The sequence below is a fragment of the Arthrobacter sp. ISL-30 genome, assembly GCF_018613855.1.
Classification (GTDB): domain Bacteria; phylum Actinomycetota; class Actinomycetes; order Actinomycetales; family Micrococcaceae; genus Arthrobacter.
Map to the genome: position 1 here is coordinate 132,529 of NZ_JAGGPK010000030.1, position 56,816 is coordinate 189,344.

Sequence of the window (56,816 nt, forward strand, 5' to 3'; positions counted from 1 at the left end):
CTAAGCCGTTGCATGTTGGCAACCTTGATGAGGAGGCCAAGCTTGTTGCCCCTGTGTTGCTGCAGCACCAGGGTGTCATCCTGGAACACCACGTCCTGCCGCTGGGCCAGGACGCTGATGGTGGTCAGGCCCACGAGCGGGCCGCTCGCAATATGTTCGACGGCGGTAACCACCGTGCGACGGCCTTGGGCAATGGCCACTTCCTCCGTCTCCCGAAGGATGGCGCCGTCGAAGACCATTTCCTGCCCGTCGGGAGGAGCGGCGGCAGGGTCATCGGTGACGACCTCCCCCGCAGCGTTTTCCAGCGCAGCCACAGCCTCCAGCCATTCCTCGGGACACCGGTCGGTCCAGTGATGCAGGCGGTACCGTCCGGCGTTCGCCTCTTCGGCCTCGGCCTGAAGTGAAGCCACCAATTCGGAATCCAGGGGTAGCGAGCAGGAGCTGAACTGTTCAATATGCTGCAGTGTGTAGCCGGTGCGGCGTGCGAACTCGACTTCACGGCTTGCCAGCGGAACGAAGCCGAGGCCGCTGTCCGGCACCAGTTGACCGGCTTCGGCAGCGACCAGTGAAGCCGCCGGATGATTGGTGTCGATCAGGATGACCGACCTGCGTTCGCTCCTGGCCACCTGCTCTGCCGCCTCGAGTAGCTGGCGTCCCACTCCCTGGCCCTGGTATTCCGGCAGGATATCCAGGGTAAATTCCGCGAGGTCCATATTGTCCGCGAGGGGCAGCGCGATGTCGACGGTGCCAACGATGTTGCCGTCAACGCGGGCCACAAGGATCACCTGGCGTTCATACGGGTCCGCGAGTTCGAGGAGTTTTTCCAGTGGCGTGTAGGCGAGGTCGTCGCTTCCCCAGATCTGCATGCGGACCTTGCGACTGACTTCTACGGCGTCCAGGAAATCCCTGGCGTCGGGGCGATCAAGGGAATCGGGAATCCAGAGCTGGCCGATCTCCACCGTACTCGTCATTTAACCCTCTTCTGCCATTCACCGTCGTAGCCTGCGATGTGGAAGCCAAGCTTCACGTTGATCGCCAGCATATGTTCGTTTTCCTCGGCGTTGAAAGTCATGACCCTTTCGACGGCGGGAAACCCTGCCCGGAGGCGTCGCAGATTGGCCAGCTTCACCATCATCCCAAGGCTGTGTCCGCGGTGGGCCCTGGCCACAAGCGTGTCGTCCTGGTCGCCGAGCCAGGGTTTGCCTTCGTCAACATAGATCACGGTGTACGCGGCAAGCTCGCCGGATCCACGATGACGGGCCACGGCGACAAGTCCGGTCTGCCCTTCCGCCATGGCCCGGTTCTCTGTGTCGCGGACGCGGCGGGCGTCCCACGCCTCGGCTTCCACATCCAGCCCGCCGGCGGGTGAATCGGTGCTCATCTTCCCCATGAGCACGGCCATCTGGTCGATGTATTCTTCCGGGCAGCGGTTGGTCCACGTGAGGATCTCGTAGTCGGCCCTGGACCTGGCATACGCCTCGGCCTCCAACGCGTCCCAGCCCTTGGCAGACGCAAGGTCCAGGGTGCTGAACCGGCTGGTCTGCTCCAGGCTGAAGCCATTCCTTAGCGCGAAAGCGACACCAGGATCAGACCTCGGCACGCCTCCCGCACCCGTAGCCGGTTCCACCAGGTCAAGTCCTCGCCCTTCAAACCCTGCCGGATGCTCCGTGCTGGATTGCAGGACATGCCGGTCTCGCGCCCCTGCGGAAGCCTGGGCCTTCTCGAGTAGCGCTCCCCCAATGCCGCGCTCCCGATAGGGTTCGGCCACTTCCAATCGGATCCAGGCCGTATCGAGATTGTCCTGCAGGGACAGCCTGCAGAGGCCGACGCCCGCGATTTTCCCGTCGACCCTGGCGTAGAAGGCATCAAGTTCGAAGTAGGGAGTGGGGCGCCAGTCGGTAAGCCGCGATCGGGGCGTTAACGCCCGGTCGCGGTTGCCCCATTTGGCAAGGGCCATTGTGTCCAGGGCGTCGGAAACTTCACGGAATTCTGTCGCCTCGTCGCCGTCCAGGGAGCCTGGCAGGAGGAGTTCCCGGATTGCAAAGTCCTGCTCCGCAGTCATCACCCCATCAGCCTAGCGATGCGGAGTAGGGCATGGTAGGCAGCGGCATGCAAAAGGACCGCCCGGCAGTGCCGGACGGTCCTTTTAGGGAGTTGCTCCCGCTGCTTACGCCTCGGTGAGAACCTTGGTGACGTTCGGGTCAACGGTGATACCCGGGCCGAACGTGGTGGTGACGGTGGCCTTCTGGATGTAACGGCCCTTCGAAGCGGAGGGCTTCAAGCGGAGGACCTCTTCCAGGGCGGCTGCGTAGTTCTCGGCCAGCTTGTTGGCGTCGAAGGAAACCTTGCCGATGATGAAGTGCAGGTTGGAGTGCTTGTCGACGCGGAAGTCGATCTTTCCACCCTTGATGTCGTTCACAGCCTTGGTGACGTCAGGCGTCACCGTACCGGTCTTCGGGTTCGGCATCAGGTTACGCGGACCCAGGACCTTACCCAGTCGGCCAACCTTGCCCATGAGGTCAGGGGTGGCAACGGCTGCGTCGAAGTCGGTCCAGCCGCCTGCGATCTTTTCGATCAGGTCGTCGGAACCAACAAAGTCGGCACCCGCAGCGATTGCTGCTTCGGCCTTGTCGCCGGTTGCGAAGACGAGGACCCGGGCGGTCTTACCAGTGCCGTGAGGCAGGTTGACGGTGCCACGAACCATCTGGTCGGCCTTACGCGGGTCAACGCCCAGGCGGAAAGCGACCTCAACGGTTGCGTCGAACTTGGAAGGGTTGGTTTCCTTCGCCAGGCTGATGGCCTCGAACGGGGCATAGACCTTGTCTGCCTCGATCTTGGCTACGGCTGCCTCATATGCTTTGCTGCGCTTTGCCATGCTGCTTATTTCTCCTTGTGCAGTTGTGGTCTGCGGACCGCGCTGGGCCCTGCCACAGACGACGGCGGAAATCGCCGACGTCGTTATTCTTCAGTTTGTGCCGGTTATCCGGCGGTGAGGGTGTTAGCCCTTAGCCTTCGGCAGTGTCTTCTGGTCGAAGGCTTACGGTGCTTACTGCGGGCGAGTGCCTCGTTCCTCGGCCCTCACCCTCCGTGAGCCCTTAGCCTTCGACGGTGATGCCCATGGAGCGGGCAGTGCCGGCGATGATCTTGGCAGCTGCCTCGATGTCGTTGGCGTTGAGGTCTTCCATCTTGGTGGAAGCGATCTCGTTGACCTGTGCCTGGGTGAGCTTGGCGACCTTCACGGTGTGCGGGGTCGACGAGCCCTTGGCAACGCCTGCAGCCTTCTTGATGAGCTCTGCAGCCGGCGGGGTCTTGGTGATGAAGGTGAAGGAACGGTCTTCGTAAACCGTGATTTCCACCGGGATGACGTTTCCACGCTGGGCTTCCGTCGCAGCGTTGTACGCCTTGCAGAATTCCATGATGTTGACACCGTGCTGGCCAAGCGCAGGACCGATCGGCGGGGCCGGGTTGGCGGCACCTGCCTGGATCTGCAGCTTAATGAGGCCGGTGACCTTCTTCTTGGGAGCCAATGTAGGGTCCTTCTCTAAATAGCGTCCTGGGACACAGGAGCGTGCCTCAGGTTGTTGGCCGCCATGGCGAGGCGGCCGGCCGCTTCGGCACCGCTAAGCAGGCGGGCCGGAGCGAATTCTCTTGATCGATTAGATCTTGGTGACCTGGTTGAAGGCCAGGGTCACGGGGGTCTCGCGCTCGAAGATCGAAACCAGCACCACGAGGGTCTGGGACTCGGTCTTGATTTCGGAGATTGTCGCCGGGAGGGTCTCGAACGGGCCTTCCTTGACGATGACCGATTCGCCGACCTCGAAGTCCACGGCCACCGGCGCAGCCTGCTGCTTGACGGGCTTGCCCTTCTCGGCCTGCTCCTCCTCGAAAACGGGGGCGAGCATGGAGAAGACCTCATCGAGGCGAAGCGGCACGGGGTTGTGGGCGTTGCCCACGAAGCCGGTGACGCCGGGGGTGTGCCGGACGGCGCCCCAGGAGGCGTCGGTCAGATCCATGCGGACCAGGACGTAACCGGGGATGCGCACGCGGTTGATGACCTTGCGCTGCGCGTTCTTGATCTCGACGACTTCCTCCATCGGGACCTGGATTTCGAAGATGTAATCTTCCATGTCCAGGGTCTGGATGCGGGTCTCGAGGTTCGCCTTTACGCGGTTCTCGTAGCCGGCGTAGGAGTGGATGACGTACCAGTCACCCTCCTGGCGGCGCAGCTTGGCCTTGAACTCTTCCGCCGGGTCGGCAGGGGCAGCCGCTGCGGCAGCGGCGAGGACATCGCCCGGTCCTGCGTCCGAAGCAGCGTCGTCGGCAAAGTCCTCATCGGCTGAGTCTTCAGCGTCAGAGGCGTTGCCGTCCTCGTCGTCGTACGAGTCGGCGTCGTCCTCGAAGGCGCGATCGTCGTCGACGTCGTCGGCAGTTTCGGGTGCAGCAGACTCAACCTCGGACTCTTCCGCGGTGTCAGCCGCGGCGTCGGCCGTGTTTTCCGCGGCCCCAGCCAGCCCACTCTCAGTTACCTCGAGCTCCTGCTCAGACACTTGGTCTCCTGCTTCCTCATTGCCTAACATGCCTATTTAAATGGCTCAATTCCACAAGCCCCGCGATCTCTCCGGTTTCCGGGAAATCTACGCGGCTTGCGGACAGATCCGCTTTAGCGGTCCGTGGCGCCTGTACCGCCGAAGACCCAGCTGACTCCGGTACCGAAGGCCAGATCCAGCAAGGTGACGATGAGCATCATGATTGCCACGAACACCAGCACCACGAGCGTGTAGTTGATCAGTTCCTTGCGGGTCGGAGCGACAACCTTCTTGAGCTCGCCGATGACCTGGCGGACAAAAAGTGCGATACGAGCAAAGAAGCCGGTTTTGGACTTCCCGGCAGGACGGCCCTTCGAGCTGCTGGCAGCTGTTTCGGTCACCTGATCCTCACTCATCTACGCAATGTCTGTTGACCCGACTCTGATCAGAGCCATGGTTGCTGCGCTTGTCCCGGCGTTTCCGCCGGAACCGCTGCGCAGGGCAGACAGGACTCGAACCTGCAACCTGCGGTTTTGGAGACCGCTGCGCTACCAATTGCGCCACTACCCTTTGGACTGTTTGCACAGTCCCGACCGCACCCGGCCAGCCCGAAAATCATCTCATTAGAAGCGATTTGGACCAACTCGACAGGCGCAAGCCATCGTGGTGTTTTCAACACCGGTGAACCAGTCTACGCAACAACATCGTGTTAGTCGAACCGGGCCACCGGACCCTTCCGGCCGGCCATCACTGTGATGTTTCCGGCGCGGATCCCGACCAGGTCCGCTGAACAGCATAGAGTAGAACACGTCGATTGCCACCATCCAGCCCACGAGCTGCCCGCGAAGAACGGTTCCTTAATGTCTGCCGGAATATCTGACGCCCGCATTTCACAGCGAATCTCGGCCATCGCCGAGTCAGCAACCCTTGCCGTTGACGCCAAAGCGAAGGCGCTGAAGGCTGCAGGTCGTCCCGTGATTGGTTTCGGAGCCGGCGAACCGGACTTTCCCACCCCCGGCTACATTGTGGATGCCGCCATCGAAGCCGCAAGCCAGCCGAAGTACCACCGCTACTCTCCGGCCGGAGGACTCCCTGAGCTGAAGAAAGCCATCGCGGAGAAGACCTTCCGGGACTCGGGCTATAGGGCCGATCCCTCCCAGGTCCTGGTGACCAACGGGGGCAAGCAGGCTGTGTACAACACGTTCGCCACGCTGCTGGATCCGGGCGACGAGGTCATCGTGCCCACGCCGTTCTGGACCACCTACCCGGAAGCAATCCGGCTGGCTGGCGGCGTTCCCGTCGAGGTGTTCGCCGGTCCGGAGCAGGGTTACCTGGTCACCGTGGACCAGCTTGAGGCCGCCGTCACCGACCGCACCAAAATCCTCCTCTTCGTTTCGCCTTCCAACCCAACGGGCGCTGTGTACAGCCCGGAGCAGGTGGCCGAAATTGGCCAGTGGGCGGCAGCAAAGGGCCTCTGGGTGGTCACGGATGAGATCTACGAGCACCTGACCTACGACGGCGTGCCGTTCACCTCGATCGCGACCGCGGTGCCGGAACTCGGCGACAAGGTAGTCATCCTCAATGGCGTCGCCAAGACCTATGCCATGACGGGATGGCGCGTTGGCTGGATGATCGGTCCTGCCGACGTCATCAAGGCGGCCACCAACCTGCAGTCGCACGCGACGTCGAATGTTTCCAACATCCCGCAGATCGCTGCCCTTGCCGCAGTGTCCGGTCCACTGACCGCCGTCGATGAGATGAAGGTCGCGTTCGATCGCCGGCGGAAGGCGATTGTGGCAGGCCTCAACGCCATTGACGGCGTTGAATGCCCGACGCCGACTGGCGCCTTCTACGTGTACGCGGACGTCCGCGGACTGCTGGGCAAGGAATTCGAGACGGCGAACGGCCCGGTCCGCCCCGAGACCTCGGCCGAGCTGGCCTCGTTGATCCTTGACGAGGTCGAGGTGGCGATCGTGCCCGGCGAAGCCTTTGGCCCGTCCGGCTATGTGCGCCTCTCCTACGCGCTCGGCGACGACGACCTCGCCGAGGGCGTCAGGCGGCTCCAGGACTTCCTGGGCAAGGCCAAGTAGCCCCTGACCCACGTTCATCCTGACGAGCACAGTCAAACGCTCCCGCACCTTGTTGAAGGTGCGGGAGCGTTTATCGTTCGGGGCCAGGAAGTGAGGGAGGGTCAGAGGAGGCGGCGCTCCGCCGCCCATTTGGTGAGTTCATGCCGGCTTGAGAGCTGGAGTTTCCGTAGCACGGCCGAGACATGCGTTTCCACTGTCTTAATGGAGATGAAGAGCTCCTTGGCGACTTCCTTGTAGCTATACCCGCGGGCGATCAGGCGCATGACCTCGAGCTCGCGGGCCGAGAGCTTGTCGAGCTCGTCGTCGGCGATGTCTGCCGGTGCCGTGCCGAAGGCGTCCAGCACGAACCCTGCCAGGCGAGGCGAAAATACTGCGTCGCCCTCGGCCACCCGCACCACGGCAGCCGAGATTTCCTGTCCCGAGATTGTCTTGGTGACGTAGCCGCGCGCTCCAGCCCGGATCACGGCAACGACGTCCTCGGCCGCGTCCGAGACACTTAGTGCGAGGAAGCGGGTGTGGCCCAAGAGCGCTGCGCACCCGGTAATCACTTCCCGCCCGCCTCCGCCCATTCCGCCAGGCAAGTGTACGTCCAGCAGCACGACGTCGGGTCGGACCTCGGAGATGACGGCGATCGCCTGGTCGACGGTGGCTGCTTCCCCGACCACGTCGATCCGTTCGTCGAGGTCTGCCTTGAGCCCGGAGCGGAAGATGGCGTGGTCGTCCACGATCACGACCCTCACGCGACGTTCGTGGTTCGCTGGAAGCTCCGCGGTATCAGCGTTTGGGCGGTTCATGGTTTTCCTTCTGCATATTTGCTGCCGGATTTTCGTCTTCCTCGACAGGCAACCTGAGCCGGACCTCTGTGCCATCGGAACCACTGATGATGGTCGCCGAACCGCCGTGGCGCTTCATGCGGCCAATGATTGATTCACGAACGCCAAGCCGATCATCGGGCACGGATTCGGGATCGAAACCATGGCCCCGGTCCTTGACGAAGATTTCGCTGCCGGCCGGAGAGCTTTCCAGATAGACCGACACAGTCCCTCCCCCGTGCCGGGCTGCATTGAGCATCGCCTCGCGTGCCGCCTGCACCAACGCCTCGTGGCGCTCAGTCATGGCAGCTTCCCCGACGGTGACGACGTCCACTGCATGCCCGTGATTGTCCTCGACTTCCGCCGCGGCAGCCTTGATCCGGTCGGCAAGGGTTCCGGCATCCTTTCCAGGGTCGCGGTAAAGCCAGCTACGCAGTTCCCGTTCCTGCGCCCGGGCGAGCCGTATAACGTCCTGCTCGGAGCCGGCCCTGCGCTGGATGAGCGCCAGGGTTTGCAGGACCGAATCATGCAGATGCGCGGCAATTTCCGCGCGCTCGGTCTCCCTGACCCTGCCCGCCCGCTCGGTTTCGAGGTCATTCCAGAACTTGAGTCCCCAAGGCAACAGGACCAGCACCACTCCACCAAGGACCGCTACAGACGCCAACAAGGCAAGCCAGGTCTGCTCCCATGATCCTGACCCGGACACCATGACCAGCACGCCTGCCACTACCAGCGCAAGGCCAGCGGCGAGCCGGGCCCAGCCTCCGGCCTGGTCCGCCTTCGTCTTGTCCACGAGCCCCGCCCGGCGGGTTTCATCCAGCTGCATCCAGGCTATTGCGGCGCCGCTAAGGATCGCTGCTGCGGGAATCAGCGTCCCCAAGGGAACGTCGACGCCGAACTGCCGTGCAATGAGGATTCCGGCCACCAGCAGGAGCCCGAGCCCGAGCAGGATCTCCTTGCCGTACTGGATTCTTCGCCTCCGGAACCAGGCAGCTGCGGCTGGTGCAGTCGACGTCGGGAACTGCTCGCTTGTCGTCGAACCTCCGGGTGCCGGGAATCCTGGTGCCCCGAATGCTGGCGTCGTCAGTGGGGCGGCCAGGACTTGCTGATCAGCGGCCGGGACCTGCTGACCGCCGTCGAGGGTCGGCGCTGTTCCGCGAACGGGACCTGGAGGCCAGGCGGCAGGCGGGCTTGCGAGCGGAAGGCTAACTGCGGGCGCTATGGGCGAAGCAGGGCGGCGGGCATTCCGCCGCGCGTGCTCAACCGCCGTCGGCACCGTGATCCAGAGCCACGCGTAAAAGACGGCGCCCGCACCTCCGGCGAGAGTCGCCAGCACCATGCCCCAGCGTAGATACCGCACCGGCCAGCCCAAGTGATCCGCAAGTCCGGCACAAACACCGGCAATCATGCGTTCGCCGCTGCGGACCAGCGGAGGGCGGACAGGGATGGTTGTCATGCTCCAATCCAAACACGGATCAGGGTTTCCCGGACGGGATTGGGCGCACCTTCAGGGGCTATTCAGGGACCGCTCAGGGTATCCCCCAATAGAGCCGAAAGTGGAAGGCAGGCAGGATCGAAGTATGAACGCGAGCAGCATGAATCCGAATGACCCCGCAGGGACCGAAAGCGGTCCACAGGCAGAGCCTCCACGGCAGTCCAGTCCCTACAACCCGCCGCCTGTGCCGCGACAGAACTTCTTCGACTGGATCCGCAGCCACGGCACGTATCGCGGACAGGACCGCTGGATTGGCGGGGTGGCAAGCGGCATCGCCCACAGGATGGGCATCGATCCCCTCATTGTCCGTGGAATCTTCATTGTCCTCGCCCTGTTCGCCGGGATCGGGATCTTGGTCTACGGGCTGGCCTGGGCCTTCCTTCCCGAGCCGGACGGCCGCATCCACGTCCAAGAGGCCGCCACCGGCCGCTGGACCGCCGGCATGACGGGCGCCCTGATCACCACAATCATCGGGCTGCCCGGCCTTGGCCGTGGATTCTGGGGCTGGGGCCCGGACGGGGGCGGCTTCGCAGGCTTCGTATGGGCATTGTTCTGGATTGGCGCCATCGTCGCCGTCATTTATTTCCTCACGCAGCGCAACAGGAATCGGAATGGAGCGGCACGGATGAACGCACAGCAATTCGCCGGGACGCCGATGGCAGGTCCCTACCAATACGGCGGAAACCCGTACGGCCAGAACCTCTACGCGCCAACCCCTACTGATGCAGCGACCCCCTACGATGCCGACAAGACCGACGATGCAAACAAGCCGAAGGATCCAAGGCAGTCGGGTGATCCAATGCAATTCAGTGCACAACCGACGGCGCCCCTGCCCACCGGCAGCTATCCCCAGGGGCCGGGCTATCCGCAGGGGCCGGGCTATCCCTCGGGACCTATTCCGCCGCAGGGAGGTGGCTACGGAGGCGGCTTCCCTGGCGCTCCGGCACGGCCTCCCAAGCCGCGGCGCCTCGGCCCCGGAGCCGGAACTGTAGCAGTCTTCGCGGGCGCGGCACTCCTGGTCGGCGGGATCATCAAGGCCCTCGACGCCGGCAACGTCATTGAACTCGGTGCAGCCACCAACGCCGTCGTTTTCGCTAGCGGTGCAGCGGTGCTGGGGCTCGGAATCCTCTTTGCCGGCCTGCGTGGCAGGACATCCGGTTTCCTGGGCTTCCTGGCGGCCCTAGCGCTGATTATTGGCGCCATCTTCAACGTGGTTCCGAATGGCGACCGGTTCAACTTCCACAACACCGACTGGACGCCGAGCAGCATTGAGCAGGCCCGGTCCGGGCTGGACATCTCCGGTGGCAGGGGAACCGTTGACCTTCGTTCGACGGGGGCCGTTGCCCCAATGACGTCGGAGGTAGTGGTCCCGTTGGACGTCACGGCAAGCAATGTCACTGTGATCATTCCGAGCAGCATCCCGGTTGAAGTCAAGGCGGAGATGGCCTTCGGCAACCTTCACCAGGGCGGCAACAGCATGGATGGCCGGCGGAACAACGTCAGCCGGAACTACAACACAGACGCGCCCGGTTCGAAGATGGTGGTCGAAATCAACGGCGCGTTCAGCAACATCACGATTCAGGAAGGAAACTGAGATGAGCACCCAGGATCCCACTCCGGGCAGCAAGCAGCCCGAGCACTCTTACGAAGCAGAGCAATCCGACACCGCATCCTTTGAACCCGCGTCCGTTGACACTGAGGTTTCAGAACCCGAACCTACTTTCCGTGTGGGAACGATCGTCTGGGGACTGGTCGTCCTGGCCCTGGCCGTGCTGATCATCATTTCCAAGCTCGGAATCGTCGCCCTCAACGGCACCTACGTGCTAATCGGGCTCATGCTCGGGGCAGGAGCGGCGCTTGTAGTCGGCGGCCTGTTGTCCATGAGGAACAAGGGAAATTCCGGCTCCGGCAGCGGCAACACAGCCATCGGGAAGTAGCCGACACCACGTGGATTCGATAAGTGACGAATCATGTGACAAATCACTGATAACAAGGAAGTCTGTAGGCATGGAAAAGTTCTTCAGCATCATACGGGGCCTCGGCCTGAAGCGCGGGCCGCAGCGTTGGCTCGGAGGCGTTTGCGGCGGAATTGCGGCCAAGCTCAATGTGGATGTGGCGTACGTACGCATAGCCTTCCTCCTGTTTTGCCTGCTCCCCGGGCCCGCGTTCGTGGTGTACATCGCAGCATGGTTGATTCTGCCGGACCAGGAGAGCTCGATCGCCCTGGAGTCGTTCCTCAACAGGAGGGCCGGCAACAGGCCCTGAGTCAATAGGCTGCAAACGGCCCACCCGCATATCGGACGAATGCAAATGCCAGAACAGGATGTCCCTGCCCCAGCGGCAGGGACATCCTTCGTTAAGGCCAGCCTCTTTGTTTCCGGGTAATTGCGTCCCCCTCACAGGCCCTCGAGGTAATCGTTTGTGTCGTACCCCACATCGCTGCTTACAATCGTGGGGAGCTCAGTGTGGCGCTCTGCCCGTGTACCTCCAAGCCAGGATTAGAGCGCAAACATGAAAATTGGAATTCTCACCAGCGGTGGCGACTGCCCCGGACTTAACGCCGTTATACGCGGTGCGGTCCTGAAGGGAATCGCCATTCACGGGCAGGAATTCGTCGGCTTCCGGGATGGATGGCGCGGCGTAGTCGAAGGCGACATCATCGACATCCCCCGCACCATGGTCAGGGGCATCGCCAAGCAAGGCGGCACCATCCTGGGCACTTCCCGAACCAATCCGTTCGAGAACGGCGGCGGACCGGACGTCATCAAGAGCCACATGGAGCGGCTCGGAATCGACGCCATAATCGCAATTGGCGGCGAGGGAACCCTCGCGGCCGCCAAACGCCTCACCGACGCGGGCCTCAAGATTGTCGGCGTTCCCAAGACCGTGGACAACGATCTCGACGCTACCGACTACACCTTCGGCTTCGATACAGCCGTGCAGATTGCCACCGAAGCAATCGACCGCCTTCGCACTACCGGCGAATCCCACCACCGCTGCATGATCGCGGAAGTCATGGGCCGCCACGTCGGCTGGATCGCACTGCATGCCGGCATGGCCGCCGGCGCCCATGCGATCCTGATTCCCGAGCAGCGCGTCAGCATCGACCAGATCACCGAGTGGGTTCAGGAAGCCCATGATCGTGGCCGCGCACCCCTCGTGGTGGTGGCCGAGGGATTCGTGCCGGCCCACATGGAGTCCCCCCACTCGGAGCGGGGCCTGGACACCTTCGGTCGCCCGCGTCTTGGCGGAATCGCCGACCAGCTCGCTCCCGAAATCGAAGCCAGGACCGGCATCGAAACACGTGCCACGATCCTCGGGCACATCCAGCGCGGCGGCGTGCCGTCAGCCTTCGACCGCGTCCTGGCCACCCGCCTGGGCATGGCAGCAATCGATTCGGTTGTCGAAGGCCGCTGGGGCACCATGGTTTCCCTCAATGGCACGGACATTGACCACGTCGGCTTCGAGGCGGCACTTGGAAAGCTCAAGACGGTCCCCCAGCATCGCTACGACGAAGCGGCAGTACTGTTCGGCTAGGCTGAAACCATGACCTTGGAGCCCACGTCCGCTGACATCATTCAGCTGGCGTGGGCTCGTCATTTGGGGCTCGACGATAGTTCCTTTCGCTCGGCTGCAGCCGAAATTGCCCGAACTGGTATCGGACCCTCCGACAGCAGCTTTCGGATCACCAAGGCGGACGATTCCCTGCGGTCGGTGACGTTTGTCCGCCTCTTTGGAACCTCCGCCCTGGTAGGTCCACAGTGGGCGCTCGATGCCGCCGTCGGAATCCCGGACGAAGAACTCGCCCAGCACGTGACCCTGCTGACGCTGACGCGAGGCCACGGCGGGCATGGCCTGGGTTCTGCGGCCCTTTTCTTCGCGGACGAGCTGCCGTTCGTGCAGCCATCTGAGGAGCTGACTGTCTCCCAAGGCAGCCTGGAGGCCGATGAGCTGGAAGCCCTTTGCCCTCCCGACGACGTCCACGAGGCCGGGCTGTCCGGGTTGGAGCATCGCTTTACCATCATGCATTCCCAGGACAACGGACCGGCTCTTCCCGTGGCCTGCAGCGGGTACGCCGAATGGGAAGGCATCCTGGCACACCTCGGTGTCCTGGTGGCTCCGGAATGGCGCCGCCTCGGCCTGGGCGGGCTGGCGGCTTCCATTGCGGCCCACGAAGCCCTGGCCTCGGGACTGACCCTGCAATGGCGCACGGACGTCAGCAACAAAGGGGCTCTTGCGACGGCTCGGAGCCTAGGGTTCGTGACCGGCGGCATCGAGGCGCGGGTACTGCTGCCCTAGGAGATCCTAAGGGAGCCTGGGCGGACGCCTGCCCTGGCGGGCGCCTCTCTATCTGTTGGGCTGCTTGAGCGTGTCGGCTGCCCTTGAAGGTGCGGTCGCCCAAGCCTCAACGGCCTTGGGTTTGGCGAACAGCAGCGCTGCCGCGATTCCCAGGAGTATCACTGCCGCCGGCAACAGAACCGACTGACCCATGGCGCTGGAAAAGCCCGCATGCAATTGCTCGGGCAATGCTCCCGCCAGCCCGGCGTCCCCGAAAGCGGCACCCGTCCCGGCCAGGGCCGGCAGTTCCGCGGCGAGGCGTGCCTGGATGAGGGCGGCAACAGCGGCGGATCCCAGCACGGCGCCGACCTGCCGAGTGGTGTTGAACACTCCCGACCCTGCCCCGGCCTGGCGTGGCGGCAGGTTCCGGACCGTCGCGTTGGAGACCGGACCCCAAATGAAGCCGTTGGCGATGCCCTGGAGGGCGCTCGGCAGCAGGAACATCCAGATGGGAGTGGCCGGAGTAAGCAGGGATGAGCTCCACAACAGGGCGACGGCGAGGATGGCCAGGCCCGACGCTGCGAACCAGCGAGGGTTGATGTGGTCGATCAGCTTCCCGACCAGCGGCGCCAAGGCTCCCGAGAGGACCGCCATGGGAATCATGAGCAGGGCTGACTGCGTCGGCGTCAATCCCCGGACCAGCTGGTAGTAGAAGATCATGGGCAGCGGGAAGGCAGTCACTGTGAAGCCAACTGTGGTGATCGCAGTATTCCCGAGCGAGAAGTTGCGGTCCTTGAACAAGCCAAGCGGGAGCAGGGGCTCTCCGCCTCGCCGCTCGAGCTGCCACTGCCAGGCAACGAACAAAGCCAGGATCACAAGCCCGGCGCCAATTAGCGTCCAGACCGTGACAGGTCCGGCCACCGTGCCCCAGGAGTAGCTTTGGCCCTCCTGGATGCCGAAAACGAGGAAGAACATCCCGACAGCGGAGAGCAGGACGCCAAGGATGTCGAAGGTATGGGTGTGTGTCTCCAGCCGGGGAACCCAACGCAACACCAGGACAAAGGCGAGGACGCCGATGGGGACGTTGACGAAGAAGATCCACTCCCAGCCGAGGCCATCTACGAGGAGGCCGCCGAGGATCGGGCCAATGAGGACGGCGGCGCCGGCGGTGGCGCCCCAGAGTCCCATGGCGGCGCCGCGCCGGTCCGGCGGAAAGATTCGGGTGATCACGGCCATGGTCTGGGGCGTCATCATGGCCGCCCCGAGGCCCTGGACAACGCGGGCAGCGATGAGCATGCCCACGGTCCCGGAGAGGCCGCACCACAACGAGGCCAGGGTGAAAACCACCAGCCCTATGAGGTACAGCTTCTTCGGACCGAACCGGTCACCAAGCCGCCCGGTTATCAGCAGGGGCACGGCGTAGGCGAGCAGATAGGCGCTGGTCACCCAGATGACGGCGTTGATGTCCGTCTCAAGGCCTTCCATGATTCGCGGGTTCGCCACGGAAACGATTGTCGTGTCGATCAGGATCATGAAGAACCCGATCACCAACGACCAGAGTGCGGGCCACGGTCTGGCTACCTGTTCCACGGAGCTCCTCCTACGGCCGGGCTTGCGGTGGGTTGGCCGGATTAACCCAGGAGCTCCTGAATCTCGGAGCGGGCGAACATGTTCGCCGCCTCACGGGCGGTGGGCCTGCCGGCGTCGGGATCTGCCCCGGCATCCAGCAGTACGCGCGCGACGTCCGTAAAGCCCTTGAAGACCGCCCCCGCGAGGGGCGTCTGTCCGCGGTCATTGGCCGCGTTGGCGTCGGCCCCGTGATGCAGCAGCAGCTGCACGGTCTCAGCATGGCCGTGGTAAGCGGCGAGCATCAGCAGTGAGTCTCCGGACGAGTTGGTCATGGTGGCGGGCGCCCCCGCATCGAGGTAGCTCCTCAGGAGGGCTGTGTCGCCGTCCCTGGCCGCGTCGAAGAGCGTGTGGGCCAGGGCCAGAATTTCCTCATCGACTCCCGTGGATTCCGGGCCTGCTGCGTCGCTCATCTGTGGGGTCCCTTCAGGAATCCGGACTGGCGTCCGACCACCTGTCCGGCGTCGGGCGCAACGATTACTTCCTGGGCGGCCGGATAGGGCTCCGCGCCGTCCATGACCGTCAGCACTTCCTCCGGGGCCACTGAGCGTTTGATGACAGCCAGCCCGACAGGCCCCATCTCGAAGTGCTGGGCCACAGAGGTCAGCGTACCCACCCTGCGCTCTCCGGCAAATACGTCACTCCCGGCGGCGGGCAGGGTGTGCTGCGAACCATCAAGCTGGAGGAACACGAGCCTCCGCGGAGGATGGCCGAGGTTGTGGACGCGGGCGATGGTCTCCTGGCCCTTGTAGCAGCCCTTTGAGAGGTGCACTGCGGTGCGGAGCAGGTCGAGCTCATGCGGAATGGTCTTGTCGTCTGTTTCTGCACCAAGGCGCGGACGCCACGCGGCGATGCGGAGTGCCTCGGCGGCCATGCTGCCCGCCAGGGCCCGTCCTTCGACTGCTGCTTCAAGTTCCTGGGCGGGGATGAGGTATTCAAACCAGGGCCTGTCCAGCCCCGGATGGGTCCCTTCCTCAATCGCACTGTAGGAGTAGCCGCCCGGGGCAATATGCGGCCAGGGATCTTCCCAGACGAGCTTTCCAGCCCACTCCGGAACAGCCTTCGTTGATCCCAGGACGGCCCAGTCGGCAGAGACGTCATTGATCTCCACCCGAAGCATGAACTTCATCTTGTTCAGCCACTCGGCCAACGGGGCGGCTTCGTCCGACTCTACGATCAGCCAGGTCGTGTCGCCGTCGTCCACCACCCGGGCATCGAATTCGATGCGGCCCTGGATGGTAAGCAGGAGCAGCTCGCTGGAGGCGCCCGGCTGCAGGTTCGCCACCTGCTGGGAGGAAAGCGTGTTGAGCCAGCTGAGCCGGTCCGGGCCGCTCACCGTCACCATTCCGCGGTGGGAGAGGTCGACGACGGCGGTCCCGGCCGCCAGGGCGCGCTGCTCGCGCAGTGGCTCGCCGTAGTGGGCCGCGACGCCGGCGTCCAGGCCGCTGGCTTCGACGGCGCCAGGGCGCGACAACAGTAGGCTCTTGATAGTCATATGTAGTAGAAGTCCTTGATGGCTGGCGATATTCCGGCTTTTCGAAAGCGTTTGCGGAATGCCGGCCGGAGCGAACGGCTCCTAGCTGAGCCTGTTGAGTATTGCCGAAGCATGGGCTTGCAGCGACTTGCCTCCGGCTGCGACGTCCCAGCGCCAGAGCAGGTTGCCTTCCACCAGGCCGTAGATCCGGGTGGCAGCCGTGTATTCCTTGGAATGGCTGCCGCGCATCACCATGTCCGTACTCAAGCTGATCTGCGGGCCCTTAATCTGGCCGTAGTAGAGCTCCGAGATACCGCCGGGGTGGGAAATGGACACGGAAATGTCGAACCCGCCGTCCTTGTTCCTGCGCGCCTCGACGTCGTCGGCGCTTTTCAGCACGGGGACGATATCCGCGGGAACCAGGCCTGGACCGCCGTCGGCCTCCAGCAGTTCCCGCTCAAGGGCCCAAAAACCAATCTCCACGGTGAGGGGGCGCAGCTTTGTGCCGTCCTCGTCGCTGAGCCAGCTTTCGGCCCGGTATTGCAGGTACGGCAGGCCGTTGTGGGTGAAGGAAACATGCTGGATGAAGTGTTCGGAATCCTCTTCGCCGCTGCCCAGCCGTCCACGGCCCTCCCACTCACCAATGAGCCAGGAAAGAGGGACGAGTTCGGGGGTCAGGTCGGTTGGAATCTCTATAGGCACGGCAACAACCTCGAACGAAGCGCTGTGTTCAGTGGGCTATTTCTGGCCTTTGAACAGCCGGTAGACAACGAATCCGGCAAACCATGCCATGGCCAGGCCGGCAATGCCGAGCAGAACAAGGAAGAAAATTTCAAATGCAAGTACGGACATGATGCCATCCTAACCGCTAGGAGATAAGTAGTTTGTCTATGAAGTAAGCGAGGGATCCGACAGCCCACACAGGCGCGATTCCCATCCCCAGCACGGCCGGCAGGTTCAGCCTGCCGCGCCGTAGGATGGCCATCCTGCGGAAGCTCACCAGCACTGATCCCAGGACCACGCCCACGACGGCGGCGGGCAGGACCTCGATGTCGGACCAGACCAGCCCTGCCAGGGGAGCAACGAGGCCGGCAAGCACAATCCCGAGCGGAGCGACGATCCGGTCCGGCAGGCGCAGGAGTCCTGCCATCAGTGCCACGGCCGCGCTAAGCCCGGCTACGAGCACCATTTCCTTGACTCCGGTGAACCGTGCACCCGCTATCCAGCCGGCGCCAAGGCAGTTGAGGAGGACTCCGGCACAGCAGCCGAGGGTGGATTCCAGCCGCTGGGCCTGGCCGGTTCCCCTGATGAGCTGGACCACGAAGACGGCAATGACCCCCATGGCAATGAAAGCCGGCGTCCAGTCAAGGTATCCGGGCGGAGGCAGGTAACTGGCGGAAACGGCCGAGCCAATTCCGGCCAGGCCGATGACGGCGGCAAGGGTTTTCTTTGCAGGGACGGCCAGGAAGTGCGGCCACCCCGCGCCAATTGCCGCGGCTGCGAGGACTCCGACGGCGAGCATGACCTCGCGGGTCCCGAAAGTGCTGGCCACAATGACAGCCAGTGCTGCCAGGCCAATCACCCCGATACTCCACGACTTCACTACGCCCCCCGACCTTATTGTGACCCCGACCTGTAATACCGGCCCCGCGGGGCCTCGATCACCGTCTCCGGTGGCTGAGCTTGTCCAAACCCCGGTTTCAATCCTGCCTTATGTGTCGTACGAATGCCGCAACGGACTCACAGCCGTCATCAATCCGCGTCTGCCCATAAGCCGTTAGGTATACTCAGAATTCAACTACGCTTCCCGCCGCGGTTGCCCGTTACAACGGGTCAGTCATGACGGAGAGCCGGTACCGGCCGGTGAAAGCCCGGTTCAGACGCCCAATGATGCGCGGACAGCCCTTTGGAGGAACTATGTCGCACATCCTGCTCCTGACGAACAGCACCGGCTCATCGGTGGACATCCTGCCTGCCTTGGAACTGCTGAACCACAGGGTCCACATTCTGCCGGCAGAGCCAACGGCGCTGCTCGAAACCGACCCCACCGACATCGTGTTCCTGGACGCGCGGAAAGACCTCGTCGGCGCCCGTTCCCTGACGCAGCTGCTCAAGGCAACCGGACTCAGCGCACCCCTCATGCTCATCCTCACGGAAGGCGGCATGGCGGCCGTATCCTCGGCTTGGTCCGTGGATGACATCGTCCTCGATTCCGCCGGCCCCGCCGAGGTCGAGGCCCGCATCCGGCTCGCGGTGGCACGCTCCGTCCCCGAGCAGGAGGACACCCAGAGCGAGATCCGGGCCGCCGGCGTCGTCATTGACGAGGCCAGCTACACGGCGCGGGTCAACGGCCAGCCGCTGAACCTGACGTTCAAGGAATTCGAACTCCTCAAATACCTGGCACAGCACCCCGGGCGAGTGTTCACCCGCCAGCAGCTGCTTACCGAGGTGTGGGGCTACGACTACTACGGCGGCACCCGCACCGTTGACGTGCATGTCCGTCGGCTTCGTGCCAAGCTCGGCGCGGACCACGAGAACCTGATCAGCACGGTCCGTAACGTCGGCTACCGGCTGACCCTGGTGCGGCTGCCCGAAGACGAACTGTCCGAGGCCTGAGGCTGGACGCACACGAACAGGCGGCAACACACAGACCACAAATACAGCAGGTCCGGACTCCCAGAGCCCGGACCTGCTGTGTTTTCAGTTTTCCTGGTGGAGGACATACGGGTCGAACGTATCGATGCCACCCCACTGGTGGATCCCCCTCGCATCCGTCTTCAACGAGCCGGACGAGATATAGACCTTACACGCCCGCAGGCGACCCCACAAATCCACATCCCACAAATCGGCGCACGAAAACCGGCCCGGGACAGTTAGCCTTACTGCATGAGTCCTGCACATCCGGAGAAGTGGCCCGTGCTCGTCGTCAAAGGCGCCGTCGATGAGGAACTACTGAGGGACTACACGTCGCTCGCCTCTGCCGCCGAAGAATCCGACGGGAATCCCCCGATATCGGAACAGACCTTCGTGATGCTTCGCGGGGTCGACGACGGTGACCACACGGTGTTGTCATGGGCAGCCTACGCTCCGGATGAGGAGTCTGATCCGGCGACGGCCCAGGACCTTGCGGGGTTCGCCGTCGTCGATGATGCACCCGACGGAACCGGCGTGCTGGAAATCGCGGTCCACCCGAGCTACCGCAACCAAGGCGTGGCCGGTCGCCTGCTCGGAGCCCTGCAGGAAACGCGCGGTTTCGATGGCCTGAAGGCTTGGTCTCACGGAAACCATGAGGCCGCCGCGGGCCTCGCTTCCCGTTACGGCTACGCCCCGGTAAGGAAGCTCTGGAAGATGCGGCTGATGACCTCCGTCTCCCAACTGCCAGAAGCCACTCTCCCCGAAGGGGTGACCCTGCGAACGTTCGTCCCGGGCCAGGACGAGTCGGCGTGGCTGGCCGCCAATAAGGCTGCTTTCGCCCATCACCCTGAACAGGGCTCGATGACCCGGGCCGACCTGGAGGCGCGCAAGACCGAAAGCTGGTTTGACCCCAAGGGCTTCCTGCTCGCAGAAAACGCCGATGGGGAACTACTCGGCTTCCACTGGACCAAGATTCACCCGCGACACGGGGATCATCCCGCCATCGGAGAGGTCTATGTGGTCGGAGTGACCCCGCAGGCGCAGGGAATGGGCCTCGGCAAGGCCCTGACGGTGGCAGGAATCAGGCATCTGGAGGACCAGGGCCTGCACGCCGTCATGCTGTACACCGACGCCGACAACACGGCCGCCGTGAGGCTCTATCACAGCCTCGGGTTTGTCCGCTGGGATGTCGATGTCATGTACGGTCCAGCTACCTGAGATCCGGGCCGCAAGCGCGGGGGTCTGTCCCCTGTGCTCGAGCGCGTGACATCTTTGATTCCACGTCTTCAATTGCTTGTAATGTTGAAGGGACCCGTCCTAGCCAAGGAGAAACCAATGAAAACGGACTCCGTCGGAACAGCAACTGCTGAGGCGAAGGGTGCAACCTTACCCGCGCGCTTCGGCTCTTCGGAAGTCCCGGCTGCCCGCGCAACCCAAGACCGGATCGATATCCCGGAGTTTGCGCCGAACCTGGAACCGGAAGGCGACTTCAGCCCGGACCGCTTCCTGGACAGGGAACTGAGCTGGCTGGCCTTCAATGCACGGGTCCTGGAGCTTGCCGAGGACCCCGATCTTTTCCTCCTTGAGCGGGTTGGCTTCCTTTCGATCTTTGCCTCGAACCTGGACGAGTTCTTTATGGTTCGGGTCGCCGGCCTCAAGCGCCGGATCGCTACGGGCCTGGCCGTGCCCTCCCCCGCCGGCCTGAGCCCGATCGAGGTCCTGGAGCAGATCGGTGAGGCCGCGCACAAGCTGCAGGAACGCCACGCCAGGGTCTTCGCGGAACAGATCCGTCCCGCCCTCGCCTACGAACACATCCACCTTGTGCACTGGGATGAGCTCGACGACGACGCCAAGCAGCGGCTGGGCATCATGTTCGACGAGAAGGTGTTCCCCATCCTTACGCCTTTGGCGGTGGATCCGGCCCACCCGTTCCCCTACATTTCGGGGCTGTCCCTGAACCTGGCCGTCGTCGTACGAAACCCCGTGAGCGACAAGGAACTGTTTGCCCGCGTCAAGGTCCCTGACCAGCTCCCCCGCCTGGTCTCCATCGATGGCCCCCGCGCCGGTGCTGTTCCCGGCCGCGTGGCCCGGTTCATCGCGCTTGAGGAAGTCATCGCCGTCCACCTGGACAAGCTCTTCCCCGGCATGGAAGTCCTGGAGCACCACAGCTTCCGCGTCACCCGTAACGAAGACGTCGAGGTTGAAGAGGACGACGCCGAAAACCTGCTGCAGGCCCTCGAGAAGGAACTGCTGCGGCGCCGTTTCGGCCCTCCCGTCCGGCTCGAAGTCACCACGGACATCAACCCGAACATCCGCTCGCTACTGATCCGGGAGCTCGGCGTCGAGGAATCCGAGGTGTACTCGGTGCCTGCGCCGCTGGACCTCCGCGGCCTGTCGGTGATCGCCGGAATCGACCGCGCGGACCTTCACTACCCAAAGCACGTGCCCCACACGTCCCGCTACCTGAACGAGTCGGAGACGTCGAAGGCCGCCAACGTGTTTGCGGCCATGCGGCGCCGGGACATTCTGCTGCACCACCCCTACGATTCCTTCTCGACGTCGGTCCAGGCCTTTCTTGAGCAGGCGGCCTCGGATCCTAAAGTCCAGGCAATCAAGCAGACCCTCTACCGGACCTCCGGCGACTCCCCAATCGTGGATGCGCTGATTGACGCCGCCGAGGCAGGCAAGCAGGTGCTGGCCCTCGTGGAAATCAAGGCCCGCTTCGACGAACAGGCCAACATTTCCTGGGCCCGCAAGCTTGAGCAGGCCGGTGTGCACGTGGTCTACGGCATCGTGGGGCTCAAAACCCACTGCAAGCTCTCACTGGTGGTCCGCCAGGAAGTGGACGGCCTGCGGCGCTACTGCCATATCGGCACGGGCAATTACCATCCGCGGACGGCCCGCTACTACGAGGATCTTGGGCTGCTCACGTCGAACGACCAGGTGGGCGAAGACCTGTCCAAGCTGTTCAACCAGCTGTCCGGCTACGCTCCGAAGTCCACGTTCAAGCGGCTCCTCGTAGCGCCCCGCTCGGTGCGTTCGGGGCTAATCGACCGCATCGAAACCGAAATCCGCAACTCTCGCGCGGGGATTCCCGCCCGAGTGCAAATCAAGGTCAACTCCATGGTTGACGAGGCCGTCATCGACGCCCTCTACCGGGCCTCCCAGGCCGGAGTGAAGGTGGATGTGATCGTCCGGGGCATTTGCTCGTTGCGGCCTGGAGTTCCCGGGCTCAGTGAAAACATCACTGTCCGCTCTATCCTGGGACGCTTCCTGGAGCACTCGCGGGTCTTCGCTTTCGCCAATGCGGGAGACCCTGTGGTCTATATCGGCTCGGCGGACATGATGCACCGCAACCTGGATCGGCGCGTTGAGGCGCTCGTCCAGCTGAACAGTCGCGAGGACGTCAACGTGGTCCTGGACCTGCTTCAGCTCTACCTTGACCCGGGTACATCCAGCTGGCACCTGGACAGCAGCGGCCAATGGACCCGTCATCACCTGGCCGAGGACGGTACCCACCTCCTGGATGTACAGTCCTGGCTGCTGGCTTCTAGGTCCCGCCAGCGCGCGGTGGCGCGCCGGTAGGCAATGGACTTGAAGAGCGATACCCCGCTTCCGGACCAGACGGACCGCCCCGGGGAGGAAATTGCCGTTACCGCCGCGGGAGCCATTCCGTGGCGGGCCAAGAACGGCGGCATCGAGGTGCTCCTGATCCATCGACCCAAGTACGACGATTGGTCGTGGCCGAAGGGGAAACTTGACGACGGCGAGACCATACCGGAATGCGCCGTGCGGGAAATCCGGGAGGAGATCGGCCTGGACGTTGGCTTGGGAATTCCCTTGCCGCCGATCCACTACCACGTGCCGGCCGGGCTGAAAGTTGTCCATTACTGGGCGGCCAAGGTGAACGGTGCCCCAGTGGTTCCTGACGGCAAGGAAGTGGACAGCGTCATGTGGTGCACGCCGGAACGTGCCGCGGACTTCCTGAGCAATCCCAGCGATGCGGACCCCCTGGAGTTCCTCACCAAGGCCCACGCGAACGGGGAACTCGACACGTATCCACTCGTGCTGCTGCGGCATGCGAAGGCCAAGCCGCGGTCCTCCTGGACCAAGGCGGAGGGTGACCGTCCGCTGGCGGCGACTGGTGTCCGACAGGCCCAGGCAGTCAAAGGCCTGCTGCAGGTCTGGAAGCCGCTTCGGCTGGTCACAAGTCCCTGGAAACGCTGCGTCAGCACCATAGCGCCCTACGCCAAGGTGTCCGGGGCCAAAGTCAAGCTGTCGGAGAGCCTCACGGAGCAGAGTCACAAGCGCAGCCCGAAGAAAACGGCCGCCACGGTAGAGGGGTTGTTCGACAAACAGCAGGCCATCGCACTGTGCACTCACAGACCCGCACTCCCCACTGTCCTCAAGCAGCTCGGCGAGCACATGAGCCCTTGGCTGCGGGACCTGCTTCCCACCTCCGATCCCTACCTCACCCCCGGGGAAGTCCTTGTGTGCCATGTTTCGCGCGGGAATGGCCGCAGAATTGTGGCATTGGAACAAATCAAACCGTTCGACGACTGAGCTGCCAGTAAGCTTGAGGCGTGAGCATTCCAACACCGTACGAAGACCTCCTTCGCGATGTCATGGCCAACGGCACGCACAAGTCCGACCGCACGGGGACCGGAACGCGCAGTGTTTTCGGCCGTCAGTTGCGATTCGACCTTGGCGCCGGATTCCCGCTCATTACCACCAAGCGGGTCCACTTCAAGTCCGTAGCGGTGGAGCTCCTGTGGTTCCTGCGCGGTGAATCCAATGTGAAGTGGATGCAGGAGCAGGGTGTTTCCATCTGGGATGAGTGGGCGGACGCCGACGGCGAGCTTGGCCCCGTGTACGGCGTTCAATGGCGCAGCTGGCCAACCCCGAACGGCGGGCACATCGACCAGATCTCCGAGCTCATGCAAGGGCTCCGCTCCAACCCGGATTCCCGCAGGCACATTGTCTCGGCGTGGAACGTCTCCGAAATCAAGGACATGGCGCTGCCGCCATGCCACGCCTTCTTCCAGTTCTACGTGGCTGACAGGAAGTTATCCTGCCAGCTCTACCAGCGGTCCGCGGACATGTTTCTGGGCGTGCCGTTCAACATTGCCTCGTATTCACTGCTGACCTGCATGGTGGCCCAGCAGCTTGGCCTTGAGCCTGGTGAGTTCGTGTGGACCGGTGGCGATGTGCACATCTATGACAACCACGTAGAGCAGGTCACCGAACAGCTCACACGGGAGCCTTATGACTACCCGCAGCTGAAAATTTCCCGTACGCCCGATTCGATTTTCGACTACACCCTGGATGATTTCGACGTGGTGGGCTACCGCCACCACCCGACGATTAAGGCGCCGATCGCAGTATGAGCACTCAAGAGAGCCCCGAGAGCAGCCAGTTGTCCTTCGCCGAGGAAGTAGCGGCCTCCATGACCGGCGTCGGCGTTGTTTGGGCGCAGACCAGCGGCGGCGTGATCGGCAACGCCGGCAAGATGCCCTGGCTCCTTCCGGAGGACCTTAAGCACTTCAGCAAGCTCACCACCGGCCACCCCGTGATTATGGGCCGGAAGAGCTGGCAGGCCTTGCCCGACGCCTACCGGCCGCTGCCTGGCCGCACCAACATTGTTGTCTCCCGCCAGAAGGGCTGGGGAGAGACCTCGGCAGCCGACGGCGCAATCGTAGTCTCGTCCCTGGACGAGGCGCTCCTTGAGTCCCAATTCGCGCCCGGCTCCGAGAAGGTATGGATCATTGGTGGGGGTGAGGTTTTCAGGCAATCCATGGACATCGCAGACATCGCCGTAATCACTGTGATCGATTCCGAAGCGGGCGGTGATACATATGCCCCGGATCTGGACGAACACTGGAAGCAGGACGTGTCCTATCCGCGGGAGGGCTGGTTGACCGCAGCCAACGGCACCAGGTACCGCTTCGCTCTGTGGCGCCGGTCGGAGGGCTAGGACATTGCTGAAAAAACCCGAGACGCTCTTTGTGCTGGGCTACATGCTGCTGCCCCTGTTCGCCCTGTTGTCGGCGATCGTGGGCCTCACCATGATTCTTGGCGGCAACAAGATCGCCGGCGTCATCGTGCTGGTTGTCGTGACACAGGTTTTTGCCTTCGGCGCATTCTTCGCCTTGCGGGCCCGCAAGTCCGCGCTGCTTGAGGAGACTGACCGCTAGTAAGCGCTGACGGCGGGCAGGCCAGCGTCAGGTGACGTAACCGACAGCGGTCCCTGCGTGCGAAAGCTTAGACTGGATGAATGACTACAGCAGCTAATCCGTCCGTTGGACTGGTCGGTTGGCGTGGAATGGTCGGCTCCGTCCTCATGCACCGCATGGAGGAAGAGGGCGACTTCGCCAACATCAACCCGGTATTCTTCTCCACCTCGAGCGCGGGAGGTGCCGCGCCGTCAATTGCCGGAACAGCAGAAGGCAGCGCAGGCAAGCTCGAAGACGCGTTCGACATCGAGACGCTGGCGAAGCTGCCCATTATTGTCACCGCACAGGGCGGGGACTACACCAAGCAGGTCCACGGCGAACTGCGCAGCCGTGGCTGGGACGGTCTCTGGATCGACGCAGCCTCCACGCTGCGCATGAACGACGACTCGATCATCGTTCTGGACCCGATCAACCGGGATGTCATCGACAAGGGCCTCGTCAACGGCACCAAGGACTTCGTCGGCGGCAACTGCACCGTGTCATGCATGCTCATGGGTCTCGGCGGCCTGTTCAAGAACAACCTGGTTGAGTGGGGCACCTCCATGACCTACCAGGCAGCTTCCGGTGGCGGCGCCCGTCACATGCGCGAACTTCTCAACCAGTTCGGCACGCTCAATGCCGAGGTCAGCACGGAACTGGACGACCCGGCGTCGGCCATCCTCGAAATCGACCGCAAGGTGCTGGCCCACCAGCGGACGGAGATCGACGCGACACAGTTCGGTGTCCCCCTGGCCGGATCCCTCATCCCCTGGATCGATGCGGACCTGGGCAACGGCCAGTCCAAGGAAGAGTGGAAGGCCGGCGTTGAGACCAACAAGATCCTCGGTACTTCAGCCGAGAACCACGTGATCATGGACGGGCTGTGCATCCGCATCGGCGCCATGCGTTCGCACTCGCAGGCCTTAACCCTGAAGCTGCGCGAGGACCTGTCCGTCACCGAGATCGAAAAGCTCCTGGAGGAGGACAACGAGTGGGCCAAGGTTGTGCCCAACACCAAGGAAGCCTCCATGAATGACCTCACTCCGGTGGCGGCCTCCGGCACCCTGGACATTCCGGTAGGCCGCATCCGCAAGCTCGAAATGGGCCCGGAGTACATCAGCGCCTTCACCGTTGGCGACCAGCTCCTTTGGGGCGCGGCCGAACCGCTGCGGCGCATGCTGAAGATCGCCACCGGGACCCTCTAGGCCCCGCAAGCTCCACCGCGGCCCGCCGTCGTTTCCCAGGATTGTCCAGGGAAGGACGGCGGGCCTGCTTCGTTAACTGCTGTTCAGTACGACGGCGGCCGGCGGCTTCAGTGCGTTGCGCGTCAACCAGCCATGAACTTGAGGTACTTTTCGGCCTGGAGTTCGAAGGATCGCTGGGCTGCAGCACTCAGGTCGACTCCGTCGAAGGGTTCTGGAACCACATCGCCGTTCTTCCCCGTACCGGACCGTGCCCAGGTGCCTACCACTTCCCCGCCGGAAACGATCGTTCGCTTGAACACGCCATTCCCGCCCGGTACGACCTTCTGCGCATGCTGCGGCGGGAGGACCAGGCTCCGATCCGTATACCCGAGCAGGAATTCATCGAAGCCGGGCAGGGCAAGGAGAGTGCGCTGCCCCGGCAGGACGCCATCCAACAGGGCGGCTGTTTCCGGTGAAAGCCAATAGGAGACGCCGTCGAATTCAACGTGGGCAAGCTGGCCCCTGATGGATTCCAGGGCTGCACGCACTTCAGTGATCGGCATCTGGCTCCACCAGGAAAAGTCCCGTTCAGTGGCAGGACCGTGGCTGCGAAGGTAGCGCAGCAGGAGTTCGGCGATTCCCTCCTCGCGGCCCACTGCCCGGGACTCGGGAATCCATGCGTCGAAGGGCATGAACAGTTGCTGGCCTGCTAGTTTGCCGCTGGTTCCTGCCATGGGGCCCTGGACCAGCCAGGCATGTTGGCAGAGGACCCACAGGAGGTGGATTCCGCGCTGGGCCTTGGTAACCTGCCCGCCGGCTTCGAAGGCTTCAAATAGCCGATCCCGCGTCGCTCCCTGCCCGTCGGCTGTGAGTTTTTCGGCAATTCTCCGGCACTCCTCGACGTCCTCTGCCGTGATGCCCAGCTCGCGGTGCCGGGTTGCTGCGGATTTGACCATACGCTCGGTGGTAATGCCGAGGATCCACTTCAGGTCCTCGGGGGCCAGCAGATGCAAGGTACCCCGCATAGGCCACGAGCGTACTATCGTGCCGCCGTCGAGCGCTGACCGGACGTCGGACGCCACGATACCCGGCACCCGCTGCCCCACCGCCCACAGGGCGGACTGCAAGTCCTGCGCCTGCATGGCCGTCATCCAGCGGACGGCCTCCGGAACGCTTCCGAACCCTGGTCCCAGGAGGCCCTGGCTGGCCAGCCGCAGCCGGCCCATGACTTTCCGGGTGAGCTGCTTCGAAGATTGGGCCATGCCTCATCCTAGGATCAGCACAGCGCCTCGGGGAACATCAACACCCTCCTCCCAGCGGCTGTCCAGCCGAACTCCCTAGGCTGGACGCATGTTGTTTGGTGAACTCGGTCCTCGGCTGCGCCCCCTGAGCCGAAGGCTGGCAACGGCCGGCTGGCTATGTGCAGCGGTGGGCGTCGGCGCCGGACTCGCGGTGGCAGTCGCGAGCGGCGTCCGGCTGTCCGCTGGAATGCAGCTGGTGCAGGCAACCTCGCTGGCAGCCACGATCGCCGCCGGCCTGTTGCTCAGCCTTGCGGCCGTTTGCCAGCCTCCAGCAAAACCCGTCGAGGAGCGGAAGGACGATGAAGGGTCGGCACCCTACTACTCCACCACGGGGACGCACGTCGGGAGTTTCCTCCTGGCCTCAGTGGCAATGCTTTTGGCCGTTGTCGGCTTCTCATTGGCAGGCCTGCTGCAGCCCGGCGGCCCGTCGGCGCAGAGCTCGGCGTTCAGCCAGATCTTCCTTCTGGGTGGCGCCAGCTGCGGGCTGACCTTCCTGCTGCTGCACAAGGCAGCGCCGCCGAAGCGGCGCAGCTCAGAGGAATAGGGCGGACCTGAGGCACAAGGGCGGTACTTGACGAACAACGGCAGGACCTAGAGCGCCAAACCGATCAGAAGCGGCTCTGCGTGCAGCTCAATTCCGAAGTGTTCGACGACGCCGCCGCGCACTTCGCGCGCGATAGCCACCATGTCCTGTGCAGAGGCGGCACCACGGTTAGTGATGGCCAGGGTGTGCTTTGTGGACAGGGATGCTCGTCCGCCGGAGACGCTTCCCGGCTCGAGTCCGTAGCCCTTGCCGAAGCCCGACTGGTCAATGAGCCAGGCCGCGGACAGCTTCACCAGACCGTCGCTGCCGGCAGGGTATCGAGGGGCGCCGTCAGGCAGTTCGGCTGCAACGGCTTCGGGCACTACGGGATTCGTGAAGAACGATCCCGTGGAGAATGTATCCCTGTCGGCGGCGTCAAGGACCATCCCCTTTGACGCACGGAGCTTCAGGACTTCGCGCCGGACGTCATTGGAGTAGGCCCGCGTGCCGGGCTCCACGCCCAGGACGCGGGCGAGCTCCGCGTACCGGATAGGCGCGCTCATACGGCCCAACGGCAGCTGGAACTCCACCGTGAGGACAACATAGCGGGGAGAACCGTGCACCGTGGTCTGCTTAAGGATGGAGTCCCGATAACCAAACTTGAGCTCAGAATTGGTGAACGTCTGCACTGCGTTGCGCTCGCGGTCCCAGGTACGTACGGCAGCAATAGTCTGCGAGACGTCGGCACCGTAGGCACCGACGTTCTGCACCGGCGTCGCACCGGTGGCACCCGGGATGCCTGACAGGGCTTCCAGCCCGGACCAGCCGTGCAGGACGGCGTACTCCACCAGGGCGTCCCAGTTGTGCCCGGCTTGCACCACTACCGACACGCCTCCGCACGTGTCCTCGGAGGACACGGTGAAGCCTTCGGAGGCGATCTTCAGCACGGTGCCCGGGTAGCCGTCGTCGGACACCAGGAGGTTGGAGCCGCCCCCAATGATGAGGAGGTTCTCCGATGCGGCGTCGGCGGACCTGACGGCGTCGATGATTTCAGCTTCGGTGCGCGCCTCGGCGTAGCGGCGGGCCGGGCCGCCTACCGCGGCGGTGGTGAGTTCGGAAAGCATCGTCTGGGTCACCTCATCAGCCTAGCGGGGTTTGGGGACGCACTGTTTCCGCCGACCGGCTTCGCAGGACGGGGGCGAGGGCGAAGCTCAGGGCCTGGAAGACGAGCACAGCCAGCAGTGAGTGCAGGATCCCGAAGTGCTCCGCCAGCAGGCCCAGCAGCGGAGGCCCGCCGAGGAATGCACAGTACGCGACGGTCGATACAACGGACACGCGGGCTGCCGCACGAACAGGATCGTCGGCCGCGGCTGACATGCCTACCGGAAAGCCCAGGGACGTTCCGAGGCCCCACAGCCCCAGGCCGGCGAAGGCCAGCCCCGGGGAGGGTGCAAGGACAAACACAGCCAGCCCGGCGAAGGCGATCGCGGCACAGCAGCGCATGACGACCACTCGGCCGAACCGGTCCAGCACGGTAGTCCCGACCAGCCGGCCCACTGTCATGAACGTGACGAAGATCCCGTAACCGGCCGCCCCTGCAGCCTCGGACTGGCCGTGGCCGTCCGCGAGGGCCAGGGCAGCCCAATCGCCAGCCACTCCTTCGGACAGTGCCAGGCCAAGCACCAACAGTCCCAGCAGCAAGGTCCGGGGTTCGCGCCAGGCGCGGGCCATGAGGCGCTTGCTGTCGACGGCGGTGGCGTCGGTGGTGCCCACAGCGGCGACGATCGGAATCGGCCCGGTCGAGGGGTCGTCGAAGGTGTCGATGCCCCGCGGAGCTACCATGCGACGAGTAGCGGGGCTGGTATCGGCTCGGAAGGACAGGCTGGCGAACAGCACGACGCTGGCGACAACAACTCCCACTGCCCCGAGATGCCAGGCAACGGGCAGTTGCAGGGCCGCCGCTCCTGCTCCCAGGCCAGCCCCTGCCACGGTTCCAAGGCTGAAGCCTCCGTGCAGTCGAGGCATGATCTGCCGCCCCAGGGCACGTTCCAGCGCGGCGCCTTCAACGTTCAGCGCCGTATTCCAGCTGCCGGCGCCCAGGCCAATGAGGGCCAGTCCGGCGGCGGCAACGGCGAAGCTGGAGAGAACCGTGGTCCCGACGCCCAGGCAGACCAGGCCGCTGCCGACGAGCATCCCGGCGATCCTGGCGGTTCGCGCCGACCCGAGCCGCAGGACCACCAGGCCCGACACGGACACCGCGCTGAAGGAGGCCGCCGTCAGGCAGACCAGGAGCAGCCCTACGGTACCGGGTGTAAGGTCCAGGCTGTTGCGGATAGCGGGCAGGCGGGAGACCCATGATGCCGCGGACAGGCCGCTGGCTGCGTAGGCTGCCAGCACAGAAAAGCGCCACCGGACTGTCTCAGCTTCGGTGGCGCCTGCGGTAATCGTGGAACGCAGTTTCAAGAGAGCTTCACGACCGCCTGGCACTTCATCAGTACCTTCTGGCCTGCGGCAACAACCGTGAGATCGATGCGGGCGGTGCCGGCGTCGGCGTCGAGCGCTCCCACCACGCCTGTGACATCGATGACGGCCCCGGCCCCAGCGGTTCCGGTGGTGTCCGCAACTACCACTGGCTTGGTGAAGCGGGTCTGGTAGTCGACGACGGCGGCGGGGTCGCCTGCCCAGTCCGTCACGAGCTGCACGGCGGAGCCCATGGTGAACATGCCGTGCGCGATGACGCCGGGAAGCTCGACGCTGGTGGCGAAGGCCTCATTCCAGTGGATCGGGTTGAAGTCGCCGGACGCTCCGGCGTACCTGACCAGGTCCTGCCGGGTCACGGCGATGCTGCGGCTGGCGATTTCCTGCCCGACTTCGAGCTCTGCAATGGTGGGGCTCATAGTTACTGTCCCTCTCCACGGACGAGGATGGATGACGTTGTGGTGGCGACTTTCTCGCGCTGGTTGTCGCCAAGCACGGCGGAGATTTCCGCGCGGGTGGTGATCATGGCGCCGCCGCCCATGGCCCGGACACCGTCGACGTGCAGTTCCGCGATGAGCTGGTCTCCCGCGACGATGGGCCGGTGGTGGGTGAAGCGCTGGTCGGCATGGACAACACGGCTGAAGTCGATGCCGGAATCCGGGTCTTCAATCAGCTGGGCGTCGGCACGCTGAGCGACAATGATGGCGAAGGTCGGCGGGCCGACGAGGTCGCTGTAGCCAAGGGCCTTGGCGGCTTCAACGTCGAAATGGGCGGGATGGCTCGCCTTGACCGCCTTGGCGAACTCACGGATTTTTTCACGTCCGACGTCGTACACCTCTACGGCAGGGTAACTGCGGCCCTGCAGGTCCGGATTAATACTCATGGACCAACCCTATCGGGGCTGGCCGGGGTACCCACGGTGGAAGGCCCGATATGACGAACGCTGCCTATTTCTTCAGGCCCTTCCGGATCTGCTGCCCGCGCACGACGATGCCCGTGACGTGCAGGGCCAACCCGAGCCCGATCACCGGAAGCGAGGCGAGGGCCAGCCCCTGGTTCTGCGAGGTGTTGCCCACGATGTTGAGGATGATCCCGACGGCGATGAGCCCCATGGCACTAAGGACCAGGGTTTTGTAGGTGGTTGATGCAGTTGCCCAAAATTCGTTCAGCACCAGCCAAGTCTACGTGGGCCGGGAACCATGGCGGCCGGCAGTATTGCTAGAACAGAGCATCCTGGAGGGCAGGAACGTCCGTCCGATAGTCCCCGAATTCCACCCGACGCCCCTTCAGCGAGCCAAGATCGGCGACGAAGGCACCCTCGCTGCCCGGCAAGGTGGCCAGGGCGGTGCTCCCGCAGAGGGCATGCAGTTCAAGACCGTGAGTCCCGCCGTCGAACCCCGCAGGGTACAGGTGGCGGAAAGCCGGCAACTCCTCCGGCCCGGAAGCGCACAGGTCCTCAGCCAGCGCCGGCCGCTCCCAAGGTTCTTCGACCACCTCAAAGCCGTCAAGCGCCACTCCCTCCAGCAGCGCGCGGACCTTTGCGGCATGGCTCTGGTTATGCGCGGCCAGTTCGACGCCGGTCCTGGGCTCCAGCAGGGCCGCTGCCTTCGACGCGCCGCGGACCTGCTGCACGAGCCCGAGTTCCCGGGTCACCAGGTCTTCCAGGACGCGCACCACCCGGCCGTCGTCGGCGTGTGCCACATAGCTCGCTTGCACGGCGCCCTGTTCGGCCAGCCTGTTCCACTTTCGGTGAGCGGAGGCGGTGCCGATCTTGGTGGCTCCGCCGGCGAAGGTAGCAACGTACAGCCAGTGCGGCTGCATCAGGTAGGCACGCAGGCCTTTCGGGACCGCTCCCCCGCGATGGAAGTCGTGCATGAGGCGGGAATCGTCCCGGGCGAAGCATGCGCCGCACTGCCTGCCTCGTTCTGCTGTCGCCCGCGCAGGGCAGGTTACATGCGTGCGCTGCCCAGGGCCCTGCACCTTGGTGTGCCCAAGGCACCACAGCCCGTCCTGCACTTTCAGGCCGAGGAAGGTCCCGGCTCCGACCTCCTGCTCAAGGAAGGTGCCGGGTTCCGGCTCCACCCGCAGGACGGGAGTCCCGCCGTCGGACGCCGCACCGTTCCAGGCGACTCCGTGGACCAGCACGCTACTGTGCCCAGTCCTTAGAGTGCCGGCTGGACCCCGAAGGCCACTGCGAGCTTCATGATCTTCTCGGCACGGCCAAGGCGGGGCAGGTCCGATCCGTCGCGAATAACGCGGCCATTGGCCTCGAAGTCGCTCATGAAGTCCGTGGCCCAGGCAACATCCGACGGCGTGGGGCTGATGACTTCGTTAATCACTGTTGTCTGGTCGATGGCCAGGCACAGCTTCCCGGTCATGCCCATCATGACGGTCACGCCGGTCTGCTCACGCAGGATCGGGTGGTTGGTGCCGACGGTGGGCCCGTCAATGGGACCGGGCAGGTTGCCGACGCGGCTGGCGACGACCAGCTTGGCGCGTGGGTAGGCCATGGCCTCCTGAGTGTTGGCCATGCCGGTATCGCGCCGGAAGTCTCCCGAGCCGAAAGCCAGGCGGAAGGCGCCCTGGGCGCGGGCGATGTGGTTGGCCTCTTCGATACCCAGCGCGGACTCCACCAGCGGAATGACGGGAGTCTTGCCATCCATGCGGTGAAAGCTCTCGGTGACCTGGTCCGCCGACTCGGTCTTGGCAAGCATGATGCCCAGCAGGCCGGGAGTTCCGCGCAGGCCAGCGAGGTCATCAGCCCAGAACGGGCTGATGGCGTCGTTGATGCGGACCCAGGCCTGGCCGCCGGCGGCCAGCCAGTTGACGACGTTCTCGCGGGCGGCATCCTTCTGGGAGGGGTCGACGGCGTCCTCGATGTCCAGGATGATGGCGTCCGCACGCGACACTGCCGACTGGTCGAAAAGTTCCGTCTTCATGGCGTTCACGAGGAGCCAGGAGCGGGCGATTTCTGCGGGGATCTTTCGGCTCGAGCGAATGGACTCGGCGGTGATGCTAGACGTCATGCTTCTACCGTATCCGCCCTGCCCGCACCAAAGCTAAGAAAATCGCTCCGTTGTGAGGATCAATACGAACAAAAGCTGTTGTGACTAGGACCGTTGCCCAGGTAGCTGGCAGTTGTTGTCGCCAAGCTCTTGGGTTCATGGCGACAAACAACTGCGAGCCAGGGGGTAATGGGGGCTAGTTATCGGTCAGGAGCCATGCCGTTGTGTCGGAGGGCAGCTTGCCGCCGTCGAGCGGTCCGCTGCTGACGACGACGGTGCCTTCCGGAAGCTCCACGGGCTCCGTACCGAAGTTGGTCACCGAGTGCCAGCCGCCCGGACGACTGAAGTGAAGCACCTCGGCGCTGGCGTTGGCGTGCCACAGCAGTTCCTCGGCAGCTTGCAGCCGACCACGGAGCTCCAGGGCCTTCCGGTAGAACTCGAGGGTGGAATCATCGGCACCCTCCTGCACCTCGACGGCGAAGTTTGCGAACCACTCCGGCTGCGGCAGGTGTGGCTCCCCATCGCCGAAGCCAAAGGACGAACCCTCCGGGGACCAGGGCAGAGGCACGCGGCAGCCATCACGGCCCACCTCGACGCCGGCATTGCGGAAGAAGGCAGGGTCCTGGCGATCGACATCTGGAATCTCGGCAACCTCCTGCAGTCCCAGTTCCTCACCCTGGTACAGATAGGCCGAGCCCGGCAGCGCGAACATCAGGAGCGACGCGGCGCGGGCACGACGCAGCCCTAGTTCGGCGTCGAGCTCATCCTTCGGTCCGCCGGCCAGCAGCCAGTCCTTGCCGTCCTGGCCCCTGTCCTTGCCGTCTCCGTCCTTGCCGTCTCCGTCCTTGCGACCGCCCTGGGGCAGGCCATAGCGGGTGGCATGGCGGACGACGTCGTGGTTGGAGAAGACCCAGGTGGAGGACGCGCCGGAAGCTTTCGCCTCGGCGAGGTTCTTGGTGATGACCGACCGGAACTGCGTGGCGTCGAAGTCGGCCTGCAGGAGGTCGAAGTTGAACGCCTGGCCGAGTCCTTCAGGGCTCGCATAGCGGGCGCGACGCTCGGCGTGCACCCACGCCTCCGCGACGGCGGTGCGCGGCGGGTTGTATTCGTTGAACAGCTGGCGCCATTCGGCGTAGATCTCGTGCACCTCGTCCCGGTCCCAGTACGGGTGCGCGCCCATGGCATTCTCGCCCTCCCGGGGAAGCTGGGCCTTGGACAGCAGCGGCTCAGCGAGGTCCTTGGTCAGGGCATGGGCGACATCGATCCTGAAACCGTCGACTCCCCGGTCCGACCAGAAGCGCAAGGTCTTCAGGAAGTCGTCGCGGACCTCACGGTTGGACCAGTTGAAGTCCGGCTGCTCCTTGGCGAAGATGTGCATGTACCACTGGCCTGGCGTGCCGTCCGGCTCGGTGATGCGCTCCCAGGCGGGGCCGCCGAACACGGAGTCCCAGTCGGCCGGGGGCAGCTCGCCGTTTTCGCCCAGCCCGTCCCGGAAAATGTAGCGGTCGCGGGCAGCCGAGCCCTTCGGCGAAGCCAATGCCTCCTTGAACCATTCGTGCCGGTTGGAGGAGTGGTTCGGAACGATGTCCGCGATCAGCTTGATTCCCGCCTCGTGCAGCGCGGCGGCCATCTCGTCGAAGTCGGCCAGGGTCCCCAGCTTGGGGTCCACGTTTCGGTAGTCGTCGACGTCGTAGCCGCCATCAGCGAGCGCTGACGGGTAGAACGGGCTAAGCCAGACGGCGTCGATCCCCAGGGCCTTCAGGTAGGGGACCTTCGCAGTGATGCCCTTAATGTCGCCCAGGCCGTCGCCGTTGGAGTCGTAGAAGCTGCGGGGGTAGATCTGGTAAACAGCTGCTTGACGCCACCAGTTGGGATCGGCCATGTGGTCGGAATCAGACAGGGTTGCCAGGGTGGCGGTGGTGGACAAGATATTTCCTTTTCCTGTTGTGGTTGGTTGTGTTCGGGAACAGAGGGTTACTTAACAGCCCCACGCATGACGCCGGAGAGCACCCAGCGCTGGGCGAGGACGTAGACCACGAGGGTCGGGGCCATGGCCATGAGGTAGGACGCGAACGCCAGGCTGTAGTCGGTGTTGAATTCGCCCTGGAAGAGCATCTGGACCACGGGCAGCGTCTGCAGGGACGGATCGGCGATCATCATCTGCGGCAGTAGGAAGTCGTTCCAGGAGCCGAGGAACGCGAAGATCCCCACGGTGGCGTTCATCGGTGCCAGGAGCGGCAGGACGATCTTGCGGAACACTTGCCACGTGGTGGCGCCGTCCATGCGCGCCGATTCCTCGAGTTCGGCGGGAATGGCCCGCACGAAGGCAATATAGAGCAGCGTATTGAAGGAAATGCCGCCCAAGACGTGCAGGAAGACGACGCCGGCCGGGTTGTCCAGTCCCAGGATCGCGGTTTGCTTGATCAGCGGCAGGATGATGACGGGGAACGGAATGAACATGGCGGACAGGAGATAAACGAAGGATCCGCGGAAGAACCTCCGGTTCCAGTTCCGCACTATGGCATACGCGGCGAGGGAACTGGTGGCGAGGGATCCCAGCACGCTGAAAACGGTAACCAGCGCCGTAGACAGGAACGATCTGGGGAAGTTGGTGGCTACGTAGGCTTCAGCGAAGTTTTCCCAGTGCAGCGGGTTGGGCCACTCAAGCCCTGTTCCGGTGCCAAGCTGTTCCGGTGACTTCAGGGCCATGGCAACCGTGAAGTACAGGGGAACGATGATGGTCAGGGAGGCCACGAGCATCAGCGCCGTGAGGCCCCAGCTGACTTTGAATCCCTCCCGTGGAGTGCGTCGGACCTTCGGCTTTTCCTGCCGGGAACGGCTGTTTTGGGTGAGGCGGGCTGTGATTGAGGCAGTCATTAGAGTGAAACCCCCCGGCGCTGGATGAGGCGCAACTGGATGACGGAGATGAGCAGAGTGATCACGAAGTAGATGACGGCGTTGGCCATCTGGTAGGCATAGTCGCCTCCGGTGAAGCCGGAGAAGATGCGCATGGCAACGGATTGGGTGACCATTCCGGGACCGCCGCCGGTAAGTCCAACGATGATCTCGTAAGTGCCCAGGAAGCCTTTGAAGCCGAGGATCACGTTGATCACGAGGTAGCCCATGATGAGCGGCAGCGTCAGGCTGCGGAACTGGCGCCAGGTCCCGGCGCCGTCCATGCCCGCCGCTTCGTAGACCTCGGAAGGGACGCTTTGAAGGCCTGCGAGGTAGATGATGGTGGCACCGGGCGCCGCCTGCCAGACAGTCACCAGGACAATGGCGAGCCAGGCCCAGTTCTCATTGGCGAGGATGCTGGACGTCAGGGGGGTGATGCCGAAGCGTTCGGCGAGGACCGGCAGGGTGTTGGAGAACAGGTAATTGAAGACGAACGACACGATGAGCCCGGACAGCACCATGGGAATGAAGAAGACGGTGCGGATACCTGTGCGCCACTTGATCCGGGCGTTCAGTCCAAGGGCGATGGCAAGGGCCACCACGTTAACTACCACGGTGGTGGTCAGCGCGAAGAGGAACGTAAAGACGTACGACTGCAGGACAGCCGGGTCCTTGAAGATGTTGACGTAGTTGGCAATGCCGACGAACTTCCAGTCTCCGTAGCCGGCGTAGTTGGTCAGGCTGAAGAAGAAGCCGACCAACGCGGGCAGGGTGATGAAGAAGGCGAAGAGTGCCAGGACGGGGACGATCATCCAGTAGTAGGTGGGATCGATTTTCCCGGCGGAACGGCGAGGGGCGCCGGGGGTTTGAGGGCTGGTGGAAATCTTTGCGGGAAGGTCTGCGTTCTGCAGCGCCACGCGTGATGTTGTAGTCATCTTTGCTCCAGTTTTCAACGGGTGGCGGTCAGATTGCGGTGCGTTCGGCTACGCGGCGCCATTCGGCGTCGAGGTCGGCGAGGAACTTGTTGCCGTCCTTGCCATAGACGAACGCCTGCAGGTAGTTGCCCACCGGCACCGCCGGCGGGAAATACGTTCCGGCGCCCTGGTAGTAGCGGCCTTCCTTGACGAACGGGGCGAGCCCGGTGATCTGCGGATTGCTCGTGACCGCGGCGTCCTTGAGCGTGGAGAATGCGGCATTCTTCTCGTTGAAGGCGTTGACGACGGCGGGCTGCAGCAGGTAGCTGACGAACCGCTGGGCGGCCTCCATGCGCGGCGTGTTGCGGGCGATCAGCAGCGCCATATCAACGTTGACGCGCACTTTGGCGTCCTCGGGGTTGTTGCTCACAGGCAGCGGGAACATGCCAAGCCGGATGTCCTTGTTGGCCTTGACCAGCTCAGACAGCGCCCACGGACCCTGCAGGTACATGGCTGCCTGGCCTTTGCCGAAAGCCGCATTTCCGTCGGCGTAGTTCTTGCTGGCGGCGCCGGGCTGGGCGAAGCCGGCTACTTCCAGGATCTTGGGCAGTACAGCCCCGAAGTTGCTGGTAAACGATTCCCGTGACGCCGAGCTAATGTCCGCGCCCTTGGCGTTGATGGCCGTAAAGAACCCCTGGACGTCCAGGGTGCCGCCGGCGACGTAGTCGAAGGCACCCTGCTGGATGGTCCAGTGATCCTTGTACGTTCCGTAGATGGGAGCGATGCCGGCCGCCTTGAACGTGTTGCAGGCTGCGACGAACTCGTTCCAGGTAGTTGGAACCTGGACACCGTGCGCGGCGAAGAGATCCCGGTTGTAGATCACTCCGGCAGCGGCCAGGGAAAACGGCAGGGCGCTGGTCTCGTTTCCGTTGTATTGGCCCCAGGAATTCACGAGTCCCTGGACCTTGGGATCGATGGTGGAAGCGGCAGGCAGCCCCGAGAGATCGGCGAAGATTCCCTTCCGTGTGAAGTCGGCGGTGGCCTGGGCATAGCCGCGGGTCATGACGTCAGGCGGATCGTTACGGACCAGCGAGGGGACGAAGTTGCCTTCGTTCGAGTCCTGCACCACGTGGATGTCCGGATTCAGCGCCTCGAAATCCTTGATGACCTGGTTGAAGTAGCCAATAACTTCCGGCTTGTTCTGCATGAAGCGGATGGTGGTTACGCCGGTTGCCGAGGCAGGCGACGAGCAAGCGGTAAGCGGGATCAGCGCAGCTGCGCCCACTGCGCCCGCGGCCTTGAAGAGCGAACGCCGATTAAGCGAACGCTGTCCCAATGCGTCCAGGGCCGGGGGCTGCAGCCGTCCGGGGCGCAAGTTTCTGGATGGGGTGGAGATCAACATTGCTCCTTTGCAAATTGTGGGCGGGTAGACCCAAGGCATCAAAGTCAATTGAGGCTAGATTTTAGGTTTATATTTAGAGTCTAAATTTAGTTCCTCAAGTATTATGTGGTGAACGCCACACGAGGTCAATAGCGATGTTGGAAGTTACGGCTGCTACACCGCAGCTATTGCGAGCACCCGCGCGATGGGCGACTACCAGAGCGCGTCGACGTGACCGGAATCGATGATCTGGTGGTCATCCTGTCCAGTGAACGGTTCGGTTCGGGCGTCCTTGGGGACGGCCGGCTGCTGCATGGCAAGGTGGTGGAGCCGGCGAAATGGCCCGGAGCTCGTGGTGATTGGCGGCGCCGTGGCAGATTCGGCGTCGGTCCTGCTGGATTCCATTACGGAACACGCGGCGGAGTACACAGCCACTGCCGCACGAGTGGCCGTCTCGCCGCTGGGCGATTGCCTAGCCTGCGGTCTCCAACGCTGCGGCTATGGGCATAGTTCCATCCCGAAACCTGATGGTGCGGCCGGCCGTTTCCGGCAGGTCCAGCACGGCTGCCGCAACAAGCGCCACGTTGGCGCGGGATGTCTCAGCCCCGGTGGAGGCATCGGCGGGGTCGACGTCGATGAGCCCAGTACCCGGGCCACTGGTCAGGTTCCCAGGGCCCAGGATGGTCCAGGCCAGGGTCGTGGAGCGAAGGTATTCATCGGCAGTAGCCTTCGCGTCCGCGTATGGATAGAAGCCGCTGTCCACGGGAATGCCATGGTCCGGGCGGGAGCCGATGTAGGAAACCATCACATAGCGTGTGACACCTGCCTCCGCTGCCGCATCCATGGAGCGAATGGCTGCGTCCCGGTCTACCGCGTACGTCCGCCGGGGATTGCCTCCGCCGGCACCAGCCGACCACACCACGGCGTCATGCCCCTGCATGACGGCGGCGAGGTCCGCCGTCGTCGTGTCTTCAACGTCCAGCACCGACGGCGTGGCGCCCGTTTCCACGACGTCGTCCGTGTGGTCCGGGTTGCGGAAGAACGAGGTGACCTCGTGCCCCTCTTCCACGAGGACTTTGGACAGTTGCAATGCCACTTTGCCATGGCCACCGATGATTGCGATGCGTGTCATTGGCCCATTCTGTCCCAAACCGTCGCGACTGACTCGCACTTTGTTGACCTTAAAACCGCTGTTCCCGACAACAATTTCGTACTAGTCGGGGTGGGGACAAAAAATCCCGCAGGCTGGGCGCCTGCGGGATTTGGAATGGTAGCGGTGGGGAGGCTCGATCTCCCGACCTCACGATTATGAGTCGTGCGCTCTAACCAACTGAGCTACACCGCCACGAATGGGAAAAAACCCGTGTCAAGCCGGTCAAAACCGCCTTGACACAGGCTCCCATTCAGAGCCCCCCACCGGAATCGATCCGGTGACCTCGTTCTTACCAAGAACGCGCTCTACCACTGAGCTAGGGGGGCAACGAGTAAATACTCTACCGGAAGATTTCACCATCAACAAATCGGTAATCGCGCCTGAAAGGGGACGCCGCAACAGTTGCACAGCAGCCTTTTTTGCCCCCTTAAAAGAGACCAAAAACGCTCGAAATCAAGGCTCCTCGGTGGCCTCCTCGCTGCCCGCCTCGGTGGCTGCTTCCTGGGCTTCTGCTGCCTGCTCGGCCGCTGCCCGTCGTGCAGCCTCTGCACCCGCCTCCTGCTGGACAGCGGCGGCCTGCCCGGCTTCCGCGCGCTGCGCTTCCGCGGAGGCTTCTGCGGTCTCTTGTTCTGCCTTTTCCTCCTCGGCCGAGGCACGAACACCGACCACCGGTGCGCCCCCTTCCTCGGCGATCTTGTCCTCCGCAGGGTCATGAGTTCGCCTGCCGCCCAAGCCAAGGTTCTTCTTCACGTCATCGAGGAATCCCATGAGCCAAGTCTTTCCGACCCTGTGACATTTGTCATGCACCTTAAATGGCTATGGACCGGCTCGAAAGCCGGCCCATAGCCAAAGGTCAGTCAAGACCGCGCTTACCACTTACCCTTGCGGTTGAAGTCGCGGTGGCCGCCTTCGCTGCCGTGGCGCGGCTTGCGGGCCCCGTTGCCGTGGCCGCCGAAACGCGAATCGCCGGCCTGGCCGCGGTCGCCGAAGCTGCCACGTTCAGGGCGCTCGCTGAAGCTGCGCTCGGAACGGTCGCTGTAGGAGCGTCCGCCGCGATCTGCCGAAGAGCGCTCGCCGTCGTTGCGACGGAACTCCTTCTTGAAGCCGCCGTTGCCCTTGAAGTTGCCGCGACCGCCTTCGCGGTCACCGTAGCCGCCGCGGCCGCCTTCGCGGTTGGGCTTGCGGCCGGAGTCCAGCTCGAGGTGGATCAGTTCGCCACCGATCCGCGTGCGGGACAGGGCACGCAGCTGGTCCTGGCTCAGGTCCGCCGGAAGCTCCACGAGGGTGTGGTCCGAACGGATGTCAATGCCGCCGATCTGGCTGGAGGACAGGCCACCCTCGTTGGCGATCGCTCCCACGATGGAGCCGGGCATAACGCGGTTGCGGCGTCCGACGGCGATCCGGTAGGTTGCGTTGCCTTCGGTCAGCGCGCGGGTTGGGCCGCGTGAGCCGAAGCCGTCCTTAGAGCGTTCGCGCTTCTGGAACTCGGGCGCGGCGGGCAGGTCCTTGACCAGCAGCGGCTGGCCGCCCTGTGCCATGACTGCCAGGGCAGCGGCGATTTCGGCAGCCGGAACCTTGTGCTCTTCCTCGTAGGAAGCGATCAGGTCGCGGAACAGCGAAACGTCCTCGGACTCGAGCGTCTCCGTGATGCGCTCGGCGAACTTGCCCAGGCGCAGCGAGTTGACCGTCTCCGCCGTCGGCAGGTGCATCTGCTCGACAGGCTGGCGGGTGGCCTTTTCGATGGCGCGCAGCAGGTACTTCTCGCGCGGGGTCATGAACAGGATGGCATCGCCGGCGCGGCCGGCACGGCCTGTGCGGCCGATCCGGTGCACATAGGACTCGGTGTCGTGGGGGATGTCGTAGTTGACCACGTGGCTGATGCGTTCGACGTCGAGGCCGCGGGCGGCGACGTCGGTGGCGACCAGGACGTCGATGCGGCCTTCCTTCAACGCCTCCACGGTGCGCTCACGCTGCTGCTGCGGGATGTCGCCGTTGATGGCGGCAGCCTGGAAGCCACGCGACTTCAGCTTGTCCGCGAGGTCCTCGGTAGCCATCTTGGTGCGCACAAAGGCGATGACGCCGTCGAACTCTTCAACTTCAAGGATGCGGGTCATCGCGTCCAGCTTGTGCGGGCCCATGACCTGCAGGTAGCGCTGGCGGATGTTGGTGCCCGTGGAGGTCTTGGACTTGACCGAAATCTCGGCGGGATCGTTCAGGTACTGCTTGGACATCCGGCGGATCTGGCTCGGCATGGTGGCGGAGAACAGCGCAACCTGGCGGTCCTCCGGCGTCTGCTGGAAAATCTGCTCAACGTCCTCGGCGAAGCCCATGCGAAGCATCTCGTCGGCTTCGTCAAGCACCAGGTACTGAAGCTCGGACAGGTCCAGGGAACCCTTGGCAATGTGGTCGATCACGCGGCCCGGGGTACCGACGACGACCTGGGCGCCGCGGCGAAGGCCAGCCAGCTGGGGACCATAGGCGGAGCCGCCGTAGACGGGGAGGACGGTGAAGTCCTCCATGTGCTTGGCGTACGAGGTGAAGGCCTCGGCGACCTGGAGCGCCAGCTCACGGGTGGGGGCGAGCACGAGGGCCTGGGTCTTGCGGGACGGGCCATTGAGGTCGTGGAGCTCAGCCAGGCGGGACAGCGCGGGGACCGCAAAAGCGGCGGTCTTGCCGGTACCGGTCTGGGCGAGGCCGACGACGTCGCGGCCTTCCAGCAGCAGCGGGATGGTGGCTGCCTGGATGGGAGACGGCTTCTCGTAGCCGACGTCCTGCAGGGCTGCGAGGACGCGTGCGTCGAGGCCGAGGTCGGTGAAGCGAACGCCGTCTTCGTCCTCGGAATCCGTGGCGGGAGCGTCTGCAACGGGAGCCGGTGCAGCGTCTGCTGCGTCTACAACGTCGGCAGCGGCAGCCTGCTCAGCAGCGGGCGTCTCGACGGTCTCGTCGGCCGGCATCTCGTTGGTTTCGTTCAGGTTTTCGGGCATTAGGGAAGATTCCTCATCCATGGGGGGCCAGGCGGAACAGCCGAGGCGGGCTGAACCGCAGTACAGGTTGCAGCTGACCCGGCATAATGCCTGGTTGCTTGCAAGAAGTCCGGCGCTGTCGCAATCCCACGGCAGGACTTCGCGCTGCATCTCTTGGCTGCTATCCCAGCAGTCTGTACAGCGTTTTCTTCAGCCGGCTCTCCCTATGAAAATGCCCGCGCACAGTTGCGGGCCCCAACACTTGCCAGTCCTGCCTCAAAAATTGGGCAGGAAAAAGGGATTTCCGGAGTGGGGGATATATCCATTGTAGGGCACGGATCAACGTGCCCTTGACCAGAGGGTCGACGACGGCGGTGACCTTGCGCACACAGGTCCCGTTTGGGGGGCCTGCACACGGCCGGGGCCCTTGGAGTGGCGCCCGAGCTAGATTGTTGCCCCGAAGCGCCGCATCACCTTCTCGAATTCTTCGCGGTACTCGGGCTGCAGGCGGATCTCACCGTCGGCCTCGGCGTCGAGCAGGGTCTGCACGTCTTCGGGAGTGGGATCGCTGAACCATTTGCCCACAGTGATTCCGTGCCGGGGAACGAAGAGGCGGTGAATGTGGTCGCCTGCCTCGATGGTCCCGGTCTTAACCACCCGCAGGTAGGTACCGACCCTCCCGGCCTCGGTGAACCTCCTGATCCACTGCGGCTCGCCCATGCGCCGCTGGAAGGTGTCGCAAGGAACCCTGGGCGAAGTAACTTCCACCTCCACGTCCAGGCCGATCTTCCAGCGTTCTCCGATGACGGCGCCTGTGGCGTCGATGCCACTGACGCGCAGGTTCTCACCGAAGATCCCGGGAGGGAGCTCCCGTTGCAGCTGCTCCTGCCAGTAGTCCGCATCCGCCTGTGAGTAGGCGTAGAGCGCCTGGTCTTCGCCGCCGTGATGGACCCGGTTTGCCTGCACGTCTCCGTGGAGCCCCAGTTTGTGTACCTTGACAGGACCTTCTACGGGGCGTTTGTCGATGGCAGTCACGCCCACACGGCCCTGGTCATCTTCCAGGAGCTGGTGGACGCGGCAGACTGCGATCACTTTTGCGGTATCCATGGCAACAGTCTACGGACGCCAGGGCCCGGGTCGAAGGCAAAATCCGCTATTTGCCGCTGCTCAGGGATCGAAGCGGTAGCCCATTCCGGCTTCTGTATGCAGGTGCCGTGGAACCGAAGGATCTTCCTCAAGCTTCCGCCGCAGCTGGGCGACGTAAACCCTCAGGTACTGCGTTTCCTTGGCATAGGCCTGCCCCCAGACCTGCGTAAGGAGCTGCTGCTGCGTCACGAGCCGGCCCGGATTTCGTACCAGGATCTCCAGGATGCTCCATTCTGTGGGGGTGAGCCTCACCTCCTTGCCGCCCTTGACCACCCTCTTGGCGGCGAGGTCCATCACGAAACCGGCGGTGGCAACCGTGGGAGATTCGTTCCTCGGCTCTGCCCTGCGGGAGGCCGCCCGCAGCCTGGCGAGCAGCTCGTCCAGGCCGAAGGGCTTGGTCACATAGTCGTCCGCACCGGCGTCGAGGGCTTCCACTTTGTCCTCGGAGGCATGGCGGGCCGACAGGACGATGATGGGCATGGTGCTCCAGCCACGGAGTCCGCGGATGACGTCCACGCCGTCCATGTCAGGCAGCCCGAGGTCAAGGACCACAATGTCCACAGGCTGCGTCGCGGCCGCCTTTAAGGCGTCGCGGCCCTTGCCCACTGTCACTGCCCGATAGCCGTGGGCCTGCAGGTTGATCTGCATGGCGCGTGCCAGCTGGGCTTCGTCCTCAACGATCAGCACTACGCTCATGCGGTACCCCCGGCCCCGATGCCGGATGCTGTTTCGGTATCGGCGCCGGAACCTGCTCCGTGACCTGTCCAAAGTGGCAGGGTAATCACTATTGTCAGGCCTCCCCCGGGCGTGGGCTCGGCAGTGAGCGTGCCGCCCATGGCTTCCGTAAAGCCCTTCGCCACGGCCAGGCCCAGGCCTATTCCACCGTCTCCTCTGCGGCCTGAGCTTCCCCCCGGCGCATCGTCCCGGCGCTGGAAGGGCCTGAACATATCCGCCTGAACGGCGGGGTCGAGACCTGGACCGTGATCGATGATCCGTAATTCGCCGGCCGGCCTGGATCCTACCGTGATCCCGGCGCCGGAACTCCCCGTGAGCACAATGTCGGAGTCGGGAGCATACCTCACCGCGTTCTCCACGATGTTGGCCACCACGCGCTCCAGCATCCCAGCGTCGGCTTCAACCTGCGGAAGGTTGGGCGGCAACTCGTTGCGCACCCGCTCGGCCGGCACCCCTCTCAGCGCCTCGTCAAGCACGTCCTGCCAGGCAATCCCGTCGAGAAGCGGGTTGACGGCGTCGGCGGTAATCCTGGACATATCCAGCAGGTTGTCAACCAGGTGATCCAGCCGGTCCGCATAGTTCTCGATCGTGGCGAGGAGTTCCCGCTCATCTTCCGGCGCAAAGGTGACGTCCTCCTGCCGAAGGCTGCTGACGGCGAGCTTGATGCCGGCCAAGGGCGTCCGCAGGTCGTGGGAGACGGCGCGCAGGATGGAGGTACGCATCTTGTTGCCCTCGCTGAGGCGCAGATTGTCCCGGCGGCTTTCCGCCAGTTGCTGGCGCTCACGAAGAGCCACCACATAGGCCCCGAACGCCCCAAGCATGCGGCGCTGCTGTCCGGATAACGGCCCGCCGTTCAGCAGAAGCGTGTACTGGGGGTCGACGACGGCAGTGTGGTCTGCGGCAGCGCGGGTGACGGGCGGATTGTTACCCGAGGTTGCCAGCACCCTCCAGTCCGCCTCTGCGGCGGGATAGTCGGGCGGCCTCGAAGCCAGTGGCTGCGGCGGCGGCGTCGACACCAGGGTGACCGCATCCATCCCAAGGCTCATCCGGACCTTGTCCAGGAACGACTCGAGCGTGCCGTCGGAACGCAGGATCTGCAGTGCCAGGCTGCTGAGCGCTGTGGCCTCCGCGCTGGACCATGCGGCCTCCTGTGCCCTTCGGCTGGCCAGTCCGACGGCGAGCGCCACCCCGCCGGCGACCCCCAGGAAGATGACTAGGGTAAAGAGCGTTGAGGGGTCTGCGATGGAGAGCGACCCCACCGGATCGGCCGAGAAGTAGTTCAGCAGGAGGCTGCCCAGAACGGCGGCAACGATTGCAGGCCACAGCCCTCCAATGGCCGCCACCGCAACAGCAACCGCAAGCTGAAGCAGCAGGATGATGGAGAAGTTCCGGTAGCCGACCAGCGTGACCAGGACCTCGATGCCGGGTGGCAGGAGGAGGGCAAGCACCATGCCCATGATCAGCCGGCCCCGGCCGATACCCCGCACTGAGGGGAGCTGGAGCCCGGTGGAGTTCTTTTCCCCTGCGGCCATGGCTCAATTCTGGCACGCTCGCATCCGCCGTTCCGACGAGCCGATATTGTCCGTGTCCGCGCAGCTAGGCAGGTACTAGGCTTGCATCAGTAATCCGACTACGGCAGTGTCCGGAGCCATTCTTCACTGTCAGTCCAGGGGGATGACATGGACCCGAACCACGATCAGGAGGGGACGCCAAAGTCCCGGCCCGACGACGGCTCGCGGCCCGACGACGGCTCGCGGCCCGACGATGGCTCGCGGCCCGACGATGGCTCGCGGCACGAAAAGGGGTCTGTCCCGGAAGACGCCCAGGACTTGCCGAAGCCCCCACCGTGGCAGGTTCCCAAACCAGAGCTACGCCCGGACCTGCTCAAGGAGCCCATACCCGCCGTCGACCCCTTTGCCCGCGAGCGCGCGAAGGAGGCTGAGCACCGGAAGAAGCGTTCCCAGCGCCGTACCGTCGTCGTCGGCCTCGGCGTCACTGCCCTGCTGGCGGGCACCATCACCGCGATCGTTGCAAGCAATGAAGAACCCGACTATGCGCAGGTGTGCTTCAACGACGAAACCGGTGAACGGGTGGAAGACGTCAACTGCGGCAGCTCCGAAGGCCGTGGGTCCGGTGCTTATGCCTGGTACTTCTTTGCGCGGGGCACTGCCGTCCCGCCGATACGCGGCACGATCCCGAACAACTCCACGTATACAAGGACACTTCCCTCGGACGCCAAGGCGTCCACCGGCTATAGCACCCAGGGCGGCACAGTGAGCCGTGGCGGCTTCGGCGGCAGCGCCAAGAGCGGCACCAGCGGCGGTGGCGGCGGAAAGATTTCGGGGGGCTAGGGGTGAAGAGACTGTCCTCGACACCCCGGCCGGACTGGAAGAAAAAGATAGAGGAACAAGGGCTGGTGTTTTCCACCACAACGATGCCCGACGGCCGCAAGATCGAATACTGGAACGAAACCGCCTACTACGAATTCAGCATGGGCGAGGTGGAAACCCTCGAGAAAACGGCCGAAGAGATGCACCTCATGTGCCTGGAAGCAGCCAGGTTCCTGGCCAGCGGGGCCATGGGCGGCATTGGAATTGGTGAACAGGCGCTGGAACTCGCGGCGGAGTCCCTGCAGGCCGGCGACATGGATATCTATGGCCGCTTCGATTTCATCTATGACGGGCAGGGCGGCCCGGCGAAGATGCTGGAGTACAACGCGGACACCCCCACGGGCCTGATTGAGGCAGCCATCGCCCAATGGTTCTGGCTCCAGGACGTCTTCCCCGGGAAAGACCAGTGGAACGGCATCCACGAAGCCCTGATCCGCCAATGGAGGAAGCTTCAGTACCGCACGGGCATGAGCACCCTTCACGTGGCCCACTCGGAAGCCGAGGAGTCCGGTGAAGACTGGATGACCGCCGCCTACATGAGGGACGTGGCCGACCAGGCCGGTTGGACCACTATCGGGATCAACATGTCCGATATCGGCTGGGACCCCAATCTGAAGCGGTTCGTGGACCTGGACAACTTCATGATCAGCACCATCTTCAAGCTGTACCCGTGGGAAGTGATGATGAAGGAGCCTTTCGGGCACCGGCTCCTGGAACGCGCCCACAATCCACGGTGGGTGGAGCCTGCCTGGAAGATGCTGCTGTCGAACAAGGCGCTCCTCGCCGCGCTATGGCATTTGTATCCCGGGCATCCGAACCTGCTGCCGGCATATCTAGGTGACCCGGGCCCCCTGAACGAGTGGGTGGCCAAGCCCCTGCATGGCAGGGAGGGCGACAACATCAGGATCCATGCCCCGGGGATCGAACTGGAGCAGCCAGGCGAATACGGGCGTGAAGGCTGGTGCTACCAGCAGTACCATGCCCTTCCGGACTTCGACGGCAACCACCCGGTCCTGGGCCTGTGGGTTGTAGACGGTGAGTCGGTGGGCTGCGGCATCCGCGAATCCGACGGTCCCGTCACTGACTACTTCTGCCGTTTCGTCCCGAACACCATTGATGCGCCGGCGCCACTAAGCGCGGCCAGGGCAACAACAGCTGCAGAACGGGGAATTGCACTATGAGCACGGAAACATCGACGCCGGCCCAAGGGCCCTCCGGTGCCGCGGCAGTGCCACGGAAGGGCCTGCGCGCAGGAATCCTGGACCTTGGCGACTCTGTCATGCTGGGCCTGGCATCAACCGCTCCCGTCTATTCGCTGGCGGCGACGCTGGGCCTGATCGTCGCAGTCAACGGCAACTACACCCCGCTGATCCTTGTGCTGGGTTTCATTCCGGTGCTATTCATCGCGTTCGCCTTTCGGGAACTCAATAGCGCCATGCCTGATTGCGGCACCACCTTCACGTGGTCGCGGCGTGCTTTTGGGCCTTGGGCGGGATGGCTTGGCGGCTGGGGCGTGGCGTTGGCGGGAACCATAGTACTGGCCAATCTGGCCCAGGTTGCGGGGCAGTATGTCTGGCTGCTGGTGGGCGACGGCTCCCTGGCAGAGAATGCAGTCCTCGTCACAGCCACGGGCGTGCTTTTCATAGCCCTCATGACTGTGGTGAACTACCGCGGCATCCGCCTCGGCGAACATGTCCAGCGGGTCCTGACGTACATCCAATATGTCTCTCTGGGCATCTTCGCCCTCGCGATCATCATCGGGATCGCCAGCGCCACCCCCGGCGGTCAAACCCTCGATGGGGAAACCATCATCCAACCCTTCGATTTCGAATGGTTCAATCCGGCCGGCGCGTTTGCCGACCCGGGTGCCGTAGTGCAGGGCGCGCTCCTGGCTCTCTTCATCTACTGGGGCTGGGACACGTGCCTTGCCCTCAATGAGGAGACAGAGAACCCCTCCCGCACGCCTGGCCGGGGTGCCGTCATCTCGGCCGTCCTGTTGGTGGCAATCTACGTCTCCATCGCACTCCTGGTCATGATGTACGCCTCGGCGGGCACGGAGGGAATCGGGCTGGGCAACAGCAGCAACTCCAACGACGTCTTCGTGGCCATGAAGGACGTGGTGCTCGGCCCCTGGGGCTGGGTGATCGTCGTCGCCGTCCTGGCCTCTGTGTTGTCCTCAACCCAGGCGACCATCCTCCCCACGGCGCGCGGGACGCTGTCCATGGGCGTCCATGGGGCCCTCCCGCCGAAGTTCGGCGAAGTACACAAGCGGAATCAGACCCCCGGCTTCTCCACCACCGTCATGGGCGTCGTCGCCGTTTCCTACTACGTCGCCATGAGCCTTCTGAGCGAGAACCTGCTGGCCGATTCCATCAGCTCAATCGGCCTCTTCATCGCCTTCTACTATGCGCTGACGGGCTTCGCCTGCGTCTGGTACTTCCGCTTCACGCTGCGCCAGTCCCCGCGGAACCTGTGGTTCCGGGGCATCTTCCCGCTGTTGGGCGCCCTCGCGCTCACGGCCGCCTTCTTCATTTCGGCTGTGCAGATGTGGGATCCGGCCTACGGTGATACACAGATATTTGGCATTGGAGGATCGTTCGTGAGTGGTGTACTGCTTCTGGCCGTTGGTGTGGTCCTCGCCATCGTCTGCCGTTTCGCCCCTTCCACCCGCAGTTACTTCACTCGGGCGCAGCCTGCTCCGGGTCAGCAGGTTCGGGCATGAGCGGCGCCCCCGGTTCGTCGGACGTGCTGCACCTGGACGCGCTGCTCTCCGAGGAGGAACTTGCCCTCCGGGAAAAGGTAAGGGACTTCACGGACCAGCGCATTCGGCCCAACATCGCCAGCTGGTATGAAGAGGCCGTCTTTCCCCGCGAGCTGGCCCCTGAACTCGGCGAGCTTGGCGTCCTGGGAATGCACTTGTCCGGCTACGGCTGCCCCGGACGCACCGCCGTCGAATACGGGCTAGCGGCATTGGAACTTGAGGCCGGCGACTCCGGCATCCGGACCTTTGTCTCGGTGCAGGGATCCTTGGCCATGACCGCCATTCACAAATGGGGCTCGGAGGAACAAAAAGAGGAATGGCTGCCGCGAATGGCGGCGGGCGAGCTGATCGGCTGTTTCGCATTGACGGAGCCGACGGCGGGTTCGGACCCATCGTCGATGACCACCACGGCGCGCCGCGACGGAACAGGTGACGACGCCGGCTGGGTCCTCGATGGCGCCAAACGCTGGATCGGCCTGGCCTCCCTGGCAGACGTCCTTGTGGTCTGGGCGATGACGGACGACGGCGTCCGGGGCTTCCTGGTGCCCGCAGGAACACCGGGACTGGTGGCAACGCCCATTGAACCCAAGCTGTCCATGCGTGCTTCGGTGCAATGCGATGTGACATTCGACGGCGTGAGGCTGGGTCCTGAGGCGCTGCTCCCGGCAGCGCTGGGGCTAAGGGCACCGTTTTCCTGCCTCAACGAAGCCCGCTATGGCATCGCCTGGGGTGCAATGGGGGCTGCCCGGGACTCGTACGAGGCGGCATTGGAGTATGCGACTGGGCGGCTCCAGTTCGACAAACCGCTGGCGGGCTACCAGCTGACCCAGGAAAAACTGGTCAATATGCTCGTCGAGATCCAGAAGGGTACCTTGCTGGCCCTGCATCTGGGACGGCTGAAGGACGCGGGCAAGCTCCGGCCCGAACAGATCTCGCTGGCCAAGCTGAACAACGTCCGGGAAGCCCTCGCCGTCGCCCGGGAAGCCCGAACGATCCTGGGCGGAAACGGCATCACGCTGGACTATCCGCCCTTACGCCATGCGAACAACCTGGAATCGGTACGCACCTACGAGGGGACGGATGAAGTGCACACCCTGATCCTCGGGCGGTACATCACGGGCTTGCAGGCGTTCCGCTAGGAAATCCCCTGCTCCCCCTCTTCTCAAACCGGCGAAATAGGTCCATCATTCTGCTAACCTCGTTCGGATTTGGCAACGGTCTCAGGGTCAGGAGGCTGAGTGCATCTACTAGTCGTTCCTCGGTGAGTCGCCCCGAGAAACCCCTAATCCGCGCCCCCGTTGAGGGTCGTTGGCACGTCCCCAAGGTCCCAGCGCGGTTTCGCCAGCGCTGCCCACTCATGTCCCATGGTTGGCCTCCGCCGCAGCCGCTGGAATCCAATAATTCCAACGATGAAGGGCAACGCAGATGTTCCAGCCAAAAAGAAGACAAACAGCGTTCGGCACTGCATTAACGCTGTTTCTAGCAATGGCCACAATGGCGTCCTGTGGCGCTCCTGGCTCTCCCGGTTCCACCACCACCGCAACGACAACCGAAACGGCCTCGCCCACGGAGTCCCCGACAGGGCTGTCGGAGACTACGTCTCCGACAGCCACCACGGACGCAGCAGGACTGTGTGGACCAGGCTCGGCGATCAACTTTGATCGCGCCGCTTTCCCGGCTTCCCCTAAGATCGACAATCAATGGTTTCCGCTGAAGCCCGGGACGGTGATCACCACCATAGGCCAGGTCGAGAACGCCGAGGGAACCACGGAACGGATCGTCACCCACACGGTGACCGGCCTGACCAAGGTGATAGACGGGGTGAAGACGCAGGTGTTGTGGGACCGGGACTACGCTGACGGGGAGCTGGTCGAATCCGAGCTAGCCTTCTTTGCACAGACGGAGACCGGAACAGTGTGGCTCTTCGGGGAATATCCGGAGGAATTCGAGAACGGTACATTCATCGGAGCTCCAAATACGTTTATTCACGGAAGTTCCGGGACCCAGGCCGGTATTGCCATGCAGGGTCAGCCCCGCACGGGAACCCCTGAATATGTCCAGGCCCACGCACCCGCGGTCAACTTCCTGGATTGCGGAAAAGTCTTCGAGGAACACCAATCCGTGTGCGTCGCTGCCGGCTGCTACGACGATGTGCTGGTAATCGATGAGCACAACCCTTTGGAACCGGCAGTGGGCCACCAGCGGAAGTACTATTCGGCAGGCACCGGACTGGTCAAAGTTACAGCCGAGGGCGGCGATAACCGGGAGACCCTGGACCTCGAAAAAATTGAGCAGCTAACAGACGCCCAGCTGAAGGAAGTCAACGAGGAGGCCTTGAAACTCGACGCGCACGCCTACGAGGTCAACCCGACCGACTACGCAAAGACGCCCCGTGCCGAAGTGGCGGTGAGCACCGTCGGCTAGCGGTTTGAGGGGGCCTACTTCACGGGGGCGGCTACAGGATCCCGCTCCCGGAGGGCCGCGTCCTTGCGCATTGTGGCGCTGATGACGGCGGCAATGGTGCACATGGCCGCGGCGCCGATCCAAGCGTAGGTGTAGTGGCCGGTCGCATCACGGATGACGCCCGCAAGGACAGCTGCCGCAGCGGCTCCAAGCTGATGGGCGGCAAAAACCCAGCCAAAGACAACCGAGCCGTCGTCCCCGAAGACGCGCCGGCAGATCGCGGCGGTAGGCGGAACCGTGGCCACCCAGTCCAGGCCGTAGACCACAACGAACACCACCATGCTCGGCTGGACCGAGGACCCCAGCAGCAGCGGCAGGACCAGCAGGCCGAGGCCGCGGAACTGGTAGTAGACGGCCAGGAGCACCTTTGGATTGAAGCGGTCGGTCAGCCAGCCGGACGCGATGGTGCCCACGATGTCAAAGATCCCGACGACGGCCAGCAGCCCGGCCGCCGTCGTCTCCGGCATGCCGTGGTCATGGGCCGAGGGAATGAAGTGCGTGCCGATCAGGCCGTTCGTGGTCGCGCCACAGATGGCGAATCCTGCGGCGAGGGCCCAGAACGTGCGGACCTTGCTAGCGCGCTTCAGCACCTGCAGCGCCTGGACGGCGGCGTTGACGCGTGGGGGGCCTGCCGCCGTCATCCTCTCCGCGGACGCCCCTGCTTCGCCTGACTTAGGGTGGGTCGGTTCGGCTTGGGTTGGTTCAGCACCGTAGGGCAGGACGCCGACGTCGGCCGGCGAGTTTTTGAGCCAGCGCAGCACAAGCGGGACTACCGCCAGCGCACCGGCGGCAATCAGCAGCGAGGCTCCCCGCCAGCCGGGGTCCTGTGCAAGTACTGCGATAAAGGGAAGGAACACGAGCTGCCCGGCGGCGCTGCCTGCCGTCAGGATGCCGATGACCAGTCCGCGGCTTTTGGCAAACCACGTGTTGGCAATGGTTGCCGCGAACACCAGCGCCATGGATCCCGTGCCCAGGCCGATCAGCACGCCCCACGTCAACAGGATCTGCCATGACTGGTTGACCAGCACGGTGAGGGCGCTGCCCAGGCCGATCAAGCAGAGGGCAAGGGCCGTCACCTTCCTAATGCCGAAGCGCTCCATGAGTGCCGCGGCAAACGGTGCAGTCAGCCCAAAGAGGACCAGGTTGATGCTCACCGCGCCGGAGAGCACTGTGGTGGACCAGCCGAATTCCTGCTGTAGCGGGACCATGAGGACGCCGGGCGCGGCCCGGAAACCGGCGGCGCCGACCAGCGCGAGGAAGGCGACGGCGGCGACGATCCACGCAGGGTGGATCCGGTGCCGCTGTTGTTCGCCTACAGTGCCCTCGGTCACGTTGGGTTCCTTATGCATCACCGGCTCCTGTCAAGGGCTGCATTTGCGTTTGGACGCGCGTCTGGACCAGACGGATCGTAGGGCATACGGAGAGGCTAGTTAGCTTTTCCAAAGAAAGCCATTTGGTCGGAATGTCTTTCGAGGGCCGGTACTCAGGTAGGGGTGCCTGGCCGAAGTCCAGTTGAGTGGCCGTCAGCATCGTGTAGCAGGTATTCCCCTCCGGAGAGCGCGAGTATGCCCCGTACGCCTCCGCTTATTGACGGGCAAAAAGACGGGTAGCGCCTACTCGTGTGGGCAGAAGCGCCCATTAATAAAATCGATTACACCCTAGGGCCCATGAATTGTCGGGACTGCCGCCTCAAGCGGCCGCCCCGGCGATTCATGTCATCGGTAATGCGTCTGGTCACTCAAGCTCTGGATGCGTGCTGCCAGTGGTCTCATGCAACCCGTATCCACTTTGGTCTCGCCTTGAGTGCTTCCATGCCTCGCGTTCCCGGCCCCTGGGTCTGCCGTCCGGCCGGCCCCCACAGAGCAATCAACACTGGGGGTTCCCATGAACTTTCAAGGCGGCAATCAGCCTGGAAGCAATCAGCCTGAAAAGGCTAGAACCATCGCACTTACCAGGCGACCCGGATTTCCCTGGCTGGATCATAGAGCCAAAGTAGCCATTGTTACGGCCACGCTCCTTGTTGGCGTCAGCGTGGCTGCGGTGATGTCCGGATTGGGCTCTTCAAACGCGGATCCCGGGGAGGAGACCGGCCGGATCACATCCGCAGGGCAAGTGGTCCCACACGTGCCCCCACAGGAGGCAACATCTGCGGAAGCAGCAGCAGACCCGAGTCCCGAGCCTCAAGGGGCTGCTCCTGGGGACGCTGCTCCTGGGGATGCAATTCCTGAACCACAGGCAGCAGCTGTAGACGTAGCCGAACCGGCCCCTGCCGAGCCGGCGCCCGTTGAGCCTGCTCCGGCTCCCGCTGCCGACGCGAACCTCTATACGGTAGTAGCGGGTGACACTGTGGGCTCAATAGCTGCCAGGTTCGGTGTTGACGTGAATGCCATGCTGGCGGCCAACGGGCTCACGGCATACTCGATCATCGTCCCGGGACAGGTCCTGAAACTCACGGGGCCCGCCGTGGCAGTCGCGCCGGCTCCTGCACCGGCTCCCGCTCCGGCCCCTGCTCCCGCTCCGGCACCGGCACCCGCTGCTGCACCCGCAGTCCGGACCATCTATGTTGCCGGGTCAGGTGGGCAGGAGATGGTGGACCGCTGCATAGGGCCAATCCATTTCACCCCGACAGACGCCTACTCACTTTTCATCACTGAGCATGACTTCTGCGGCGGCTGGGCACGCTTCTCGGGCATCGGCGTCGGGGAAGTTGTCAGTATCCCCGGTTACGGGACATACACCGCCACTGCACGCGGCCAGGTTCCCCAGGGCGGCACCACCAACAATGTGGCATCCGTTTTTGGCGGCTTCCCCCGGGCCATCCTGCAGACCTGCATTCCCGGCACCAACCAGATGCTGCTGATAGCCCTGAACTGATCACCATCCGTCCGGCTGGTTCTCAACCGATAGTGACCTAACGGCGTCGAGCTTCCGGCGGGATGGCCTGTAGGCAAGGGCCCAATACACCAGCAGTGCCGCTCCACACAGCACGCCCAGGCTCGAAACCATAAGCTGCCACTGCGTTTCAGGGTCCTTCCCCCACTCCCTGGCCCCCGCCCATACCGCAAGGTACTTGGGGGTCAGATAGAAGGCCACTGCACTGACCGCGACAATAATCCACCCGGCAAGGCGCATACGCCCGGCACGGGAGGGCACACGGTGCATCGCGAAGGCCATGCTGGGAAGCGCAACGGCGATCCACACCCAGTGGTGCGACCAGGAGACCGGGCTGATGAGCAGCATGAGTACCGCCGTGGCGGAAACCGCCACGAAGTTTTCGTCGGCGGCCACGGCCCACTTGATCACAAGGGCGGCCACTGCGATCAGCGCGAGGGACAGGATCAGCCACAGCATGCTGGTCGGGCCGCTGTCCGGCAGGCCGAAGTGCAGCAGAAGGCCTTTGACGGACAGATTGTCCACATAGCCGGGGCCCCCGATTCGTCCGGTGTCGGGCAGGATCTTTGTCCAGAACGCCACCGAAGCATTAGGCAGTATCGTCCACGCCAGGGCGATCGAACCAAAGAAACCCACAGCCATCCAGCCAAGGGCCTTAAAGTCCCGGCGCACCAGGTAGTAAAGCCCGAAGACCAGGGGCGTCAGCTTGATACCCGCGGCGATCCCGGTCAGCAGCCCCGCCGGCCAGCGCAACTCCCCGGCACGCGACTTTCCGTAGAGGGCAAAGTCCGCAAGGATCACGCCCATCAGGATGATGTTGATCTGGCCGAAGTCGAACGTGTCCCGCCACGGCCCCAGCAGCAGGATCGCGGCCGCACCTAGCAGCGCGACGGTCCTGAAGCGGGCATCGGCAAACGCGTCCCGCCAGCGCTTCATGCCGAAATAGTGCCGCGACAGCCAGGCGGCGACAACGCCGGCGCCGACGAGCGCGGTGCCGGTGAAGACGAATCCGCTGACGGTCGGGCTAAACATGGCCAGGGCGGCGAAAAGCAGCGCGGCGAACGGCGGATAGGTGAACGGCAGGCCGTCGCGGGGCGCATACAGTTCGTGGGCTCCCATCTCGCCGGTCTGCAGCACGCGGTTGCCGCCGTAGTAGTAGACCTCGAAGTCGTTCAGGAGCGGAATGTACGCCGAATACAGAACCCATAGGGCGACGACGACGGCGGCCCCGCCTGCCGCCGTCGCGATCCAGCCGAGGGCAGAGGCGCGGACGACGGCGGGTGTCGCCAGGCGAGGAATTGTCACAGGGCGCTGATCCTCGAGAACGCCTGATCCAGGTCGCCGATGAGGTCTTCGACATCTTCGATGCCGCACGAGAGCCTGAGGAGGTTGACCGGAACCGCGAGCTCGGTGCCCTTGACGGAGGCGTGCGTCATTTCGGAGGGATAGTTCATGAGTGATTCAATGCCACCGAGGGATTCGGCG

The 56,816-nt window shown here is 64.0% G+C and carries 57 protein-coding genes and 3 tRNA genes (2 of these 60 only partly in view); 22 read left to right on the plus strand and 38 right to left on the minus strand.

The genetic code is table 11. The features are described from left to right. The 7 genes from J7E82_RS13045 to J7E82_RS13075 form a co-directional block, all read right to left on the minus strand. Window positions 1–971, minus strand: partial view of a GNAT family N-acetyltransferase gene (locus J7E82_RS13045; RefSeq protein WP_214863285.1) — the 5' portion only. It extends 163 nt beyond the left edge of the window; the window shows 971 of its 1,134 coding nt (coding positions 1–971); its start codon is at window positions 969–971; its stop codon lies off the left edge, out of view. Further along, window positions 968–2,062, minus strand: coding sequence for a GNAT family N-acetyltransferase (locus J7E82_RS13050; RefSeq protein ID WP_214863454.1), 1,095 nt, complete (start codon window positions 2,060–2,062; stop codon window positions 968–970). The genes J7E82_RS13045 and J7E82_RS13050 overlap by 4 nt, the downstream gene beginning before the upstream one ends. A gap of 105 nt (window positions 2,063–2,167) precedes the next feature. Then, window positions 2,168–2,875, minus strand: coding sequence for a 50S ribosomal protein L1 (gene rplA / locus J7E82_RS13055; RefSeq protein WP_214863291.1), 708 nt, complete (start codon window positions 2,873–2,875; stop codon window positions 2,168–2,170). 220 nt (window positions 2,876–3,095) lie between these two features. Beyond that, on the minus strand, window positions 3,096–3,527 hold the full coding sequence (gene rplK, locus J7E82_RS13060; protein ID WP_214863293.1) for a 50S ribosomal protein L11: 432 nt from the start codon (window positions 3,525–3,527) through the stop codon (window positions 3,096–3,098). A 129-nt stretch (window positions 3,528–3,656) separates the two neighbouring features. Beyond that, window positions 3,657–4,547, minus strand: a complete 891-nt coding sequence (gene nusG / locus J7E82_RS13065) for a transcription termination/antitermination protein NusG (protein ID WP_214863295.1) — start codon at window positions 4,545–4,547, stop codon at window positions 3,657–3,659. 113 nt (window positions 4,548–4,660) lie between these two features. Continuing rightward, entirely contained in the window at window positions 4,661–4,942 is a 282-nt protein-coding gene (gene secE, locus J7E82_RS13070) for a preprotein translocase subunit SecE (RefSeq protein ID WP_214863297.1), read from the minus strand. An 81-nt stretch (window positions 4,943–5,023) separates the two neighbouring features. After that, window positions 5,024–5,096: transfer RNA gene (locus J7E82_RS13075), tRNA-Trp, on the minus strand. Between the two features lie 290 nt (window positions 5,097–5,386). On the opposite strand from J7E82_RS13075, the gene J7E82_RS13080 reads away from it, so the two are divergent. Next, a complete protein-coding gene (locus J7E82_RS13080) occupies window positions 5,387–6,616 on the plus strand; it encodes a pyridoxal phosphate-dependent aminotransferase (protein WP_214863299.1) in 1,230 nt (409 codons plus the stop codon). A gap of 101 nt (window positions 6,617–6,717) precedes the next feature. On the opposite strand, the gene J7E82_RS13085 is transcribed toward J7E82_RS13080, so the two are convergent. Next, complete coding sequence (locus J7E82_RS13085) at window positions 6,718–7,410, minus strand: response regulator transcription factor (RefSeq protein WP_214863301.1); 693 nt, start codon at window positions 7,408–7,410, stop codon at window positions 6,718–6,720. After that, window positions 7,391–8,884, minus strand: coding sequence for an ATP-binding protein (locus tag J7E82_RS13090; RefSeq protein WP_214863303.1), 1,494 nt, complete (start codon window positions 8,882–8,884; stop codon window positions 7,391–7,393). The genes J7E82_RS13085 and J7E82_RS13090 overlap by 20 nt, the downstream gene beginning before the upstream one ends. Window positions 8,885–9,008: 124 nt before the next feature. On the opposite strand from J7E82_RS13090, the gene J7E82_RS13095 reads away from it, so the two are divergent. The 5 genes from J7E82_RS13095 to J7E82_RS13115 all read left to right on the plus strand — a co-directional run bounded on the left by J7E82_RS13095 (window position 9,009) and on the right by J7E82_RS13115 (window position 13,222). Continuing rightward, complete coding sequence (locus J7E82_RS13095; protein WP_214863304.1) at window positions 9,009–10,517, plus strand: PspC domain-containing protein; 1,509 nt, start codon at window positions 9,009–9,011, stop codon at window positions 10,515–10,517. A gap of 1 nt (window position 10,518) precedes the next feature. Continuing rightward, window positions 10,519–10,860: a hypothetical protein gene (locus J7E82_RS20700; protein ID WP_251041833.1), complete on the plus strand. Its 342-nt coding sequence runs from the start codon at window positions 10,519–10,521 to the stop codon at window positions 10,858–10,860. A 70-nt stretch (window positions 10,861–10,930) separates the two neighbouring features. Next, window positions 10,931–11,188 carry a PspC domain-containing protein gene (locus J7E82_RS13105; RefSeq protein ID WP_214863306.1) on the plus strand — a complete coding sequence of 86 codons (258 nt, stop codon included), beginning with the start codon at window positions 10,931–10,933 and terminating at the stop codon, window positions 11,186–11,188. Between the two features lie 246 nt (window positions 11,189–11,434). Then, complete coding sequence (locus tag J7E82_RS13110; RefSeq protein WP_214863308.1) at window positions 11,435–12,460, plus strand: ATP-dependent 6-phosphofructokinase; 1,026 nt, start codon at window positions 11,435–11,437, stop codon at window positions 12,458–12,460. Between the two features lie 9 nt (window positions 12,461–12,469). After that, a complete protein-coding gene (locus tag J7E82_RS13115) occupies window positions 12,470–13,222 on the plus strand; it encodes a GNAT family N-acetyltransferase (RefSeq protein WP_214863310.1) in 753 nt (250 codons plus the stop codon). Between the two features lie 48 nt (window positions 13,223–13,270). On the opposite strand, the gene J7E82_RS13120 is transcribed toward J7E82_RS13115, so the two are convergent. The 5 genes from J7E82_RS13120 to J7E82_RS13140 all read right to left on the minus strand — a co-directional run bounded on the left by J7E82_RS13120 (window position 13,271) and on the right by J7E82_RS13140 (window position 17,904). Further along, window positions 13,271–14,791, minus strand: coding sequence for a DHA2 family efflux MFS transporter permease subunit (locus J7E82_RS13120; RefSeq protein ID WP_214863312.1), 1,521 nt, complete (start codon window positions 14,789–14,791; stop codon window positions 13,271–13,273). 41 nt (window positions 14,792–14,832) lie between these two features. Beyond that, window positions 14,833–15,240, minus strand: a complete 408-nt coding sequence (locus tag J7E82_RS13125; protein ID WP_214863314.1) for an ankyrin repeat domain-containing protein — start codon at window positions 15,238–15,240, stop codon at window positions 14,833–14,835. Beyond that, complete coding sequence (locus J7E82_RS13130; protein ID WP_214863321.1) at window positions 15,237–16,322, minus strand: folate-binding protein YgfZ; 1,086 nt, start codon at window positions 16,320–16,322, stop codon at window positions 15,237–15,239. The genes J7E82_RS13125 and J7E82_RS13130 overlap by 4 nt, the downstream gene beginning before the upstream one ends. An 81-nt stretch (window positions 16,323–16,403) precedes the next feature. After that, window positions 16,404–17,003 (minus strand): FABP family protein, encoded by a 600-nt coding sequence (locus tag J7E82_RS13135; RefSeq protein ID WP_214863323.1) that lies wholly within the window; start codon window positions 17,001–17,003, stop codon window positions 16,404–16,406. A 166-nt stretch (window positions 17,004–17,169) separates the two neighbouring features. Beyond that, window positions 17,170–17,904, minus strand: coding sequence for a permease (locus J7E82_RS13140; protein WP_214863325.1), 735 nt, complete (start codon window positions 17,902–17,904; stop codon window positions 17,170–17,172). 314 nt (window positions 17,905–18,218) lie between these two features. Here J7E82_RS13140 and J7E82_RS13145 point away from each other — a divergent pair, with 314 nt between their 5' ends. From J7E82_RS13145 to asd, 8 genes are all read left to right on the plus strand, one after another. Continuing rightward, window positions 18,219–18,917: a response regulator transcription factor gene (locus tag J7E82_RS13145; RefSeq protein ID WP_214863327.1), complete on the plus strand. Its 699-nt coding sequence runs from the start codon at window positions 18,219–18,221 to the stop codon at window positions 18,915–18,917. A 270-nt stretch (window positions 18,918–19,187) separates the two neighbouring features. Next, window positions 19,188–20,153 carry a mycothiol synthase gene (gene mshD, locus J7E82_RS13150; protein WP_214863329.1) on the plus strand — a complete coding sequence of 322 codons (966 nt, stop codon included), beginning with the start codon at window positions 19,188–19,190 and terminating at the stop codon, window positions 20,151–20,153. Window positions 20,154–20,270: 117 nt separating this feature from the next. Then, a complete protein-coding gene (locus J7E82_RS13155) occupies window positions 20,271–22,520 on the plus strand; it encodes an RNA degradosome polyphosphate kinase (RefSeq protein ID WP_214863331.1) in 2,250 nt (749 codons plus the stop codon). 3 nt (window positions 22,521–22,523) lie between these two features. Next, entirely contained in the window at window positions 22,524–23,498 is a 975-nt protein-coding gene (locus J7E82_RS13160) for an NUDIX domain-containing protein (protein ID WP_374223613.1), read from the plus strand. 20 nt (window positions 23,499–23,518) lie between these two features. Beyond that, entirely contained in the window at window positions 23,519–24,322 is an 804-nt protein-coding gene (locus J7E82_RS13165; protein WP_214863335.1) for a thymidylate synthase, read from the plus strand. Then, a complete protein-coding gene (locus J7E82_RS13170) occupies window positions 24,319–24,909 on the plus strand; it encodes a dihydrofolate reductase (RefSeq protein WP_214863337.1) in 591 nt (196 codons plus the stop codon). Before J7E82_RS13165 ends, J7E82_RS13170 begins: the two co-directional genes overlap by 4 nt. 4 nt (window positions 24,910–24,913) lie before the next feature. Continuing rightward, entirely contained in the window at window positions 24,914–25,129 is a 216-nt protein-coding gene (locus J7E82_RS13175; protein WP_214863339.1) for an NF038396 family protein, read from the plus strand. An 80-nt stretch (window positions 25,130–25,209) separates the two neighbouring features. Further along, complete coding sequence (gene asd / locus J7E82_RS13180; protein ID WP_214863341.1) at window positions 25,210–26,352, plus strand: aspartate-semialdehyde dehydrogenase; 1,143 nt, start codon at window positions 25,210–25,212, stop codon at window positions 26,350–26,352. A gap of 122 nt (window positions 26,353–26,474) precedes the next feature. Here asd and J7E82_RS13185 read toward each other — a convergent pair whose 3' ends face one another. Beyond that, entirely contained in the window at window positions 26,475–27,593 is a 1,119-nt protein-coding gene (locus J7E82_RS13185) for a winged helix DNA-binding domain-containing protein (RefSeq protein ID WP_214863343.1), read from the minus strand. An 88-nt stretch (window positions 27,594–27,681) separates the two neighbouring features. Between J7E82_RS13185 and J7E82_RS13190 the strand changes: the two genes are divergently transcribed. Then, on the plus strand, window positions 27,682–28,176 hold the full coding sequence (locus tag J7E82_RS13190) for a hypothetical protein (RefSeq protein WP_214863345.1): 495 nt from the start codon (window positions 27,682–27,684) through the stop codon (window positions 28,174–28,176). Between the two features lie 47 nt (window positions 28,177–28,223). Here J7E82_RS13190 and J7E82_RS13195 read toward each other — a convergent pair whose 3' ends face one another. The 20 genes from J7E82_RS13195 to J7E82_RS13290 form a co-directional block, all read right to left on the minus strand. After that, window positions 28,224–29,291, minus strand: a complete 1,068-nt coding sequence (locus tag J7E82_RS13195) for a UDP-N-acetylmuramate dehydrogenase (protein ID WP_214863347.1) — start codon at window positions 29,289–29,291, stop codon at window positions 28,224–28,226. A gap of 4 nt (window positions 29,292–29,295) precedes the next feature. After that, window positions 29,296–30,612 carry a sugar MFS transporter gene (locus tag J7E82_RS13200; protein ID WP_374223616.1) on the minus strand — a complete coding sequence of 439 codons (1,317 nt, stop codon included), beginning with the start codon at window positions 30,610–30,612 and terminating at the stop codon, window positions 29,296–29,298. Window positions 30,613–30,614: 2 nt separating this feature from the next. Further along, entirely contained in the window at window positions 30,615–31,052 is a 438-nt protein-coding gene (locus J7E82_RS13205) for a MaoC family dehydratase (protein WP_214863349.1), read from the minus strand. Between the two features lie 2 nt (window positions 31,053–31,054). Further along, window positions 31,055–31,516, minus strand: a complete 462-nt coding sequence (locus J7E82_RS13210) for a MaoC family dehydratase N-terminal domain-containing protein (RefSeq protein WP_214863350.1) — start codon at window positions 31,514–31,516, stop codon at window positions 31,055–31,057. A gap of 64 nt (window positions 31,517–31,580) precedes the next feature. Further along, the gene (locus J7E82_RS13215) at window positions 31,581–31,805 is read right to left on the minus strand and encodes a DUF3188 domain-containing protein (protein WP_214863352.1); all 225 of its coding nucleotides are present in this window, start codon (window positions 31,803–31,805) and stop codon (window positions 31,581–31,583) included. A 46-nt stretch (window positions 31,806–31,851) separates the two neighbouring features. Then, window positions 31,852–32,778 (minus strand): DUF2797 domain-containing protein, encoded by a 927-nt coding sequence (locus tag J7E82_RS13220; protein ID WP_374223614.1) that lies wholly within the window; start codon window positions 32,776–32,778, stop codon window positions 31,852–31,854. 17 nt (window positions 32,779–32,795) lie between these two features. Then, entirely contained in the window at window positions 32,796–33,659 is an 864-nt protein-coding gene (locus J7E82_RS13225; RefSeq protein WP_214863353.1) for a CoA ester lyase, read from the minus strand. 175 nt (window positions 33,660–33,834) lie between these two features. Then, window positions 33,835–35,565 (minus strand): glycoside hydrolase family 13 protein, encoded by a 1,731-nt coding sequence (locus tag J7E82_RS13230; protein ID WP_214863355.1) that lies wholly within the window; start codon window positions 35,563–35,565, stop codon window positions 33,835–33,837. A gap of 47 nt (window positions 35,566–35,612) precedes the next feature. Further along, window positions 35,613–36,515 (minus strand): carbohydrate ABC transporter permease, encoded by a 903-nt coding sequence (locus J7E82_RS13235; RefSeq protein ID WP_214863357.1) that lies wholly within the window; start codon window positions 36,513–36,515, stop codon window positions 35,613–35,615. Continuing rightward, window positions 36,515–37,468 (minus strand): carbohydrate ABC transporter permease, encoded by a 954-nt coding sequence (locus tag J7E82_RS13240; protein ID WP_214863359.1) that lies wholly within the window; start codon window positions 37,466–37,468, stop codon window positions 36,515–36,517. The genes J7E82_RS13235 and J7E82_RS13240 overlap by 1 nt, the downstream gene beginning before the upstream one ends. Before the next feature lie 28 nt (window positions 37,469–37,496). Beyond that, window positions 37,497–38,849, minus strand: a complete 1,353-nt coding sequence (locus J7E82_RS13245) for an ABC transporter substrate-binding protein (protein WP_214863361.1) — start codon at window positions 38,847–38,849, stop codon at window positions 37,497–37,499. A gap of 192 nt (window positions 38,850–39,041) precedes the next feature. Next, window positions 39,042–39,233, minus strand: coding sequence for a hypothetical protein (locus J7E82_RS13250; RefSeq protein ID WP_214863363.1), 192 nt, complete (start codon window positions 39,231–39,233; stop codon window positions 39,042–39,044). Between the two features lie 67 nt (window positions 39,234–39,300). After that, window positions 39,301–39,960, minus strand: a complete 660-nt coding sequence (locus J7E82_RS13255) for an SDR family oxidoreductase (RefSeq protein WP_214863365.1) — start codon at window positions 39,958–39,960, stop codon at window positions 39,301–39,303. A gap of 136 nt (window positions 39,961–40,096) precedes the next feature. Beyond that, window positions 40,097–40,173, minus strand: a tRNA-Met gene (locus J7E82_RS13260). A 62-nt stretch (window positions 40,174–40,235) separates the two neighbouring features. Then, a tRNA-Thr gene (locus J7E82_RS13265) sits at window positions 40,236–40,307 on the minus strand. Between the two features lie 127 nt (window positions 40,308–40,434). After that, window positions 40,435–40,749, minus strand: a complete 315-nt coding sequence (locus tag J7E82_RS13270) for a hypothetical protein (protein WP_214863367.1) — start codon at window positions 40,747–40,749, stop codon at window positions 40,435–40,437. A gap of 101 nt (window positions 40,750–40,850) precedes the next feature. Further along, entirely contained in the window at window positions 40,851–42,965 is a 2,115-nt protein-coding gene (locus J7E82_RS13275; protein WP_214863369.1) for a DEAD/DEAH box helicase, read from the minus strand. Window positions 42,966–43,388: 423 nt separating this feature from the next. Continuing rightward, a complete protein-coding gene (locus tag J7E82_RS13280) occupies window positions 43,389–44,051 on the minus strand; it encodes an MOSC domain-containing protein (protein WP_214863371.1) in 663 nt (220 codons plus the stop codon). 60 nt (window positions 44,052–44,111) lie between these two features. Further along, window positions 44,112–44,786: a response regulator gene (locus J7E82_RS13285; protein ID WP_214863373.1), complete on the minus strand. Its 675-nt coding sequence runs from the start codon at window positions 44,784–44,786 to the stop codon at window positions 44,112–44,114. Further along, window positions 44,783–46,357, minus strand: coding sequence for an ATP-binding protein (locus tag J7E82_RS13290; RefSeq protein ID WP_214863375.1), 1,575 nt, complete (start codon window positions 46,355–46,357; stop codon window positions 44,783–44,785). The genes J7E82_RS13285 and J7E82_RS13290 overlap by 4 nt, the downstream gene beginning before the upstream one ends. A 147-nt stretch (window positions 46,358–46,504) precedes the next feature. Here J7E82_RS13290 and J7E82_RS13295 point away from each other — a divergent pair, with 147 nt between their 5' ends. The 6 genes from J7E82_RS13295 (at window position 46,505) to J7E82_RS13320 (ending at window position 52,400) form a co-directional block, all read left to right on the plus strand. Continuing rightward, window positions 46,505–47,176 (plus strand): Tat pathway signal protein, encoded by a 672-nt coding sequence (locus J7E82_RS13295; protein ID WP_214863377.1) that lies wholly within the window; start codon window positions 46,505–46,507, stop codon window positions 47,174–47,176. Window positions 47,177–47,178: 2 nt separating this feature from the next. After that, entirely contained in the window at window positions 47,179–48,396 is a 1,218-nt protein-coding gene (locus J7E82_RS13300) for a glutathionylspermidine synthase family protein (protein WP_214863379.1), read from the plus strand. Beyond that, window positions 48,393–49,937, plus strand: coding sequence for an APC family permease (locus J7E82_RS13305; RefSeq protein WP_214863381.1), 1,545 nt, complete (start codon window positions 48,393–48,395; stop codon window positions 49,935–49,937). The genes J7E82_RS13300 and J7E82_RS13305 overlap by 4 nt, the downstream gene beginning before the upstream one ends. Continuing rightward, on the plus strand, window positions 49,934–51,115 hold the full coding sequence (locus J7E82_RS13310) for an acyl-CoA dehydrogenase family protein (protein ID WP_214863383.1): 1,182 nt from the start codon (window positions 49,934–49,936) through the stop codon (window positions 51,113–51,115). The genes J7E82_RS13305 and J7E82_RS13310 overlap by 4 nt, the downstream gene beginning before the upstream one ends. A 270-nt stretch (window positions 51,116–51,385) precedes the next feature. Further along, window positions 51,386–51,637: a hypothetical protein gene (locus tag J7E82_RS13315; protein WP_214863469.1), complete on the plus strand. Its 252-nt coding sequence runs from the start codon at window positions 51,386–51,388 to the stop codon at window positions 51,635–51,637. A 64-nt stretch (window positions 51,638–51,701) separates the two neighbouring features. After that, window positions 51,702–52,400: a hypothetical protein gene (locus tag J7E82_RS13320; protein ID WP_308113807.1), complete on the plus strand. Its 699-nt coding sequence runs from the start codon at window positions 51,702–51,704 to the stop codon at window positions 52,398–52,400. A 14-nt stretch (window positions 52,401–52,414) separates the two neighbouring features. Here the strand turns inward: J7E82_RS13320 and J7E82_RS13325 are convergent, their stop codons facing one another. Then, window positions 52,415–53,788, minus strand: coding sequence for an MFS transporter (locus J7E82_RS13325; RefSeq protein WP_214863385.1), 1,374 nt, complete (start codon window positions 53,786–53,788; stop codon window positions 52,415–52,417). Window positions 53,789–54,323: 535 nt separating this feature from the next. Between J7E82_RS13325 and J7E82_RS13330 the strand changes: the two genes are divergently transcribed. Further along, window positions 54,324–55,313 (plus strand): LysM domain-containing protein, encoded by a 990-nt coding sequence (locus J7E82_RS13330; RefSeq protein WP_214863387.1) that lies wholly within the window; start codon window positions 54,324–54,326, stop codon window positions 55,311–55,313. Here J7E82_RS13330 and J7E82_RS13335 read toward each other — a convergent pair whose 3' ends face one another. Further along, entirely contained in the window at window positions 55,314–56,636 is a 1,323-nt protein-coding gene (locus J7E82_RS13335; RefSeq protein ID WP_308113808.1) for a glycosyltransferase 87 family protein, read from the minus strand. It lies immediately after the preceding gene. After that, window positions 56,633–56,816: the 3' portion of a cystathionine gamma-synthase gene (locus J7E82_RS13340; RefSeq protein WP_214863389.1), read on the minus strand. 1,016 nt of this gene lie beyond the right edge of the window; only the last 184 of its 1,200 coding nucleotides appear in the window; the start codon falls outside the window, past its right edge; it ends in the stop codon at window positions 56,633–56,635. The genes J7E82_RS13335 and J7E82_RS13340 overlap by 4 nt, the downstream gene beginning before the upstream one ends.

Bases quoted from the DNA above. Each gene is read 5' to 3' on its own strand.
- J7E82_RS13050 (WP_214863454.1), bottom strand. From the start codon at position 2,062: ATGACTGCGGAGCAGGACTTTGCAATCCGGGAACTCCTCCTGCCAGGC.
- rplA (WP_214863291.1), bottom strand. From the start codon at position 2,875: ATGGCAAAGCGCAGCAAAGCATATGAGGCAGCCGTAGCCAAGATCGAG.
- secE (WP_214863297.1), bottom strand. From the start codon at position 4,942: ATGAGTGAGGATCAGGTGACCGAAACAGCTGCCAGCAGCTCGAAGGGC.
- J7E82_RS13080 (WP_214863299.1), top strand. From the start codon at position 5,387: ATGTCTGCCGGAATATCTGACGCCCGCATTTCACAGCGAATCTCGGCC.
- J7E82_RS13085 (WP_214863301.1), bottom strand. From the start codon at position 7,410: ATGAACCGCCCAAACGCTGATACCGCGGAGCTTCCAGCGAACCACGAA.
- J7E82_RS13090 (WP_214863303.1), bottom strand. From the start codon at position 8,884: ATGACAACCATCCCTGTCCGCCCTCCGCTGGTCCGCAGCGGCGAACGC.
- J7E82_RS13095 (WP_214863304.1), top strand. From the start codon at position 9,009: ATGAACGCGAGCAGCATGAATCCGAATGACCCCGCAGGGACCGAAAGC.
- J7E82_RS20700 (WP_251041833.1), top strand. From the start codon at position 10,519: ATGAGCACCCAGGATCCCACTCCGGGCAGCAAGCAGCCCGAGCACTCT.
- J7E82_RS13105 (WP_214863306.1), top strand. From the start codon at position 10,931: ATGGAAAAGTTCTTCAGCATCATACGGGGCCTCGGCCTGAAGCGCGGG.
- J7E82_RS13110 (WP_214863308.1), top strand. From the start codon at position 11,435: ATGAAAATTGGAATTCTCACCAGCGGTGGCGACTGCCCCGGACTTAAC.
- J7E82_RS13115 (WP_214863310.1), top strand. From the start codon at position 12,470: ATGACCTTGGAGCCCACGTCCGCTGACATCATTCAGCTGGCGTGGGCT.
- J7E82_RS13125 (WP_214863314.1), bottom strand. From the start codon at position 15,240: ATGAGCGACGCAGCAGGCCCGGAATCCACGGGAGTCGATGAGGAAATT.
- J7E82_RS13130 (WP_214863321.1), bottom strand. From the start codon at position 16,322: ATGACTATCAAGAGCCTACTGTTGTCGCGCCCTGGCGCCGTCGAAGCC.
- J7E82_RS13145 (WP_214863327.1), top strand. From the start codon at position 18,219: ATGTCGCACATCCTGCTCCTGACGAACAGCACCGGCTCATCGGTGGAC.
- mshD (WP_214863329.1), top strand. From the start codon at position 19,188: ATGAGTCCTGCACATCCGGAGAAGTGGCCCGTGCTCGTCGTCAAAGGC.
- J7E82_RS13155 (WP_214863331.1), top strand. From the start codon at position 20,271: ATGAAAACGGACTCCGTCGGAACAGCAACTGCTGAGGCGAAGGGTGCA.
- J7E82_RS13160 (WP_374223613.1), top strand. From the start codon at position 22,524: ATGGACTTGAAGAGCGATACCCCGCTTCCGGACCAGACGGACCGCCCC.
- J7E82_RS13170 (WP_214863337.1), top strand. From the start codon at position 24,319: ATGAGCACTCAAGAGAGCCCCGAGAGCAGCCAGTTGTCCTTCGCCGAG.
- asd (WP_214863341.1), top strand. From the start codon at position 25,210: ATGACTACAGCAGCTAATCCGTCCGTTGGACTGGTCGGTTGGCGTGGA.
- J7E82_RS13185 (WP_214863343.1), bottom strand. From the start codon at position 27,593: ATGGCCCAATCTTCGAAGCAGCTCACCCGGAAAGTCATGGGCCGGCTG.
- J7E82_RS13190 (WP_214863345.1), top strand. From the start codon at position 27,682: ATGTTGTTTGGTGAACTCGGTCCTCGGCTGCGCCCCCTGAGCCGAAGG.
- J7E82_RS13205 (WP_214863349.1), bottom strand. From the start codon at position 31,052: ATGAGCCCCACCATTGCAGAGCTCGAAGTCGGGCAGGAAATCGCCAGC.
- J7E82_RS13210 (WP_214863350.1), bottom strand. From the start codon at position 31,516: ATGAGTATTAATCCGGACCTGCAGGGCCGCAGTTACCCTGCCGTAGAG.
- J7E82_RS13225 (WP_214863353.1), bottom strand. From the start codon at position 33,659: ATGACGTCTAGCATCACCGCCGAGTCCATTCGCTCGAGCCGAAAGATC.
- J7E82_RS13235 (WP_214863357.1), bottom strand. From the start codon at position 36,515: ATGACTGCCTCAATCACAGCCCGCCTCACCCAAAACAGCCGTTCCCGG.
- J7E82_RS13240 (WP_214863359.1), bottom strand. From the start codon at position 37,468: ATGACTACAACATCACGCGTGGCGCTGCAGAACGCAGACCTTCCCGCA.
- J7E82_RS13245 (WP_214863361.1), bottom strand. From the start codon at position 38,849: ATGTTGATCTCCACCCCATCCAGAAACTTGCGCCCCGGACGGCTGCAG.
- J7E82_RS13250 (WP_214863363.1), bottom strand. From the start codon at position 39,233: ATGGAATCCAGCAGGACCGACGCCGAATCTGCCACGGCGCCGCCAATC.
- J7E82_RS13255 (WP_214863365.1), bottom strand. From the start codon at position 39,960: ATGACACGCATCGCAATCATCGGTGGCCATGGCAAAGTGGCATTGCAA.
- J7E82_RS13270 (WP_214863367.1), bottom strand. From the start codon at position 40,749: ATGGGATTCCTCGATGACGTGAAGAAGAACCTTGGCTTGGGCGGCAGG.
- J7E82_RS13275 (WP_214863369.1), bottom strand. From the start codon at position 42,965: ATGCCCGAAAACCTGAACGAAACCAACGAGATGCCGGCCGACGAGACC.
- J7E82_RS13280 (WP_214863371.1), bottom strand. From the start codon at position 44,051: ATGGATACCGCAAAAGTGATCGCAGTCTGCCGCGTCCACCAGCTCCTG.
- J7E82_RS13285 (WP_214863373.1), bottom strand. From the start codon at position 44,786: ATGAGCGTAGTGCTGATCGTTGAGGACGAAGCCCAGCTGGCACGCGCC.
- J7E82_RS13290 (WP_214863375.1), bottom strand. From the start codon at position 46,357: ATGGCCGCAGGGGAAAAGAACTCCACCGGGCTCCAGCTCCCCTCAGTG.
- J7E82_RS13295 (WP_214863377.1), top strand. From the start codon at position 46,505: ATGGACCCGAACCACGATCAGGAGGGGACGCCAAAGTCCCGGCCCGAC.
- J7E82_RS13305 (WP_214863381.1), top strand. From the start codon at position 48,393: ATGAGCACGGAAACATCGACGCCGGCCCAAGGGCCCTCCGGTGCCGCG.
- J7E82_RS13310 (WP_214863383.1), top strand. From the start codon at position 49,934: ATGAGCGGCGCCCCCGGTTCGTCGGACGTGCTGCACCTGGACGCGCTG.
- J7E82_RS13315 (WP_214863469.1), top strand. From the start codon at position 51,386: ATGAAGGGCAACGCAGATGTTCCAGCCAAAAAGAAGACAAACAGCGTT.
- J7E82_RS13325 (WP_214863385.1), bottom strand. From the start codon at position 53,788: ATGCATAAGGAACCCAACGTGACCGAGGGCACTGTAGGCGAACAACAG.
- J7E82_RS13330 (WP_214863387.1), top strand. From the start codon at position 54,324: ATGAACTTTCAAGGCGGCAATCAGCCTGGAAGCAATCAGCCTGAAAAG.